Origin of the sequence: Plantactinospora sp. ZYX-F-223 (assembly GCF_039649625.1) — a bacterium.
GTDB lineage: Bacteria > Actinomycetota > Actinomycetes > Mycobacteriales > Micromonosporaceae > Plantactinospora.
Genome location: NZ_JBDJAV010000027.1, coordinates 1 through 57,671, shown reverse-complemented (window position 1 = coordinate 57,671; position 57,671 = coordinate 1). Strand labels below are relative to the sequence as shown.

At 73.6% G+C, this 57,671-nt stretch carries 43 protein-coding genes and 2 riboswitches; of the genes, 24 read left to right on the top strand and 19 right to left on the bottom strand.

Annotation, left to right across the window (positions count from 1 at the left end):
• Positions 1–25: 25 nt before the first annotated feature.
• On the bottom strand, positions 26–1,402 hold the full coding sequence (locus tag AAH979_RS25830; RefSeq protein WP_346260715.1) for an MFS transporter: 1,377 nt from the start codon (positions 1,400–1,402) through the stop codon (positions 26–28).
• A 46-nt stretch (positions 1,403–1,448) separates the two neighbouring features.
• Positions 1,449–2,222 carry a glycerophosphodiester phosphodiesterase gene (locus AAH979_RS25825; protein WP_346260714.1) on the bottom strand — a complete coding sequence of 258 codons (774 nt, stop codon included), beginning with the start codon at positions 2,220–2,222 and terminating at the stop codon, positions 1,449–1,451.
• Between the two features lie 187 nt (positions 2,223–2,409).
• Between AAH979_RS25825 and AAH979_RS25820 the strand changes: the two genes are divergently transcribed.
• Positions 2,410–3,813: an Hsp70 family protein gene (locus tag AAH979_RS25820; protein ID WP_346260713.1), complete on the top strand. Its 1,404-nt coding sequence runs from the start codon at positions 2,410–2,412 to the stop codon at positions 3,811–3,813.
• Positions 3,814–3,923: 110 nt separating this feature from the next.
• Here AAH979_RS25820 and gndA read toward each other — a convergent pair whose 3' ends face one another.
• The 4 genes from gndA to AAH979_RS25800 form a co-directional block, all read right to left on the bottom strand.
• Positions 3,924–5,390: an NADP-dependent phosphogluconate dehydrogenase gene (gene gndA, locus AAH979_RS25815; protein ID WP_346260712.1), complete on the bottom strand. Its 1,467-nt coding sequence runs from the start codon at positions 5,388–5,390 to the stop codon at positions 3,924–3,926.
• Positions 5,391–5,501: 111 nt separating this feature from the next.
• Positions 5,502–6,149 carry a hypothetical protein gene (locus AAH979_RS25810; protein WP_346260711.1) on the bottom strand — a complete coding sequence of 216 codons (648 nt, stop codon included), beginning with the start codon at positions 6,147–6,149 and terminating at the stop codon, positions 5,502–5,504.
• Positions 6,142–8,061 (bottom strand): dynamin family protein, encoded by a 1,920-nt coding sequence (locus tag AAH979_RS25805; protein WP_346260710.1) that lies wholly within the window; start codon positions 8,059–8,061, stop codon positions 6,142–6,144. The genes AAH979_RS25810 and AAH979_RS25805 overlap by 8 nt, the downstream gene beginning before the upstream one ends.
• Positions 8,058–9,575, bottom strand: coding sequence for a dynamin family protein (locus tag AAH979_RS25800; RefSeq protein ID WP_346260709.1), 1,518 nt, complete (start codon positions 9,573–9,575; stop codon positions 8,058–8,060). Before AAH979_RS25800 ends, AAH979_RS25805 begins: the two co-directional genes overlap by 4 nt.
• Positions 9,576–9,784: 209 nt before the next feature.
• Here AAH979_RS25800 and AAH979_RS25795 point away from each other — a divergent pair, with 209 nt between their 5' ends.
• Positions 9,785–12,400: a LuxR C-terminal-related transcriptional regulator gene (locus AAH979_RS25795; protein WP_346260708.1), complete on the top strand. Its 2,616-nt coding sequence runs from the start codon at positions 9,785–9,787 to the stop codon at positions 12,398–12,400.
• Between the two features lie 19 nt (positions 12,401–12,419).
• Entirely contained in the window at positions 12,420–12,950 is a 531-nt protein-coding gene (locus AAH979_RS25790) for a LuxR family transcriptional regulator (protein WP_346260707.1), read from the top strand.
• A gap of 48 nt (positions 12,951–12,998) precedes the next feature.
• Here the strand turns inward: AAH979_RS25790 and AAH979_RS25785 are convergent, their stop codons facing one another.
• Positions 12,999–13,445, bottom strand: a complete 447-nt coding sequence (locus AAH979_RS25785; RefSeq protein WP_346260706.1) for a DUF5980 family protein — start codon at positions 13,443–13,445, stop codon at positions 12,999–13,001.
• Positions 13,446–14,191: 746 nt separating this feature from the next.
• On the opposite strand from AAH979_RS25785, the gene AAH979_RS25780 reads away from it, so the two are divergent.
• Both AAH979_RS25780 and AAH979_RS25775 read left to right on the top strand, forming a co-directional pair.
• The gene (locus AAH979_RS25780) at positions 14,192–16,003 is read left to right on the top strand and encodes an RNA ligase family protein (protein ID WP_346260705.1); all 1,812 of its coding nucleotides are present in this window, start codon (positions 14,192–14,194) and stop codon (positions 16,001–16,003) included.
• Positions 16,004–16,005: 2 nt separating this feature from the next.
• Complete coding sequence (locus AAH979_RS25775; RefSeq protein WP_346260704.1) at positions 16,006–18,453, top strand: poly(A) polymerase; 2,448 nt, start codon at positions 16,006–16,008, stop codon at positions 18,451–18,453.
• Positions 18,454–18,510: 57 nt separating this feature from the next.
• Here the strand turns inward: AAH979_RS25775 and AAH979_RS25770 are convergent, their stop codons facing one another.
• On the bottom strand, positions 18,511–19,305 hold the full coding sequence (locus AAH979_RS25770; protein ID WP_346260703.1) for a lysophospholipid acyltransferase family protein: 795 nt from the start codon (positions 19,303–19,305) through the stop codon (positions 18,511–18,513).
• 247 nt (positions 19,306–19,552) lie between these two features.
• Between AAH979_RS25770 and AAH979_RS25765 the strand changes: the two genes are divergently transcribed.
• The 3 genes from AAH979_RS25765 to AAH979_RS25755 all read left to right on the top strand — a co-directional run bounded on the left by AAH979_RS25765 (position 19,553) and on the right by AAH979_RS25755 (position 23,111).
• A complete protein-coding gene (locus AAH979_RS25765) occupies positions 19,553–21,010 on the top strand; it encodes a cytochrome ubiquinol oxidase subunit I (protein ID WP_346260702.1) in 1,458 nt (485 codons plus the stop codon).
• A 62-nt stretch (positions 21,011–21,072) separates the two neighbouring features.
• Positions 21,073–22,068 carry a cytochrome d ubiquinol oxidase subunit II gene (gene cydB / locus AAH979_RS25760; protein WP_346260701.1) on the top strand — a complete coding sequence of 332 codons (996 nt, stop codon included), beginning with the start codon at positions 21,073–21,075 and terminating at the stop codon, positions 22,066–22,068.
• Between the two features lie 164 nt (positions 22,069–22,232).
• Positions 22,233–23,111 (top strand): siderophore-interacting protein, encoded by an 879-nt coding sequence (locus AAH979_RS25755; protein WP_346260700.1) that lies wholly within the window; start codon positions 22,233–22,235, stop codon positions 23,109–23,111.
• Positions 23,112–23,161: 50 nt separating this feature from the next.
• Here AAH979_RS25755 and AAH979_RS25750 read toward each other — a convergent pair whose 3' ends face one another.
• The 4 genes from AAH979_RS25750 to AAH979_RS25735 form a co-directional block, all read right to left on the bottom strand.
• Positions 23,162–24,463 carry a hypothetical protein gene (locus AAH979_RS25750; RefSeq protein WP_346260699.1) on the bottom strand — a complete coding sequence of 434 codons (1,302 nt, stop codon included), beginning with the start codon at positions 24,461–24,463 and terminating at the stop codon, positions 23,162–23,164.
• Entirely contained in the window at positions 24,463–24,984 is a 522-nt protein-coding gene (locus AAH979_RS25745; protein ID WP_346260698.1) for a SigE family RNA polymerase sigma factor, read from the bottom strand. The genes AAH979_RS25750 and AAH979_RS25745 overlap by 1 nt, the downstream gene beginning before the upstream one ends.
• 118 nt (positions 24,985–25,102) lie before the next feature.
• Complete coding sequence (locus AAH979_RS25740) at positions 25,103–26,563, bottom strand: glycine hydroxymethyltransferase (protein WP_346260697.1); 1,461 nt, start codon at positions 26,561–26,563, stop codon at positions 25,103–25,105.
• 19 nt (positions 26,564–26,582) lie between these two features.
• Positions 26,583–26,673, bottom strand: a riboswitch (ZMP/ZTP riboswitch).
• Positions 26,674–26,790: 117 nt separating this feature from the next.
• Complete coding sequence (locus AAH979_RS25735; protein ID WP_346260696.1) at positions 26,791–27,510, bottom strand: hypothetical protein; 720 nt, start codon at positions 27,508–27,510, stop codon at positions 26,791–26,793.
• Between the two features lie 242 nt (positions 27,511–27,752).
• On the opposite strand from AAH979_RS25735, the gene AAH979_RS25730 reads away from it, so the two are divergent.
• The 5 genes from AAH979_RS25730 (at position 27,753) to AAH979_RS25710 (ending at position 33,617) form a co-directional block, all read left to right on the top strand.
• The gene (locus tag AAH979_RS25730; RefSeq protein ID WP_346260695.1) at positions 27,753–28,481 is read left to right on the top strand and encodes an SDR family oxidoreductase; all 729 of its coding nucleotides are present in this window, start codon (positions 27,753–27,755) and stop codon (positions 28,479–28,481) included.
• A 110-nt stretch (positions 28,482–28,591) separates the two neighbouring features.
• Positions 28,592–29,041 carry a helix-turn-helix transcriptional regulator gene (locus AAH979_RS25725; protein ID WP_346260694.1) on the top strand — a complete coding sequence of 150 codons (450 nt, stop codon included), beginning with the start codon at positions 28,592–28,594 and terminating at the stop codon, positions 29,039–29,041.
• A 5-nt stretch (positions 29,042–29,046) separates the two neighbouring features.
• The gene (locus tag AAH979_RS25720) at positions 29,047–29,457 is read left to right on the top strand and encodes a VOC family protein (RefSeq protein ID WP_346260693.1); all 411 of its coding nucleotides are present in this window, start codon (positions 29,047–29,049) and stop codon (positions 29,455–29,457) included.
• 180 nt (positions 29,458–29,637) lie between these two features.
• The gene (locus AAH979_RS25715; RefSeq protein WP_346260692.1) at positions 29,638–32,013 is read left to right on the top strand and encodes an excinuclease ABC subunit UvrA; all 2,376 of its coding nucleotides are present in this window, start codon (positions 29,638–29,640) and stop codon (positions 32,011–32,013) included.
• Positions 32,014–32,600: 587 nt separating this feature from the next.
• Complete coding sequence (locus tag AAH979_RS25710) at positions 32,601–33,617, top strand: tyrosine-type recombinase/integrase (RefSeq protein WP_346260691.1); 1,017 nt, start codon at positions 32,601–32,603, stop codon at positions 33,615–33,617.
• Here the strand turns inward: AAH979_RS25710 and AAH979_RS25705 are convergent.
• Positions 33,614–36,286 (bottom strand): Hsp70 family protein, encoded by a 2,673-nt coding sequence (locus AAH979_RS25705; RefSeq protein ID WP_346260690.1) that lies wholly within the window; start codon positions 36,284–36,286, stop codon positions 33,614–33,616. The two genes, AAH979_RS25710 and AAH979_RS25705, sit on opposite strands and share 4 nt — an antisense overlap.
• 252 nt (positions 36,287–36,538) lie before the next feature.
• Between AAH979_RS25705 and AAH979_RS25700 the strand changes: the two genes are divergently transcribed.
• Together AAH979_RS25700 and AAH979_RS25695 are read left to right on the top strand one after the other, a co-directional pair.
• A complete protein-coding gene (locus AAH979_RS25700) occupies positions 36,539–37,705 on the top strand; it encodes a sensor histidine kinase (RefSeq protein WP_346260689.1) in 1,167 nt (388 codons plus the stop codon).
• The gene (locus tag AAH979_RS25695; protein ID WP_346260688.1) at positions 37,702–38,364 is read left to right on the top strand and encodes a response regulator transcription factor; all 663 of its coding nucleotides are present in this window, start codon (positions 37,702–37,704) and stop codon (positions 38,362–38,364) included. Before AAH979_RS25700 ends, AAH979_RS25695 begins: the two co-directional genes overlap by 4 nt.
• Before the next feature lie 108 nt (positions 38,365–38,472).
• Here AAH979_RS25695 and AAH979_RS25690 read toward each other — a convergent pair whose 3' ends face one another.
• The 3 genes from AAH979_RS25690 to def all read right to left on the bottom strand — a co-directional run bounded on the left by AAH979_RS25690 (position 38,473) and on the right by def (position 40,513).
• Positions 38,473–38,889: a DUF6223 family protein gene (locus tag AAH979_RS25690; protein WP_346260687.1), complete on the bottom strand. Its 417-nt coding sequence runs from the start codon at positions 38,887–38,889 to the stop codon at positions 38,473–38,475.
• 210 nt (positions 38,890–39,099) lie between these two features.
• A complete protein-coding gene (locus AAH979_RS25685; protein WP_346260686.1) occupies positions 39,100–39,879 on the bottom strand; it encodes an endonuclease/exonuclease/phosphatase family protein in 780 nt (259 codons plus the stop codon).
• A gap of 130 nt (positions 39,880–40,009) precedes the next feature.
• Complete coding sequence (gene def, locus AAH979_RS25680; RefSeq protein WP_346260685.1) at positions 40,010–40,513, bottom strand: peptide deformylase; 504 nt, start codon at positions 40,511–40,513, stop codon at positions 40,010–40,012.
• 209 nt (positions 40,514–40,722) lie between these two features.
• On the opposite strand from def, the gene AAH979_RS25675 reads away from it, so the two are divergent.
• Together AAH979_RS25675 and AAH979_RS25670 are read left to right on the top strand one after the other, a co-directional pair.
• Positions 40,723–43,623, top strand: coding sequence for a DEAD/DEAH box helicase (locus AAH979_RS25675; protein WP_346260684.1), 2,901 nt, complete (start codon positions 40,723–40,725; stop codon positions 43,621–43,623).
• Between the two features lie 61 nt (positions 43,624–43,684).
• On the top strand, positions 43,685–44,920 hold the full coding sequence (locus AAH979_RS25670; RefSeq protein ID WP_346260683.1) for an SWIM zinc finger family protein: 1,236 nt from the start codon (positions 43,685–43,687) through the stop codon (positions 44,918–44,920).
• A gap of 149 nt (positions 44,921–45,069) precedes the next feature.
• Here AAH979_RS25670 and AAH979_RS25665 read toward each other — a convergent pair whose 3' ends face one another.
• A complete protein-coding gene (locus tag AAH979_RS25665) occupies positions 45,070–46,284 on the bottom strand; it encodes a chorismate-binding protein (RefSeq protein WP_346260682.1) in 1,215 nt (404 codons plus the stop codon).
• 123 nt (positions 46,285–46,407) lie between these two features.
• Here AAH979_RS25665 and AAH979_RS25660 point away from each other — a divergent pair, with 123 nt between their 5' ends.
• The gene (locus AAH979_RS25660) at positions 46,408–46,608 is read left to right on the top strand and encodes a DUF5999 family protein (RefSeq protein ID WP_346260681.1); all 201 of its coding nucleotides are present in this window, start codon (positions 46,408–46,410) and stop codon (positions 46,606–46,608) included.
• A 51-nt stretch (positions 46,609–46,659) separates the two neighbouring features.
• Here AAH979_RS25660 and gcvP read toward each other — a convergent pair whose 3' ends face one another.
• Positions 46,660–49,527 (bottom strand): aminomethyl-transferring glycine dehydrogenase, encoded by a 2,868-nt coding sequence (gene gcvP, locus AAH979_RS25655; RefSeq protein WP_346260680.1) that lies wholly within the window; start codon positions 49,525–49,527, stop codon positions 46,660–46,662.
• 80 nt (positions 49,528–49,607) lie between these two features.
• A riboswitch (glycine riboswitch) is annotated at positions 49,608–49,704 on the bottom strand.
• A 326-nt stretch (positions 49,705–50,030) separates the two neighbouring features.
• Between gcvP and AAH979_RS25650 the strand changes: the two genes are divergently transcribed.
• Genes AAH979_RS25650 through AAH979_RS25630 form a run of 5 tightly spaced genes read left to right on the top strand, consistent with a single transcriptional unit; the run spans position 50,031 to position 55,834 of the window.
• Positions 50,031–51,704, top strand: coding sequence for an ABC transporter substrate-binding protein (locus AAH979_RS25650; protein ID WP_346260679.1), 1,674 nt, complete (start codon positions 50,031–50,033; stop codon positions 51,702–51,704).
• Positions 51,705–51,712: 8 nt separating this feature from the next.
• Entirely contained in the window at positions 51,713–52,696 is a 984-nt protein-coding gene (locus AAH979_RS25645; protein WP_346260678.1) for an ABC transporter permease, read from the top strand.
• Positions 52,696–53,619: an ABC transporter permease gene (locus AAH979_RS25640; protein ID WP_346260677.1), complete on the top strand. Its 924-nt coding sequence runs from the start codon at positions 52,696–52,698 to the stop codon at positions 53,617–53,619. Before AAH979_RS25645 ends, AAH979_RS25640 begins: the two co-directional genes overlap by 1 nt.
• Entirely contained in the window at positions 53,616–54,863 is a 1,248-nt protein-coding gene (locus tag AAH979_RS25635) for an oligopeptide/dipeptide ABC transporter ATP-binding protein (RefSeq protein ID WP_346260676.1), read from the top strand. Before AAH979_RS25640 ends, AAH979_RS25635 begins: the two co-directional genes overlap by 4 nt.
• A complete protein-coding gene (locus AAH979_RS25630) occupies positions 54,860–55,834 on the top strand; it encodes an ABC transporter ATP-binding protein (protein WP_346260675.1) in 975 nt (324 codons plus the stop codon). Before AAH979_RS25635 ends, AAH979_RS25630 begins: the two co-directional genes overlap by 4 nt.
• A gap of 13 nt (positions 55,835–55,847) precedes the next feature.
• On the opposite strand, the gene AAH979_RS25625 is transcribed toward AAH979_RS25630, so the two are convergent.
• A complete protein-coding gene (locus AAH979_RS25625) occupies positions 55,848–56,483 on the bottom strand; it encodes a carbonic anhydrase (RefSeq protein ID WP_346260674.1) in 636 nt (211 codons plus the stop codon).
• 323 nt (positions 56,484–56,806) lie between these two features.
• Between AAH979_RS25625 and AAH979_RS25620 the strand changes: the two genes are divergently transcribed.
• Positions 56,807–57,671: aldo/keto reductase (locus AAH979_RS25620; protein ID WP_346260673.1), on the top strand; the 865-nt coding region annotated here is incomplete at its 3' end.

Here is a 57,671-nt window from a genome sequence, read left to right as displayed (position 1 = left end):
GGCGGGCTGCGGCGGTACCGGCCGGTCAGAGCCGTTCCGGCGGGGTGTTGCCGGCGGCGACGATCGCCCTCCGGATCGGCACGGCGGCCAGCAGCACGAACCCGATCACGAAGAACGCCAGCAGCGAGATGATCGCCACCCGGTAGCTCTCGGTCATCCCGTACGCCAGCCCGAACAGCAGCGGCCCGAGCCAGCTCGTGCCCTTGTCGGAGATCTCGTACAGCCCGAAGTACTCGGCCTCCTTGCCCTTCGGGATCAACTGGCTGAACAGCGACCGGCTCAGCGCCTGGCTGCCGCCGAGCACGATGCCGATCCCACCGCCGAGCAGCACGAACGGCAGCGCCTGGTTGGCCGGCAGCCGGAACGCGACCGCCAGCACGACGGTCCAGAGCACCAAGCTGATCAGGATGGTCTTCCAGGCACCGATCCGCTTCGCCAGCGCGCCCATGCCGAGCGCGCCGAAGAAGGCGAGGAACTGCACCATCAGGATGGTCGGCACCAGGACGTCGTCGGAGAGCTTCAGCTCCTCGGTGCCGTACACCGCGGACAGCGAGATCACCGTCTGGATGCCGTCGTTGTAGACCAGGTAGGCGACCAGGAAGAACAACGTCAGAGGGTACGCCCTGAGGCTGCGCAGGGTATGCCAGAGCTGGCGGAACCCGTCGAGCAGTACCGGTCCCTGTGCCGGGCCGGCGACCGGCGGACGGTTGCGCAGCCGGATCAGCGGAATGGTGGTGAACGCCGCCCACCAGATGCCCGCCGACACCATGCTGTACCGGGCGACCTCGCCGGTGTCCAACCCGAGCGAGTCCTTGAACAGCACCGCCGCGACGTTGATCGCCAGCAGCAGCCCGCCACCGATGTAGCCGATCGCCCAGCCGATGCTGGAGACGCTGTCACGTTCCTCCGGCCCGGCTATCTGCGGCAGGAACGAGTAGTAGACGACGATGCTCGCCCCGTAGGAGATGTTGGCGACCAGGAACAGCCCGGCGCCGAGCAGATAGCGGTCGCCGGTCAGGAACAGCAGCCCGACGGTGGCCGCCGAGCCGATGTAGGCGAAGAGCGCCAGCATCTCCTTCTTGCGCGGCGACCGGTCGGCGACCGCACCGACCAGCGGCAGCACGAAGACGGTCAGGAACACCGACAGCGACACCATGTACGGGAAGAGCGAACCGGGCGCGATGTCGATGCCGAGCAGGCTGATCCGCCCGCCCCGGCACGGGTCGTCCGAGGCGCAGCCGGCGGCCGCCTTCGCGATCGAGGTCAGGTACGGGCCCAGGAAGACGGTGATCACCGTCGTGTTGAACGCCGAGTTCGCCCAGTCGTAGAAGTACCAGCCGACCCGCTCGTGCCGGGTGCTGGGTGGCGCGTCCGGCGCCGTCGCGGGGATGGTCTCGGCCATGTCGGTCCTTCGGTATCGGGGGTCGGGCGGGCCTGGTCCGGCCGACCTACCGATCGGACGGCCAGTGACCGCGGCTCTGGTACGCCTCGCGCAGCACGTCGACGTGATCGGTCATGATGCCATCCACACCGAGGTCGAGTAACTCGTTCATCTCGGTGATGTCGTCGATGGTCCAGACGTGCACCTGGAGACCGAGCCGGTGCACGTAGTCGACGAACCGCCGATCGACCACCTTGACCCCGCGGTAGCGGACCGGCACCTGGGCGGCGACCACCGTCGGCGGCAGCATCAGCCGCCGGTTGGCCAGCGAGGCGAGCCGTACCCGGGCCACCCCGCGCAGCCCGAGCGAGGTGGCGATCTTCGGCCCGGCCAGGATCCGCAGCCGGGCCAGCCGGGCGTCGCTGAACGAGGCGAGCAGCACCCGGTCGCCGGCCCCGGCCCGGTCGACGGTACGCACGGTGGGCGCGACCGCGCCGTCGGCCTTGACGTCGACGTTGAACCGGATCTGCGGCCAGGCGCCGAGCACGTCGTCGAGCCGGGGTACCGCCGCCGCCCCGCCGACCCGGATCGTCTTCAGGTCCGTCCAGCGCAGTCCGGCGATCCGGCCGTGCTCGCCGGTCATCCGGTGCAGGGTCGCGTCGTGGAAGACCACCGGCACCTCGTCGGCGGTGGCGTGCACGTCGGTCTCGACGTACCGGTAGCCGAGCCGGACCGCCCGGGCGAACGCCTCGGTGGTGTTCTCGTCGCCGCGTGCGGCGCCGCCCCGGTGCGCGAACGCCAGCGGTGTCGGCGCGTCGAGGTAGGCGAAGTCCCGGATCACGGTGCGAGTATGCCCGGCCCGGTTGGCCGTCCGGTGACCGGAGGGCGGCGCTTTCCCCCGACCGACGGGAACTCTTCCGGGCGGTGAACGGCACCTGGACAGCGCGGCGCCCGCGCCCCGACGTCCGGCCATCCGGGCATGACGGACCGCGACGGGAGGTCGGCGAGGGTTCAGTATGGTGCTCGCCATGCGGCTGCTCGCCATCGACTTCGGCACCTCCAACACCGTCGCCGCGGTGCGGGGCGCCGACGGCCGGGCCCGGCCACTGCTCTTCGACGGCAGCCCGCTGCTGCCCTCGGCGGTCTGCCTCGACCCGGGCGGCACGCCGCTGACCGGCCGGGACGCCTCCCGGGCGGCCCGGCTCGACCCGGCCCGGTTCGAGCCGGCGCCGAAACGGCGGATCGACGACGGGGCGGTGCTGCTCGGCGACCGGGAGGTACCGGTCACCGAGCTGGTCGGCGCGGTGCTGCGGCGGGTCTCGGCCGAGGCGTACCGGCAGCTCGGCGGGGTCGACGAGGTCCGGCTCACCCATCCGGCCCGGTGGGGGGAGCGCCGTCGCACCGTGCTGGTCGCCGCCGCCCGCGCCGCCGGGCTGCCGCCGCCCCGGCTGGTCGCCGAGCCGGTCGCGGCGGCGGCCTACTATCCGGCGGTACTCGGCACGGTGCTGCCGCCCGGCCGATCGCTGGCCGTCTACGACCTGGGCGGGGGCACCTTCGACGCCGCCGTGGTCCGGCGCACCGCCGACGGCTTCGACGTGCTGGCCGAGTCCGGCCTGACCGACCTGGGCGGGCTGGACTTCGACCAGGCCCTCGTCGAGCACCTCGGCCGGGGCTACGCCGGCGGCCGGACCGAGCTGTGGCACGGCCTGCTGAGCCCGGCCGACGCGGGGCAGCGCCGGGCGCGGGAACTGCTCTACGACGACGTCCGGGCGGCCAAGGAGCTGCTGTCCCGGGCCGCCAGTGCCGAGCTGCACCTGCCGGCGCTGGACCTGCGGGCGCATCTGACCCGGGACGAGTTGGAGTCGCTGATCCGCCGGCAGCTCCAGCAGACGGTGAACTGCCTGGCCCGGACGATCGCCGCTGCCCGGCTGGACCCGGCCGACCTGGTCGGGATCTTCCTGGTCGGCGGCTCCAGCCGGATTCCGCTGGCCGCCCGGCTGATCCACGCCGAGTTGGGCGTCGCCCCGACCACCCTGGAGCAGCCGGAGACGGTGGTCGCCGAGGGAGCCCTCCGGCTCGACGACCCGCCGGCCCGGCCCGCACCGGTGCCGTCGCCCGGACCGGCCCGGGCCGGATCGGCTCGTGATGGATCGGCTCCGGCCCGGGCCGGATCGGCTCGTGATGGATCGGCTCCGGCCCGGGCCGGATCGGCTCGTGATGGATCGGCTCCGGCCCGGGCCGTGGCGCCGCTCCGGCCGGCGCCCGCCCAGCCCGAGTGGCCGGCTCCGGCCCGGCCCGGTCAGCCCGGGGCGCAGCCGGCCGGCCGGTTCTGGACCGGGACGGCCGGGCTGGTCTGGACCGGGACGCTGGCCCTGCTGGTGGTCGCCGCGCTCGTCGTGCTGGTCGCGGTCCTCGCTGCCGGGCCCGGCTGACTGCGGGGGCAGGCCGGGACGCGACCGGGCCGGCGATCCGCCCCCGTGCCGGAGGACGGACCGCCGACCCGTCGGGTTGGCGCGGTCAGTCGCGTTGTCGCGACTCGCGGTCAGGCCGGAGACTCGGTGCGGGCGCCGGCCCACTGGGTGTGGAAGCTGCCCTCGGTGTCGACCCGCTGGTAGGTGTGGGCACCGAAGTTGTCCCGCAGGCCCTGGATCAGCGCGGCCGGCAGCCGGTCCCGCCGCAGCCCGTCGTAGTAGGAGAGCGAGGAGCCGAAGGCGGGGGCGGGCACCCCGGCCTGGGCGGCGTAGCTGACCACCCGCCGCCAGCTGGCGACGCTCTCCGCGACCCCCTGCACGAAGTACGGCGCCACCAGCAGCGTCGGCAACTGCGGGTCGGCGTCGTACGCCTCCCGGATGCGGTTGAGGAACCGGGCCCGGATGATGCAGCCGCCCCGCCAGATGGTGGCCAGCGCCGCCGGGTCGATGTCCCAGCCGTACTCCTGGCTGCCGGCCCGGATCTGGTCGAAGCCCTGCGCGTAGGCGACGATCTTCGAGGCGTACAGCGCCTTGCGGACGTCCTCCACGAACGCGTCCCGGTCCACCTCACCGGTCGGCGCCTCGCCCCCCGCGTCGGCGTACGCCCGGGCCGCGGCGGCCCGCTGGTCGGCGTGCCCGGACAGCGAGCGGGCGAACGTCGCCTCGGCGATCCCGGTGATCGGCACGCCCAGGTCGAGCGCGCTCTGCACCGTCCACCGGCCGGTGCCCTTCTGCTCGGCCTGGTCGAGGACGATGTCGACGAACGCCTTGCCGGTGCCGGCGTCCACGTGCCCGAGCACGTCGGCGGTGATCTCGATCAGGAACGACTCCAGGTCGCCCTCGTTCCAGCCGGCGAAGATCTTGCCGATCTCGGCCGGTGTCGCGCCCAGCCGCTCCCGGAGCAGGTCGTACGCCTCGGCGATGAGCTGCATGTCGGCGTACTCGATGCCGTTGTGCACCATCTTCACGAAGTGCCCGGCGCCGTCCGGGCCGATGTGTGCGCAGCACGCCACCCCGTCGACCTGGGCGGCGATCGACTCGAAGATCGGCCCGAGCTTGCGGTACGCCTCGACCGAACCGCCCGGCATGATGCTCGGGCCGAGCAGCGCACCCTCCTCGCCGCCGGAGACACCGGTGCCGACGAAGTGCAGCCCGTGCTCGCGCAGCGTCTCCTCCCGCCGCCGGGTGTCGGCGAAGTGGGCGTTGCCGCAGTCGATGACGATGTCGTCGGGTTCGAGCAGCGGGATCAGCTCGTCGATGACGGCGTCGGTGGGGCGGCCCGCCTTCACCATCACGATGACGGCGCGGGGCCGCTCCAGCGAGGCGACGAAGTCGGCCAGCGACTCGCTCGGCACGAACGTCCCCTCGTCCCCGTGTTCGGCGACCAGGCTCCGGGTCCGCTCCGGCGACCGGTTGTGCACCGCCACCCGGTGACCGTGCCGGGCCAGGTTCCGGGCCAGGTTGCGGCCCATCACCGCCAGCCCGGTCACCCCGATCTGGGCCGTGGCGCCGGTGCCGCCGCTCGTCGTCTCCGCCATCTTGCCGCTCGCTTCCGTCTGGGCCTGAATGTTCGGCCGGTTGCCAGTTCCTGTGCCGGCGTCGGAGGAGCGCGCGGAATCCCGCAGCAGGGCGGAAGGCCCGGTGTCCCGTCAGCGCTCGTCCGGCAACCAGAACCGGGCAAGCGTACTCGTCGCCGGGTCGTCGGAGGCGGTCAGCGCCGACCACGGGTCGCCGTCGGCCGGCAATTCCTCGCCGGCGTACCCGGCCAACTCGTCCGGGGCGACCGTCCCGGCGACCGGCTCGGGCAGCGGCGGCGGCACCGCGTCGACCGGCTGGCCGAGCAGGGCGGGATCGGTCCACGGGAAGCCGTCGACCGGCTCCGGCGGTGCGCCGAGATCCGGCAACTCGGTCGGCTCCCACCAGGCCGGTCCGGTGTCGGCGTACGGGTCGAGGTCCGGGTCGGCGCCGACCGGCGGGTCCGCCGCGCCGAAGCCGACCTCGGCGGGCACCTCGGAATAGCCGTCCGGCCCGAACCCCGACTCCTCGGCCGGGTACGGGTCCGCCTCGGCGTACGGGTCGGTGTGCGGCCCGGTCGGCAGGTCGTCGTAGCCGAGCGGCAGCGGCGGGTCGGCGGGCGCCCCGGACAGGTCGCCGGGATCCGGGTCGGCGGCACCGAACCCCTCGACCGGGAAGCCGCCGTCGTCGGGCTGGTCCGGGGTCAGGTCACCGAAGTCCTCACCTTCCGGGCCGCCGAACTCCGGCTGGTCGGCGGACCAGCCGCCCCAGTAGTCAGTCATGTTCCCGCCCTCGGTCCTCGGTGGCCGGAGCCGGGGCCAGCGCCCGGGCCCGGACCAGCACCTCGTCGACCTGCTTGACCCGGGCCCGGACCGTCTCCCGCTCCGCCTGCGTCGCGGCCCGGCGCCGGGCCCGTACGGCGGTGTCCTCGGCCGCCGCCGCGTCGATCTCCGCGATCCGCTCGTCGAGCTGCCGCAGCCGGCGCTCGATCGCGTCATCCAGGGCGAGGGTCAGCGCGTACTGCAGGTCGGTGAACCGGTTGGTGATCTCGTCCGACAGCGCGGCCCGGGCGTCGGCGACCACCTCCCGCAGCCACATCCGGGCCTGCTGCCGGTCGGTGTGCACCCGGCGCCGGTACAGGATGAAGCCGCCGGCGGCGAGCCCCAGGCCGAGCCCGGCGAACGGGATCAGCAGGCTGCCACCGACCAGCGCGCCCGCGCCGAGCGCCGAGGCGCCGGCCATCGCGCCCCGGCCGGCCAGGAACGCCATCGACCCGGCCGACATCGCGATCATCATGTTGTCCGGGCCGCCGCCCTCCCGGCGCGGCTTGCTGGCCAGCGCGTGCCGCAGGGTCGCGTTGAGCCGCCCCAGCACGAACCGCAGTTCCTCCGGCTGGAACACCTCGGCGAGCACCCGCTCGCCAACCTGCCGGAACCGCACCTCCAGATCGTCGGAGAGCCGCACCGACAGCGCGTGCAACCCCTCGTCGACCTGCTGCGGCAGCCCCTTGAGCTCCTCGCCCCGGGCCTTGTCGATCCGGTTCAGGAACTCCTCCTGGAGGGTGCCGACGTAACCCCGGAGCAGCCCGGTCGCCTCCACCCGGGCCCGCTGCGTCTCGGTGCTCAACGCCAGCGACCACTGCCGCGACTCGGTGCGCTTCCGCGCCGCCAGCGCCGCCCGGTCCTGCTTGATCCGGGCCAGGTCCGCCGGATCGGGGTCGGCGGCCCGCAGCCGGTCACCGAGTTCCAGGTCGTACCGGATCAGTTCGCTGCGGACCGTACGCAGCAGGTTCGCCTGCCGCAGCAGGTGCCCCCGGCCGGCCACCCCGATCAGGGCGTGCTGCAACTCGGCGATCCGGGACTCCCGGATCAGCTCACCGGCCGCCTCCGCCGGCATCGTCCGGGCCAGCTCGGCCAGCCGGGCCGAGACCGGAAACCACGACGCGCCGCCGAACCGGGGTGCGTGGGCCTGCAACTGCGCCCGGTTGTCGGCCAGGATCGTCCGCCAGCCCGGGTACGCGTCGGTCTTGGTCAGCGCGAAGACCACCAGGTTGACCCGCTTGCTCGCCTCGATCAGGAAGTCGAGTTCCGGCTGGGCGAACGGGGCGGCGGCGTCGACCACGAAGAGCAGGGCGGTGGCCCGGGCCGCCGCGTCCAGCGCGATCTGGGCGTGCGCCGGATCCAGCCCGCCGGTGCCCGGGGTGTCGACCAGGCTGAGATATTGCAACAGCGGCGCCGGATGGGTCACCTCGATGTGCCGGGGCGGGCGCTGGTCGTCCGGCAGCCGGCCCAGCGGGGTGGCCCAGTCCCGCAGGTCGGACAGGCGCAGCGGCAGCGGGTCGCCCCGACCCGGCAGGAAGGCCCGGGCGCCGGCCTCCGGCCCGGGCACGAACTCCAGATAGCAGCAGGTGGCGACCGCGACGTCGACCGGTGACAGCCCGGGCACCCCGACCAGCGCGTTGACCAGGGAACTCTTGCCGCGCTTCGTCTCACCGACCACCACGATCGACGGGCGGGTCACCACCTGGCGGCGCAGCATGTCGACGTCGGCGGCGGCATCCGGGGCGACCTTGCGCAGGAACGCCAGCCCGCCGTCGACCGCTCCGCCCAGCGCCGCGCCGAGCGCCGCCTCCGGGTCCGCTCCACCGCGCTGCGCCGGCGCACCGGCCCCGGTGGCGGTACGGCCGGCGGTCACCGCGGGCTCCCCTCGGCGCGTACCCGCTGGGAGAGCAGGAAGAAGCCGCGGTGCGCCACCTGGGCCACCCGGGACTGCGCCGGGCTCGCCCCGGCGACCGCGTACACCCGCCACCGGGTGGCGGCCTCCAGCGCGGCCCGGGCCAACTGCTCCGGTGCGGCGGCCGGCAGGCTCAGGATCCATCGGGGGTCGGTGGAGAGCGCCAGCCGGGTCAGCTCCTGCTCCATCGGCTCCGGCAGCTCCACCGAGCCGGAGCTGACCAGCTGGGCCACCTCCAGCAGCCGCAGCCGGTGGTACTCCGGCTGTTGCAGCACCTGCTCGATCGCGTCCCGCAGCAGTTCCCGGTCCTCGGGCCGGGGAGCGTGGCTGGCCAGCTTCTCCAGGGTCGACAGCCCCCAGCCGGCCTTGATCGCGTCGGTACGCCACCGGAACGCCTGGTCGAGCGTGTTGCGCAGCCGGGGGAACCCGGACGCCTGGAACAGCAGCCGCACCAGGTCGCCGCTGGCCAGCTGCGGCTGGGCGGCGAACTGGGCGATGGCGAAGCCGATGCCGTACAGGTCGAGCAGCCGCAGCAACCGCTCCCGCTGCTCCCGGGGGACCGGGCAGTCCCGGGAGGTGAACAGGTCGACCGAGGCGAGCAGCACCGCCCGCTCGCCGGCCGGCAGCCGGGCCATCGTCCGCAGCGCCTCGCAGTCGGCGGCGGTCAGCCGGCCGGCCTCGGTCGTCTCGGCCAGCAGCCCGACGATCGGCACCACCTCGGAGACCACCCGGCGCAGCACACCGGTCTGGTCGGTGGCCAGCGGACCGGCCACCGGCCACGGGTCGGCCGCCCCGCCAACCAGCTTGTCCACCTTGTTGAACAGGCCGAGCGAGTTGATCGGGTTGCTGGCCAGCCGGGCCGAGACCGACCGGAACGCCTCCAGCGCCGCCACGTCGTCGTCCCGGACCGACTGGGTGAAGACGTAGACGATCGCCTCGGCACCGGCGATCGCGCCGGCCGAGTCGTCGTCGATGTTGTCGTCGAACGGGGCGGTCGCGGCCTCGAACAGGAACCGGCGGGCGCCCGCGCTGACCGAGGTGTTCGTCGAGGCGAGTCCCGGGGTGTCCAGCACCGTCAGGTCGCGCAGGTGGTCGCTGGTCAGCGTGACGTCGACGTAGGAGATCTGGGCGCGTGGCACGCCGAGCCGCTGCGGGATCATGCCGGCGTCGTCCAGCGGCAGGCTGAGCCGGCTGCCGTCCCGGCGTACCACGTCGACCCGGTCGGCGGTGCCGTAGCGGAACTGGGTGACGATCCGGGTGCACTCGCCCACCTCGGTCGGTGCCACCCGCCGGCCGATCAGCGCGTTGACCAGCGTCGACTTGCCGGCCTTGAGCCGGCCGGCGATCGCCACCCGCAGCGGCTCGTCGAGCCGGCGGCGTACCCCCGACACCTGGGTTCCGGTAGCGGCGCCGAGTCGGGGACCGACCTCGTCACAGAGGCCGGCGACCCGGGCGCTGAGCGGACCTGCTCCCATCGCTCGTCAGCCGGCGGTGCGGTCGGCGACAATGGCAGGAACCCGGTGGTGGAGCACGTTCATCTCGTCTGCTGTCCTTCCGACACGACGGCGGGGGCGGGCTGCCCCTGCCGGACATCACACTACGAATATCCTGCCGGCGCAGGATCCCATGTTCGTGCCACCGTCTTCCACGGTGGTCAGGCGTCGACCCGGGCGGGGGAGGGACAGTGCGGCACGCGTCGGTCGGTGATCTGCCCGACCAGTTCCGACCGGCCGACCTGCCGGACGGCGGGCCGGTCGGCGATCAGGCCCCGGACGTCGTCGCGGCCGGCTCCGGCCTGCTCACCACCCCCGGCCTGGTGGTGCTGCACAGTGGACCCGGTGGCGGGCGCAGCACCGCGCTGCACCGGCTCGGCGCCGCCTTCCGGGGGCCGGTCTTCGCCGGTGGCGGCCTGGCCAGCCTGCCCGGCGAACCGGCGTTCGCGCTGGCCCGTGCGGTCCGGGTCCGGCTACCCGGGCACGATCCGGCACTGCTCGCCGAGGCGGTCCGGTCCCGGGTACGCGGCGGCCTGCTGCTGCTGGACGACCTCCAGTGGGTCGATCCGGCCACCCTCGCCGCCCTGGTGCCGCTGGCCACGCACTGCCGGATCGCGGTCGCGCTGCGTACCCCGCACCGGCTGCCGACGGCGGCGGTGACGGCGCTGCGGGCCGTCGCGGCGGGCTGGCTCGCGGTGCCGCCGCTGACCGTGGAGTCGGCGACCGCCCTGGCCGGGCGGATAGCCCCCGGGCTGGGCCCGTCGACGGTCGCCGACGTGGTCCGGCGGGCCGGTGGGGTGCCGCTGGCGGTGGTGACCCTGGCCCACCAGGCGGCCGCGCAGCGGGCGGCCGGGGTGCCCCGACCCGGCGGCACCGGCGAGCGGCGTCCGGAGCCGGTGCCGGCGGACCGCGACGCCGACCAGGTCGGCTACGCGGTGGCGGCGGCGCTGGCCGACCTGACCCGGCCGGCGCGTACCACGATGGCCGCACTCGGGCTGCTCGGCCGGCCGGCACCGGCGGGCGTGCTCGGTGCCGGGGTCGACGAACTGCACGCCGCCGGCCTGGTCACCGTCGAGCAGGGCGGCGCCGCGCTGGTCGCCCCGGTGTCGCCGTACGTCGCCGAGGTGGCCGCCGGGCTGCTCGACGAGACCGGCCGGCAGGCGCTGCACCGGCGCCTCGCCGAGCTGGTACCGCCGGCCGAGGCGGCCCGGCACCTGGCGGCGGCCGGTGACGGCGCGGCGGCGTACCGGCGGGCGCTGGACGTGGCAGCCGACGCCGACACCGCCGGTCTGCGCGCCGAACTGCTGCTGCTCGCCTGCGCGCTGCCCGGCGTCGAGCCGGAACCGGCGGTCCGGGTCGACGCCGCCCGGGCCGCGCTGGCCTGCGGCCGGCCCCGGGCCGCTGCCCGGGTGTTGAACACCGGCACACCGCTCGGCGTCGACCCGGACCTGCTGCGGGCGGAGGCGCTGGTCCAGCTCGGCGACCTGGCCGGCGCCCGGTCGGCGGTGGCCCGGGTACCGGACTCGGCCACCCCGGAGCAGCTCGCCGCCCGGGACCGGATCGTGCTCCTCGCCCAGCTCGACGCCGACCCGGCCGAGGCGACCCGGGCGGCGGCCCGGATCACCGCCCGGCACGGCCCGGAACCGGCGCACCCGGGACTGCGGGCCGCGCTGGCGGCGGTACGCGCCGCGAACCGCGCCCCGGGCTGGGAGTCGACGCTGGCCTCGGCCGCCGCCGCGGCGGGTACGGCCGGTGATCCGCTCTCCGCCCGGTGGAGTGCCTGGCTACTGGTCGAGACGCTGCTCGCCGACGGCCGGCTCGGCGAGGCCGGACAGGCCGCCGAGGCGGCCGAACACGCCTGCGCGGCCGACCTCGCCTACAGCTGGCAGACCCGGTTCCTGGCCGCCCGGCTGTGGTGTGCGGCGCTGCGCGGCGGGCTGCCCGCACTCGACTCCGGCACGGTACTCGACCCCGACGAGGCGCTGCGCCGGGCGGCCGACCTGACCGACCGGACCCTGCCCCGGCTGGCCCGGGGCTACGCCGTGGCCGCCGCCAGCCTGGTCGAGGCGGACGGCGGCCTGCTCGGCCCGGCCCGGTCCCGGCTGGCGGCCACCACCGGCGGCTCCACCGGCGCCGACGCGCTGCTCGACTGGGTGAGTCGGGAGGCGGCCTGGCTGGACGGCCAGCCGGACCGGGCCGGCGGAGCATCCTCCGGCGGCCCGCCGCTGATCGACGGGCTGCGCCGGATCACCGCCCGCTGGGCGGCGTACGACGGCGCGGATGCCGGCCCCGGTCCGGGGCTGCCCGACGGTGCGGTGACCGGAGTTCCGCCGGAGCCGGCGCCGGTGTGGCAGACCCTCGCCGCCTGGGACACCCCGGGCGGCGACCCGGCCGGCTTCACCCGGGCCGCCGACGGCTGGCGGGACCTGGCGGTCCGCGAGGAGGTGCGCTGCCTGCTCGCCGCCGGCCTGCACGAACCGGACCCGGCCCGCAGCGTCCCGGTACTGCTGACCGCCGAGGAACGCGCCGAACGCGCCGGGCTGGTCGTACTGCTCGGCCGGATCCGCCGGGCGCTGCGCCGGCACGCGGTACGCCGCGACGTCCGGGGTGCCCGCGCCGACGGCGACCTCACCGACCGGGAACGTGAGGTGCTCCGGCTGGTCGCGGCCGGCGAACCGACCCGACGCATCGCCGGTCAACTGGGTATATCCGCGGAGACGGTGGAGACCCACGTCCGGTCCGGGATGCGCAAGCTGGGCGCCCGCACCCGTACCGAGGCCGCGGCCCTCGCCCTGGAGGCGCTGTGACTGGTGCTGGAGGTGCAGCGTGACCGACCCGCCGCGCTACGTCGTACCGTCGGCGACCGACGCGACCACGGTGCTGCGCCGACTGGCCCGGGACGGGTGGTCGACCCGGGAGGGGTTCGCCGTCGCCGAGCCCGGCTGGGACCTGGCCGCCGCCCGACTGGTGCTGTTCGGCCGGGTACCGGACGCCGACACGGTCCGGCTGGCGGTGCTGGCCGCGGCCCGCGGCGCCGGGGTGGTGGCCATCGTGGACCCGGCCGGCGAGGTTGGCCGGGCACTCGTCGATGACCTGAGCCGGCTCGGGCCGGTACACCGGGATCCGGACGAGGTGCCGGAGTCCGAGACCGAGTCGGTGGTGAGCCGGCTGATCCCCGAGCAGCGGGCGCTGCTGGAGCGGCTCGCCGACGGCGAGACCATCGCCGCCGCCGCGGCGGCGGAGTTCCTGTCGCTGCGCACCGCGAACCGGCGGATCGCGCAGGCCCGCGAGGCGCTCGGGGTGCGGACCACCCGGGAGGCCGTCCTCGCCTACCTGCGGCAGCGCCGCTCCGGCTGACGGGCGCCGGGTTCGGATTTCGGGTCCCGGGTGGCGGGCCGCTGAAACTCAGGCGCAGCCCCAGCTCTCCTGGACCTGGATCGTGACCGGGACGCTCTGCGTCTGCAGCCCGTCCGACGCCGTCAGCACCGGCCGGTACACCCCGAACGGTAGCGGCGGCAGGGTCATCGCGATCAGATTGAGCGCGGTGTGACCGTCGCTCGATCCGGGCGGGATCGGCGAATGCGGCAGGCTCGTGGTCGTGCCGGCAGGCAGGTTGCGGGCTCCGACCTCGATGGGGGTCGACCACTCTCCGTCGATGGTGATCCAGAAGTACGTCCACCAGGACTCGCCGGCCGGGATGCAGATGCGCTGGCCGATGTTCGTCAGCTGCCAGCCGCCCGCCGAGGTGGTGGTACCCGCCGCGGCGGCCGGCTGGCCGGCGATCAGCGCCAGGGTCAGTGCGGTGACCAGCCCGAGCGCCATCCGAGCGGCGCCGAAGGTCGATCGCAACATCGAAGCCTCCCCAAGCTCGTTCGACGGGCGGCTCACACCCACAGCATTGTCGTCACTCGAATCGCCGCCCTGAACCCGGCAGCCTACGGCTGTCGTCTCAGAGAGATATCAGAAGCAGTCGAAGCCGCCGAGAAGTCGCCTGTTGATAACTTTCGCGGCATGACACAGGGACTCGGATTTTTGCTCAAGAAAGCGGTCTTCGCGCTGGCCTTGGCCGTTGCGTTTGCTGCCGCAGGGGCGGTGAACGCGGGCCCGGCGCTGGCCGGGCCGGCTCCGGTACCGGCGGAGCAGGCTCGGGCTACCGTGGCAGAGCCGCTCGTAACCGGATGCAACGGAAATCTACCGAGCGGATGGCAGTACAGGTCGTCGTTCCGGTACTGCGCGGAGTGCAGGTTCGCCGGCGAAGCATGGGAATACACCGGAAACTACCTGGCCCACTGCCAGACGTACGGGGATGGTTATCGGCTGTGGACATTCTGTACCGCGTGCCGGAACGACGATTCGACACCGGATGGGCGGCCGGTTTCCCTCGGCACCGTACGAGCACCGGTCCCACCGCACCGGACACCCTCAGCAACGGTGAGCGACACGGGCCGCTGAGAGCCGGGTTGACCTGTCCCGGCCCCACGTGACCGGCGCGGGGTTCGCTGTCCGCTCGCCGATGCCTAAATGGCTGGCCGGGCATCGCCGCGCTGCGTACCGTTTTCGATCACCAGGTTGCTTGTGGTCGGGGGTGGATCATGCGGGTGCCATACCCTCGCACCCCGCACCTGCCCTGGTCGCCCGGGGTGGCCGCCGACGACCTGCGGGTCGGGGACCTGTCCGGCCTGCGCGGCCGGGAGGTGGTGGTGACCGAGAAACTCGACGGCGAGAACACCACCCTCTACCGGGACGGCCTGCACGCCCGCTCGCTGGACTCGGCGCACCATCCGTCCCGGGCCTGGTTGAAGGCGCTGCACGGCCGGATCGCCGCCGGGTTGCCGGCCGGGTGGCGGATCTGTGGGGAGAACCTCTACGCCCGGCACTCGATCGGCTACCAGGATCTGGCGAGCTGGTTCTACGCCTTCTCGGTCTGGGCCGGTGACCACTGCCTGGACTGGGACCGGACGGTTCGGGTCACCCGGCGACTCGGCCTGCCGCTCCCGCCGGTGCTGTGGCGGGGCACCTTCGACGAGCGGGCGCTGCGTACGCTGCGGCTCGACCCGGCCCGGCAGGAGGGTTACGTGGTCCGGACCGTCGACGGCTTTGCCCGCGCCGAGTTCGCCGCCCGGGTCGCGAAGTGGGTACGCCGGGACCACGTACGCACCGACGCGCACTGGATGCTGGCTCCGGTGGTGCCCAACGGCCTCGGCCCGCACGCCGCACTCTGGCAGATGCGGTCGGGCGGCCCGGCGGACGTACCCGCGCTGTTCGCCGCCACCCTCGGCGGCGCCGACACCGGAGACGACGGCACCACCGGTGCCGGCGGGACGGTCGAGCGGGCCGAGGAGGTCGTCGCCGACGTCCTGGCCCGACTCGACCTGCTGGGCCGCTGCGGTGACCCGCGCCTGGCCGGGGTGCTGGCCGCCCTCTTCGCCCAGACCCGCCGGCCGGGGCTGGCGGCCCGCCTGGTCGCCCCGCTCGGCATGCCGCTGGCGCGCCGGGTCGCCGACCTGGTGGAACTGCACACCGGCCCGCACCGGCCGTTTCCCGACGAGGCGCGCCGGGCCGGCCTGATCCGGCTCGCCGACGCGGCCGACGTCGGCGTCCTGCACGCCGTCGCCGCCGCGGTGCTGACCGGCCGCGAGGACGCCGCCAGCGCCGAGGCGCGGGAGCAGGTCGCCTGGTCGGAACTGCACGCCGACGAGGCCGGCCTGCTCGCCGAGGCGCCGCTGCGACCGCTGCGGGCCGAGCTGCGTACGGCGCTGCGCGGGTGCGACCCGGAGGCGGCGGACCGGTGCTGGGCCGAGGCCCGCCAGGCGTACGCGGACGGCCGGATCGGCACGCCGGAGCAGGCGCCGGCGGCGACCTGGCGGTGGCGGTCGGGGCGCTTTCCCCGGCTCGTGCTGACGGTCGGGCCGGCCGGCAGCGGCAAGAGCGGCTTCGCGCGGCGCCTGCCGGGGGTGGCCGGGATCGTCTCCCTCGACGAGCTGCGCCAGGCCCGGGGGTCCCGCGCCGACCAGCGGGCGAACGCCGAGGTGCTGCGAGCCGGCCTGGACCGGCTCGACGCCCTGCTGGCCGCCGGCGGGACGGTGGTCTGGGACGCGACCGCGCTGAACCGGCAGCAGCGGTCCCTGGTGCACGCCGTGGCCCGCCGCCGCGACGCGCTGACCACGCACGCGGTGCTGCTGGTCCCGGACGACGTGCTGGCCCGACGCAACGCCGACCGGGCGGATCGGGTGCCGCCGGAGGTGCTCGCCGGCCAGCTCCGCCGGTTCCGCCCGCCGCTGCCGGGGGAGGCGCACCGCACCTGGTACGTCGGGCCGGACGGCACGGTCGGCGACGTCGCCGGCAGCCTCGCCGACGAGGAGCCGGAGAACCCGGCCGGCGGTGCGCCGGTGTTCGGCGAGGTGGGTTGAGCATGCGGACCAGCGAGGAGATCTACCACCGGATCCGCTGGGATCCGCGGTTCGACCCGGCCCGGTTCGTGCTCGGGGTCAACGTCCGGGGCACCGACCCGAAACGGATTCCGCTGCCCGCGTTCACCCCCGGCGGCGACATCCCGTGGCACCGGGTGCTGTTCATCGAGGCGGACGGCGAGGTGGTCTGGGACCGGGCCACCGGCCTGGACCGGATCGACTCGACACCGGCGGGCCGCAGCCGGCGGCCCCGGCTGCTCCGGGCACCGTCCTTCACCGCCGGCACGCCGTTCCGGTGGTCGGCCGGACCGGATGGCCGTTCCGGGATGCCGGCCGCCGGCTGGCGTGCCGCACCCGCGCCGGCCGGCGGCGTACCGCTGCCCGGCCCGGCCCGGCTGCGGGTGCTGACCTGGAACACCCTCTGGGACCGGTACGACAGCGACCGGATCGACACCGCCCGGCGCCGGCCGCTGCTGCTGGCCGCGCTCGAACACGCCGACGCGGACGTGATCGCCCTCCAGGAGGTCGAAGCCGAACTGCTGCACCTGCTGCTGAACGCCCCATGGGTCCGCGCCGGCTACACCCTGGACACCGACCCGACCGGTCGGGACGTCGACGACACCGGGCTGCTGCTGCTCAGCCGCCTGCCGGTCCGGGAGGCCGGCCGGCACCCGCTCGGCCCGCACAAGGCGGTCGCGGCGATCACCGTGGAGTCCGCCGCCGGGCCGCTGGTGGTGGCCGGTACCCACCTGACCAGCGACCACGCCGACGGCGGGGCGGCCCGACGGCAGGTCGAACTGGCCCGGCTCGCCGAGGCGCTGGCCGGGATCGACGGCCCGGTGGTGCTGGTCGGCGACTTCAACGACGACGGATGTGGCCCCGGCGTCCTACCCGAGGTACGGGACGCCTGGTCCGAGCTGCACGGGCCCGCCGACCGGACACCGACCTTCGACCCGCTGGTCAACCCGTTGGCGGCCGTCTCGTCGCTGTCCGGCCGGGCGGGCCGGCTCGACCGGGTACTGCTGCGCGGCACCGGACTGCGCGCCGGGGCCGCCGCCCTGCTCGGCACCGCCCCGGCCTCCGTCGACGGCCTGTTCGTCTCGGACCACTACGGCGTCACCGTGGACGTCGTCGTCCACGGCTCGACCGACCTGGCCGGCGTACCCGGCGATCCGGCCGCACCCGTCGGGATCGAGCCGGAGCCGGAGAGCGTGCACCCGCCGCCGGTGCCGGGGCACCGCGGCGCCGCACCGGCCAGCCCCGGCGTACCGGCGCAGTCGGCTGCGGACCCGCTGACCCGGCGGGTGGTGTCGGCGCTGCGGGACGTCCTGCCGGAGGCGGTGCCGCACGTCGTCGGATCGCGGCGGCTCGGCTGCGCCCTGCCCGGCGCCGATCTGGACCTGGTGCTGGCGCTGCCGGGCGCGGTCGAGCTGTCGGCGGTCGAGGCCCGGGTGCGGGCCGCGCTGCCGGCCGCGACCGGGCTGCGCCAGGTGCGCGGCGCCCGGGTGCCGGGCCTGCGGCTGCGCGTCGACGACCGGGACGTCGACCTGGTGGTGGTCGCCACCGGGGACGTGCCGGCGACGGCGGCGGTGCCCCGCCGGGCCGCGCTGGACACGGCGGCGGCGGTCGCGCTGAGTGCGGTCAGCGACGCCGAGGAACTGCTCGCGGCGGTACGCGGGCACCGGTCGGCGTTCGTCGGGCTGGCCCGGCAGGTGAAGGCGTGGGCGCGGGTACGTGGACTCGACTCGGCGCCGTTCGGCGGGCTGCCCGGGCTGGCCTGGACGGTCCTGGCGGCCCGCACGGTACGCCAGGCCGACGATCTTTCCCCGGTCCCGCTGTTGCGGCGGTTCTTCGCCGACTGGGCGGCCTGGGACTGGCGCGAGCCGGTCGCCCTGCACCCGTCGCCGGCCGGCCCCGCCGGACCGGACGGCTGGCCGGCCCCCGTCGACTCCGGCGCCGACGAGCCACCGGTGCGGATCCTGACGCCCAGTGCACCGGTCCGGTCCTGCTCGGGGCAGGTGTCCGCCGCCGGTCGGGACCTGCTGACCCGGGAGCTCTACGCCGGGTGGGAACTCCTCGACGCGGCGGGAGCCGCCCCGGAGCCGCCTCCCGAGTTGTCGTCGCCGCCACCGCTGCACCGCCGGCACGCCGCCTGGGCGGTGCTGACCGTACGGGCGGTACGGGGCGAGGCGTTCAGCGTGACGCTCGGCCGGGTCCGGGGCCGGGTCCGGGCCCTGCTCGCCGCCGTGGAGCGGGCCGGGGCAGCGGAGCCGCACGCCTGGCCGCGCCCGTTCGAGCGGACCCCGGAGCGGATCCGGTACGCGATCGGCCTCGGTCCGACGCCGCCGGCTCCGGTCCGGCTCGCCGAGGAGGTCGCGCCCTGGACGGCGGGACTGCCCGGTGCCACCGTGGACTGGCTGCCCGGCGGCGACGTGCCGACCCTGCGGTGAGCCGCGCGCACCGAACCCGGGCACGCTGCTCCCGCCGCCGGGAACACCGTGCCCGGCTCAGCCGCCGGCCGCGTCGTCGAGGCGGGGACGGCGGTGCTGGCGCCGGGTTTCGGTGGGCCGGGTCGGGTCGACGTACCGGGGCCGATCGGGTTCGTCGTGACGCAGCGGCGCCAGGGCGACGGTGAGCGCCTCGATGATCGCGTCGGTGGCCCGGGCGGCGGCGCCGGGGCTGATCGGGTCGATCCCGGTCAGGTCGACGGGCCGACCGAAGTGCACCCGGATCACCGGCCGGCGAAGCATCGCCCGGCCAACCGCCCGGAGCATGCCGGCCGGTGCGGCGTACGGCAGCACCTCGTGCGCGCCCCACTGGGCGACCGGCACCACCGTGGCGCCACTGGCGAAGGCGAGCCGGGCGGTGCCGGTCTTGCCCCGCTCGGGCCACATGCCGGGGTCGAGCCCCATCCGCCCCTCCGGATAGACCAGCACCACCGAGCCCTGGGCGACGGCCGCCGCCGCGTGCTCCAGGGCGAGTCCGACGGTCGGGGTACGCCGGTCGACCCGGATGTGTCCGCTGGCCCGCATCGCGGAGCCGACGATCGGGGCCCGGAAGACCCCGCCGGTGGCCATGATCCGGGGCGCGATCCGGCGTACCCGGCAGGCGGCGGTCAGCACCACCGGGTCGAACGGGTTGAGGTGGTTGGCGGCCAGGATCAGCGGGCCGTGCCGCAGCTCGTCGGGCACGTCGCCGGTGACCCGCAGCCGGGCGAGCAGCCCGACCACGCCCCGGGCGAGGACCTGGAGGAAGAGCCAGAAGCGGGGGGCGCGCCAGGGCGCGGCGGTGGTGGTCTCCATCAGGCGGTCGATCGTCGCACGCGCCGGCCGTCCGGGAGGCCCGGGGCAGGGGGTGTCGCGCCGGCCGGGACGCGGTGCACCGCCGCCGGCTGCCCCGGGCCCGGTGCCCCGGCGTGGCGTCGGAAGCGCCGGGCAGCCGAGCAGGACCGCGACGGTGACCGGCAGACGTGATCGACCTCCCAGCGGCACCGTCTACGACGACAGGTAGTATTTACTACGTCCGGTAGTACATACCTGGGGGTTTGCCGTGGACGCGCTCGACGTCGCCCGGTGGCAGTTCGGTGTCACCACCGTCTACCACTTCCTCTTCGTACCGCTGACCATCGGGCTGTCGGTGCTCGTGGCGATCCTGCAGACCCGCTGGCACCGCACCGGGGAGCTGCGCTACCTGCGGTTGACCAAGTTCTACGGCAAGCTCTTCCTGATCAACTTTGCCATGGGTGTGGTCACCGGCATCGTGCAGGAGTTCCAGTTCGGGATGAACTGGAGCGACTACTCCCGCTTCGTCGGCGACGTCTTCGGTGCCCCGCTGGCGATCGAGGCGCTGCTCGCGTTCTTCCTCGAATCCACCTTCCTCGGCCTGTGGATCTTCGGCTGGGACCGGCTGCCCCGCCGGATCCACCTGGCCACCATCTGGGCCGCCGCGCTCGGCTCGACGCTGAGCGCGTACTTCATCCTGGCCGCGAACTCCTGGATGCAGAACCCGGTCGGCTACCGGATCAACCCCGACACCGGCCGGGCCGAACTCACCGACATCGTCGCCGTACTCACCAACAAGGTCACCCTGGTCACCTTCCCGCACACCCTCGCCGGCTGCTTCCTGGTCGCCGGAGCACTGATGGTCTCGATCGCCCTCTGGCACCTGCGCCGCCCGACCGGCAAGGCCGGCAAGCAGGCCGCCGAGCGGCAGAGCCCGGCGGCGGGGGAGGACCGGGCAGCGTTCCGGTTCGCCGCCCGGTTCGGCGCCTGGGTCACCCTCGCCGCCGCGGTCGCCGTCGTGATCACCGGCGACCTGCAAGGCAAGATCATGACGCAGGTGCAGCCGATGAAGATGGCCGCCGCCGAGGCGCTCTACACCACCGAGCAGCCCGCCTCGTTCTCCGTACTCACCGTCGGCAGCCTGGACGGCAGCCGGGAACTCTTCGCCATCAAGATCCCGTACCTGCTCTCCGTGCTCGGCACCGGCGACCCGAACGGGCAGGTCCGGGGAATCAACGACCTCCAGGCCCAGTACGTCGCCCAGTACGGCCCCGGCAGCTACACCCCGGTCATCCCGGTCACCTACTGGAGCTTCCGATTCATGATCGGCTTCGGGTTGGCCGCCGCCGCGATCGCCGCGTGGGTGCTCTGGGCGCAGCGCCGCGGCCGTACCCCGAACTCCCGCTGGCTGGTCCGGGCCGGCCTGGTCATGCCGGTCCTGCCGCTCGCCGCGAACTGCTTCGGCTGGATCTTCACCGAGATGGGCCGGCAGCCATGGGTCGTCTTCGGCGAGATGCTCACCCGCGACGGCGTCTCCCGCAGCGTCTCGCTGGCCGAGGTCCTCACCTCGTTCACCGCCTTCACCCTGGTCTACGCCACCCTCGCCGTCGTCGAGGTCCGGCTGCTGATCCGGTACGCCCGCGCCGGCCTGCCGGACACCGCACCGCCCGCCGCGCCCGAACCCGACACCGACGACGAGAACCGCCCCCTCGCCTTCGCCTACTGACCCGGCGGCGCCACCCCGCCGCACCCGCAGCCCGCCCACGACCGACCCGACCGGAGTCCACGATGGACCTGCCCACCTTCTGGTTCCTGCTCATCGCCGTGCTCTTCACCGGCTACTTCATCCTGGAGGGCTTCGACTTCGGCGTCGGCATCCTGCTGCCCGTGCTCGGCCGCGACGACCGGGAACGCCGGGTGCTGATCAACACCATCGGGCCGGTCTGGGACGGCAACGAGGTCTGGCTGATCACCGCCGCCGGCGGCCTCTTCGCCGCCTTCCCCGGCTGGTACGCCAGCCTCTTCTCCGGCTTCTACCTGCCACTGCTGCTCGTGCTGCTCGCCCTGATCTTCCGAGGCGTCGCCTTCGAGTACCGGCACAAGCGCCCGGAGGCAGCCTGGAAGGCCCGCTGGGACCTCGCCATCTTCCTCGGCTCGCTGATCCCCGCCGCGCTGTGGGGGGTCGTCCTCGGCAACCTGCTGCGCGGCGTACCACTGGACGCGCGGCACGACTACACCGGCGGACTGCTCGACCTGCTCAACCCGTACGCGCTGCTCGGCGGGGTGACCACGACGGCGCTGTTCGTCACGCACGGCGCCGTCTTCCTCGCGCTCAAGACCACCGGTGAGATCCGGGTCCGGGCCGGCCGGCTCGCCGCCCGGGCGGCCACGGCCACCGCCCTGGTCACGGCCGCGTTCCTGGCCGTCGGCCTGACCATCCGGCAGACCCCGGCCGCCGTCGGGCTCGCCGTGGCAGCCGCGCTCGCCCTGGTCGGGGCGCTGGCCGCCACCCGGGTACGCCGGGAGGGCTGGGCCTTCGTCGGCACCGCCGCCGCGATCGGGCTGACCGTCGCCGCCCTGTTCGCCGCGCTGTTCCCGACCGTGCTGCCGTCCACCGCCGACCCGGCCGGCACCCTCACCATCGACAATGCCGCCTCCAGCGCCTACACCCTGAAGGTGATGACCTGGGTGGCCGCCTTCTTCGCCCCCGTCGTCCTCGCCTACCAGGGCTGGACCTACTGGGTGTTCCGCAAGCGGATCGGGGTCGCCAACATCCCCCGGTGACCCACCCGCCGCGACGTAACCCGCGAGTTGAGACTTTTCCGCGCCCATCACCGGCACTGCCCGCACCCGTTCACTCGAAGTCTCAATAAGGACTTCAATGAAACAATTGAAGCGAAAGGCTCAGTCACGGCACCGACTACTCGTAACCGTCGAAAGGCACCCCGATGGGACAACTCCCGATCCGGTTCATCCGGGTCGCCGACGTCGCCCGGATCACGCCGCGGATGGCCCGGATCACCTTCACCGGCGACGACCTCGCCGACCTCCACCTCGACGGACCCGACCAACAGGTGAAGCTCTACTTCCCCAGACCCGGGCAGCGCCGCCCCCGGCTGCCCGAACCCGACCCCGACCTCTGGCGCTGGTACGCCGGCTTCGCCGACATCCCCGAACCCGCCCGCCCCTGGACCCGCAGCTACACCATCCGGGCACACCACCCGCACGGCAACCTGATCGACATCGACTTCGTCCTGCACGAGCACGCCGGCCCCGCCACCCGATGGGCCGAATCCGCCACCCCCGGCGACACCCTCGGCATGTTCGGCCCGTCCGCGGTCTTCGCCCGCCCCGTCCCGATCGGTGGCACCGACTGGATACTGCTCGCCGGCGACGAGTCGGCGCTGCCGGCGATCGGCACCATCGTCGAGGCGCTCCCCGCCGGCACCCGCGCGCACGCCTTCGTCGAGATCCCCGACCCGGCCGAGGAGCAGCAGCTCGACACCCCGGCCGACCTCACCCTGCACTGGCTGCACCGCGGCGACCCGCCGGCCGCACACGGCAGCCGGCTGCTCGACGCCGTACGCGCCGCGACCTTCCCGGCCGGCTCCGTCTTCGCCTGGCTGGCCGGCGAGGCCGGCACCGTACGCGCGCTGCGCCGGCACCTCGTCGACGACCGGGGCCTGCCGAAACAGTCGATCGACTTCACCGGCTACTGGCGGCGGAACCTGACCCAGGACGACGACCCGACCGACGAGGACCTCGCCGAGGCACGTGAACGCCTCGCCTGCGCCGAAACCACCACCACCGGCACCCGGACCGGATGAACCCCGCCGGGCCGGGTGCCGGTGGGATCGGCACCCGGCCCGGCGGACCGTCAACGCAGCGGAACCGTCTGCGCCGACCCGCTCGACGGCGTCACCCGCAACTCCACCGCGGCCGCCGGCAGCAGAGCCGCGTCCCGGCCCGCATCCCGCCAGCCACCGTCGCCGTCGACCCGGTAACCGAACGCCGCCCCCTCGGCGGCCACCACCGTGCCCTGCCCGTCCGGCAACCGCAGCCGCACCGGCAACCTCGCCGACCAGTCCGCCACCGCGCTCGTCACCGGCCGCAACGGCCCAGCGACCGGCCCCAGCAGCGCGACCACCCGAGACGGATAGTCGTCGTACTGCACCGTCGTCACCATCAACAGCCGGCCGTCCGGAGTGACCCCGTACACCGTCAGCAGCGGAGAGCCGTCACTGGTGTGCATGCCCCACCGGTCGTAGTAGTCGGCGAGCGAGTCCGGCTCGTTGACGTACCGCTGCACCAACTCCGACGGCTTGCCCCACACCCTCTCCGCACCCGGCAACACGTGATCGCGCACCGGGGGAGCAGGCCGGTCCCGCCCCCCCGGGAAAAGGATCTCCGAGGCGTTGCTGAGGTACACCTGGTCCCTCAGCCCACCCAGCCGGCGGAACGCAAGAGTGATCTTCGCCCGCTGCGCCGGCACCTCCAGCACCGCCGCCCCGTCCCGGAACGGCACCGGCACGAACGTCCGCAACACCCTCCCATCGGCGGCGAACCGCAGATCCCGGGAGAACTCCACCGGCCGCCCCACATCCAGCACCACCAGCACGTCCCGGTTCTCCCCGAGCAACGCCGCCTGCGAGTTGCCGTCCATACCGTCCTCGTCGACCTGCTCCACCGTCATCACCCGCAACCGGTCCCCGACCGACTCCACAAACGCGGCCACCGCCGCCAGCCGTGCCCCACCCGGCTCCGACACCACCGGATGCTCGGCGGTGCGCTGCATCACGAACGCGGCCGGCCCCGCCGGAGTGCTACCCGCCCACACCACGTGCGGCGCACCCCGTACCCCGGTCTCGGTATCCGCCATCGCGCGCCGCCACACCGCTAGCAGCCGCCGCACGAACACCTCGTTGCCCGCCAGATCACCCCGGGACGGCCGGTCGAACAGCGGCGCCGCGACCTCGACCCGGCCACCACCGCCCCATTGGAGCACCCCGCCGGTCGACGCCGCCCCGACCACCAGCAGACCGGCCGCCAGCACCCCCCGCCTGCGCACCACCCGCCGCCGCCCACCCCGGCGCACGTCGTCGAGCAGGCCGGGCGGCTCGCTCAGGTGCGCCGTCGCCCGGTGCAGGACCCCCCGCACATCCACGTCGTCGATCGTCATCACGAACCTCCGGAACCGTTGGAAACAGACAGGACGAGACCGGTCCCGGCCAGCGCCGCCCGCAGCCGCGCCAACCCCCGCGCGGTGTGGCTCTTCACCGCACCCTCGGAACAGTCCAGCGCGGCGGCGACGTCGGCGACCGACAGATCCTCCAGAAAACGGAGCACCACCGCGGCCCGCTGCCGGTGCGGCAACGCCCGCAACGCCGCGACCACCGACTCCCGGACCAGCACATCCTCGGTACGGTCCGGCGTCGACGGGTCGAAATCACCCAGCGCCCGCTCCGGCCGCCGGGCCCGCCGCCGCCACCGGCTCGCCGCCCGGTTCACCAACGCCCGCCGCGCGTACGCCTCCGGCACCGTCCGCACCCGCCGCCAACGCAGATAGACCTGCTCCAACACCTCCTGGAGCAGGTCCTCCGCCTCATGCCGATCACCCGTCAGCAGGTAGGCGACCCGTAACAGCGCCACCGACCGCGTCCGGACGAAGTCGTCGAACTCCGCACCACGCGACTCTCGCATCCACCCTCCCGGTCTCGTCGCCTCCACAGACGCCGCGGGAAGCCGCGAGGGTTACCGCCACCACCACCGAACTCGACCCGACCCCGCCACCACCACCCTCAGCCCGGACCAACCACCATCAGCCGAGATCGACCACCGGATACAGCGGATAACCTGCCAGCAGATCCGCGGCCTGCCCCGCCACCCGCTCGGCAACCGCCCGATCCAACACGTACCGGGCCTTCGACGGCGCGCCGTCCGGCCCGACCCCCGGCCGGGTCTGCGACAGCACCGTGTGCAGCAACCCGGCGACCTCGTCCATCTCGGCCACCCCGAGCCCCCGGGTCGTCAACGCCGGCGTACCGACCCGGATCCCGGAGGTGTACCAGGCGCCGTTCGGGTCCCGGGGCACCGAGTTCCGGTTCGTCACGATGCCGGCATCCAACAGCGCCGCCTCCGCCTGCCGCCCCGTCAACCCGTACCCCGACACGTCCACCAGCAGCAGATGATTGTCCGTACCACCGGTCACCAGCTCGGCTCCCCGCCGCAACAACCCCTCCGCCAGCGCCACCGCGTTCTCCACCACCCGGCCCGCGTAGGCCGCGAACTCCGGCCGCCGCGCCTCCGCCAACGCGACCGCCTTCCCGGCCATCACATGCGGCAGCGGGCCGCCGAGCACCATCGGGCAGCCCCGGTCCACCTGGTCGGCCAGCTCCGGCCCGCACAGCACCATGCCGCCGCGCGGCCCCCGCAACGACTTGTGCGTCGTCGTGGTCACCAGATGCGCGTACGGGACCGGATCGAAGTCACCGGTGAACACCTTCCCGGCCACCAGCCCGGCGAAGTGCGCCATGTCGACCAGCAGCGTCGCACCGACCTCGTCGGCGATCTCCCGCATCAGCCGGAAGTTCACCCGCCGCGGGTACGCCGAATAGCCGGCCATCAGGATCAACGGCCGGAACTCCCGGGCGACCCGGCGCAGCTCGTCGTAGTCCAGCAGCCCGGTCTCCGGATCGGTGCCGTAACTACGCTGGTCGAACATCTTGCCGGAGATGTTCGGCCGGAAACCGTGCGTCAGATGCCCGCCCGCATCCAACGACATGCCCAACATCCGCTGGTCACCCAGCTCCCGCCGCAACACCGCCCAGTCCTGGTCGGTCAACTCGTTCACGTGCCGGACCCCGGCCCGTCGCAACGCCGGTGACTCCACCCGGTCGGCCAGCACCGCCCAGAACGCCACCAGGTTCGCGTCGATCCCCGAATGCGGCTGCACGTACGCGTGCGCCGCTCCGAACAACTCCCGGGCATGCTCCGCCGCGACCGACTCCACGGTGTCGACGTTGCGGCAGCCGGCGTAGAACCGGCGGCCGATCGTGCCCTCCGCGTACTTGTCGCTGAGCCAGTTACCCATCGCCAGCAGCACCGCCGGGGACGCGTAGTTCTCCGAGGCGATCAACTTCAACGACTCGCGCTGGTCGGCCAGCTCCGCCCCGATCGCGTCGGCGATCCGGGGCTCGACCGCACGCACCACGTCCAACGCCGCACCGAACGCGACCGACTCCGTGGACCTCGTGCCGAGTGGGGACACCTGATTGGCCATGGAAACCTCCTGGGCAGGAAAAATTGGCCCAGGCGCACGGCACACGTCACTCGACGGGACCGCTTCCCGATGGTTGACCCCATCCCAGCACGCCAGTCACGGTCCGGGCCGAGCGTACCAACCCGCCCGGCCCGCAGCGACCAACCACGCCAACCCGCCGCCCCGATCCGACCGCCAGCCCCGGCCGGCGCCGCGAGCACGGCCAGCCGAGGCTGCACGCCGACGGCTCAGCCCGCGTCGCGCAGCTCCGCCAACCGCGCCTCGATCTCCGCCAGCTCGGCCCGCAACTTCTCCGCCTGCTGCTCGGCCTCCCGCCGCTCCACCGCCATGATCTGCTCCACCGCCTCGTGCACCCCGGGGACATCGATCAGCGCCACCATCTTCAACGCCTCGGCCGGCTTGATCACGTACGGCTTCGCCAGCGACTTCGTGCCCTGCGTCGCCGCCAGCGTCCACTCGCCCTCCGCGTACGTCAGGGTGACCGTCAACCCCGCCGGCCCCTTCGGCTTCACCGCCTTCGTCGCCCGACGGGCCGGCTTCGCCTCGCCCTCGCCGTCGGACGGACGGGCCGGGGGAGTGTCCACTGCGGTCACTGCTGCCTCCTCGCGGGAAGCCGAAACCGGCTCCCTGACAATCTTGAACTCTGGTTCGGCGGCCGGCTCGGGCTCCGGCTCCGGCTTGACCGCCGCCCGCCGGGTCGCACCCTTCGGCGCGACAGCCAGATCGGTGGGGGAGAAGGGCAACTCGTCCCGGCCGAACCGGACCACCACCCACTCCTCGGACACCTCCGGATCGGTCAACTCCACCACCTGACCGAGCTGACCGGCGATCTGCCCCGCCGCCTCGGTGAACATCACCTTCGGCTTGCGGCCACCCGCCAACGCGTCCCTGATCTGCTGCAACTCCTCGGTGGACAAGCCCTGTTCGGCGGTACGCGCGGCAGCCATCGGATCCCTCTTCCGTACACCTGTTTGATTCATGACTTACTACCAGTCCGGCCCGACAACGTCGAGACGGACACACCGGTCCGAGATCAACAAAACCGCCGCCCGGTCCCGGCCACCTCCGCCGCGCCCACACCTGGCAGGATCGCCAGCTACCGGACCCGCGACAACCGCACCGCCACGCGCCGGCACACCCCGGCCCCGACCCGGCAGCCGGGGGAGGCGACAACCGAGGGGAGAGGCCCATGACGCCGCTGACGGTGGTGACCGGCGGCAGCCGAGGAATCGGCGCCGCGACCGTACGACACCTCGCCACCGCCGGACACGACGTCGTCTTCTGCTACCGCCGCGACACCGAAGCCGCCGACGCCGTACTCCGCGACATCGCCACCGCCGGACGCCAGGGCCTGGCCGTCCGCGCCGACACCACCGACCCCGACCAGGTGCTACGACTCTTCGACGAGGCCGGGAAGCTCGGCGAACCCACCGGCCTGGTCAACAACGCCGGAGTGACCAGCCCGATCGGCCCGTTCCAGGACCTGACCGTCACCGACCTGCGCCGCGTCGTCGACGTCAACCTCATCGGCTACGTCCTCTGCGCCCAGCAGGCCGCCCGCCGGTTCGGCTCCGGCGGGGCGATCGTCAACGTCTCCTCGGCGGCGGCCACCCTCGGCAGCCCCGGCGAATACGTGCACTACGCCGCCGTCAAAGCCGCCACCGACACCCTCACCGTCGGACTGGCCAAGGAACTCGCCCCCCGAGGCATCCGGGTCAACGCCGTCTCACCCGGCATCATCGACACCGAGATCCACACCATCTCCGGGGTACCCGACCGGGCCCGCCGGGCCGCCGGCCGGGTACCGCTCGGCCGCGCCGGCCGAGCCGACGAGGTCGCCGCCGCGATCGTCTGGCTGCTCGGCGACGCCGCCTCCTACACCACCGGCGCGGTACTCCGGGTCGCCGGCGGCATGTAGCCCCGTCCCGACTCCTCCAGGCGGCGCCGGAACGGCCGTATCGGCAAGACGTCCTGGTGGGACGCCAGCCGCGCTGGGCAATGTCGGCACCTTATGGCACGATTTCGCAGGTGAGCAGCACACCCGCCGAGGCACAGCACCTTCGCGACCTCGTACGGCTGCGTCGGGTCCGGGACCGGATCGACCGGGAGCACGCCCAGCCGCTGGACGTCGAGGCGCTCGCCCGCGGCGTGAACATGTCCGCCGGGCACCTCAGCCGCCAGTTCCGGCTCGCCTACGGCGAGTCGCCGTACGCCTATCTGATGACCCGGCGCATCGAGCGCGCCATGGCACTGCTGCGGCGCGGCGACCTCACCGTCACCGAAGTCTGTTTCGCGGTCGGCTGCCAGTCGCTGGGCACCTTCAGCACCCGGTTCACCGAACTGGTCGGTGTACCGCCGAGCACCTACCGGGCCCGGACGGCTCAAGCGACCGGGGAGATGCCACCGTGCATCGCGAAACAGGTGACCAGACCGATCAGGAATCGAGAAGCGCAGGTCGGGCAGCCGCATCTAGCGTGATGGCCATGGACATCAGCATTCACGCGGCCTTCCTCCCGCACACCGACCCGGACGCCGCGCTGGCCTTCTACCGCGACACCCTCGGCTTCGAGGTCCGCAACGACGTCGGATACCAGGGGATGCGCTGGATCACGGTCGGCCCCGTCAGACAGCCCGAGACGTCCATCGTCCTGCACCCGCCGGCCGCCGACCCCGGCATCACCGACGACGAGCGGCGCACCGTCCTCGAAATGATCGCCAAGGGCACCTACACCGCCATCACCCTCGCCACCGACGACCTCGACGGCGTCTTCGACCGGCTCCAGGCCAGCGGCGCCGACGTCGTCCAGGAGCCGACCGAGCAGCCGTACGGGATCCGCGACTGCGCCTTCCGCGACCCCGCCGGCAACCTGATCCGGATCAACCAACTCCGCTGACCCGGACAGCGTCGGTCGGGCCGGTACCCCGGCGATGCCACCGACCGGGGCGGACCCGCGTACCGTTGTCGCGACCACGGAGCAGAGAAACCAGACAAACGACTCCAACCGGTCGGAAAGCGTCAGGCGACGCCGCCGGAGACCGTGCGGCGGCCCGCCACGAAGGGAAGAAACGGAAGCATGGCCACCAGCACGGACACCCCACCGCCCGCGCCACACGTCGCCGACAGCCACGACCTGATCCGCGTGCACGGTGCCCGGGAGAACAACCTCAAGGACGTCAGCGTCGAGATCCCGAAGCGCCGGCTGACGGTCTTCACCGGCGTCTCCGGCTCCGGCAAGAGCTCACTGGTGTTCAGTACGATCGCCGCAGAGTCGCAGCGCATGATCAACGAGACGTACAGCGCCTTCGTGCAGGGCTTCATGCCCACACTGGCCCGGCCCGAGGTCGACGTACTCGACGGGCTGACCACCGCGATCATCGTCGACCAGGAGCGGATGGGCGGCGACCCCCGCTCCACCGTCGGCACCGCCACCGACGCCAACGCCATGCTGCGGATCCTCTTCAGCCGGCTGGGGGAGCCGCACATCGGCTCGCCCAGCGCCTTCTCCTTCAACGTCGCCTCGGTCCGCGCGAGCGGTGCGATCACGGTCGCCGGCAAGACCACGAAACAGACCTACACCCGCACCGGCGGCATGTGTCCACGCTGCGAAGGCCGGGGCAGGGTCTCCGACATCGACCTCACCCAGCTATACGACGACTCCAAGTCGATCGCCGAGGGCGCCTTCACCATCCCCGGCTGGAAGTCGGACAGCTGGTGGACCGTACGCACCTACGCCGAGTCGGGCTTCCTCGACCCGCACAAACCAATCCGCGAGTTCACCAAGCGGGAAATGCAGGACTTCCTCTACCGGGAGCCGACCAAGGTGAAGGTCGAAGGCGCCAACCTCACCTACGAGGGTCTGATCCCCAAAATCCAGAAGTCGTTCCTCTCCAAGGACCGGGAGGGGATGCAGCCGCACATCCGCGCGTTCGTGGACCGCGCCGTCACCTTCACCATCTGCCCCGAGTGCAGCGGCACCCGGCTCAGCGAGGCCGCCCGGTCGTCACGGATCAAGGGGGTCAACATCGCCGAGGCGTGCGCGATGCAGATCAGCGACCTGGCCCAATGGGTCCGCGACCTCGACGAACCGTCGGTGGCGCCGCTGCTCGCCTCGCTACGGCAGACCCTCGACTCGTTCGTGGAGATCGGGCTCGGCTACCTCTCGCTCGACCGCCCGTCCGGCACCCTGTCCGGCGGCGAGGCGCAGCGCACCAAGATGATCCGCCACCTCGGCTCCTCGCTCACCGACGTCACCTACGTCTTCGACGAGCCCACCATCGGCCTGCACCCGCACGACATCCAGCGGATGAACAACCTGCTGCTACGGCTCCGCGACAAGGGCAACACCGTACTCGTGGTGGAACACAAGCCGGAGACCATCGCCATCGCCGACCACGTCGTCGATCTCGGCCCCGGCGCCGGTACGGCGGGCGGCACCGTCTGCTTCGAGGGCACGGTCGAGGGGCTACGGGCCAGCGGCACCATCACCGGCCGCCATCTCGACGACCGCGCCGCCCTCAAGGAGACGGTGCGCAAGCCCACCGGCCGGCTTCCGATCCGCGGCGCCACCGCCAACAACCTGCGCGACATCGACGTCGACATCCCGCTCGGAGTGCTGGTCGTCGTCACCGGCGTCGCCGGCTCCGGCAAGAGCACCCTCGTACACGGGTCGATCCCGGCCGGCGCGGGCGTGGTGTCGATCGACCAGGGCGCGATCCGCGGCTCGCGACGGAGCAACCCGGCGACGTACACCGGACTGCTCGACCCGATCCGCAAGGCGTTCGCGAAGGCCAACGGGGTGAAGCCGGCGCTGTTCAGCGCCAACTCCGAAGGCGCCTGCCCCAACTGCAACGGTGCCGGCGTCATCTACACCGACCTGGCCATGATGGCCGGCGTCGCCACCACCTGCGAGGAGTGCGAAGGAAAGCGGTTCGAGGCATCGGTACTCGAATACCACCTCGGCGGCCGCGACATCAGCGAGGTACTCGCGATGTCGGTGACCGAGGCCGAGGAGTTCTTCGGCACCGGCGAGGCACGTACCCCGGCCGCGCACGCCATCCTGCACCGGCTCGCCGACGTCGGACTCGGCTACCTCAGCCTCGGCCAGCCGCTCACCACGCTCTCCGGCGGGGAGCGGCAGCGGCTCAAGCTGGCCACCCACATGGCCGACAAGGGTGGCGTCTACGTCCTCGACGAGCCGACCGCCGGCCTCCACCTCGCCGACGTCGAGCAACTGCTCGGCCTGCTCGACCGGCTCGTCGACGCCGGCAAGTCGGTCATCGTCGTCGAGCACCACCAGGCGGTCATGGCACACGCCGACTGGATCATCGACCTCGGTCCCGGAGCCGGCCACGACGGCGGCCGGATCGTCTTCGAGGGCACACCCGCCGATCTCGTCGCCGCTCGCTCCACCCTCACCGGCCAGCACCTCGCGGACTACGTCGGCCGCTGACCGAGAGCCCTCTGCGGACACCGCGAGCGGAGCGGGGACACGCTCACGAGCGGCGCAATCTCTGGAATGGGGCCGGCGTCGACGACTACGGCGACGCCGGCCCGGAGGACTCCCGCACCGGCCGTCGACGCGTGACGCGCGATCCGCAGGGCCACTTCTCCCGGCTCGGCGCCAGGTCGATAATCTGCATTATGTCAACTAGCGATCTCCCGGACCCCTCCACGGGGGCGGCAGGGCCGGGAAATCGGTGGCACGCGAGGCCGCCCGGCGACGACTCGTCATCCCGGTACGCGACCCGATCACGAACCCGGCCAGCCGAGCTCGATCTGACCCCGAGGTTGACCGGGTTGCGGCTGGTCGGGCGCTGGCGCGAGTGCCGACGTACTCCCGTCGCCAGCGAGAGCCGCGGCCACGTCTCGGCGCCGTCTGGGCGGAGACCGCAGCAGGATCCACTGCCCCCTCGTCCCCCTCCTCTCCCAGCTCTGCGCGCCGACCAGCTCTGCGCCGAGTCGAGCGGCTCGGGAACGACGCGTCTTCCCAAGATCGCCAACTGGCCGGATTGTCGGAAATCATGCATAATATTCGTTATGCAGGACAAAGAGGACTTTCTGCTACTCCCCCTCGTCGAGCAGTTCCTGATCTCCCGCGCCACCCGCAAGCCCTCCCCGCACACGCTGGCGGCGTACCGCCGGGACCTGCTGGCAATCGCCCGGTTGGTCGCCGACGACCCCACCACTCCCCTCCCCCTGGCGGCCTTGCCGATCCGTGCCCTGACCGCGCGGTCGCTGCGAGCGGCCTTCGCCCGGTTCGCCGCTCCCCGGGCCGCCGCCTCGATCTACCGGGCCTGGTCCACCTGGAACGGCTTCTTCGACTTCCTGGTCGCCGAGCAGGTGGTGACCGGCAATCCGATGCCCGCCGTGGACAAGCCCCGAGTGCCCCCCGCCCCGCCGAAGCCGCTGCGCGGCGAGCGTACGCCGGAGCAGTTGCTGGCCGGGGTCGTCCGGCCGGACCAGCGGCAGCGTGATCCGTGGCCGGAGCGGGACCTCGCGGTGCTGGCCCTGGCGCTCTGTGCGGGGCTGCGCCTGGCCGAGTTGCTGGCGCTGCGGGCGGGTTCGCTGGTCGGCCGGGACGGCGAGCGTCGGGTCGAGGTGACCGGCAAGGGCAGCCGGTCCCGGTTGATTCCGGTGGAGCCGGAGCTCGACCGGGTGATCGTGGACTATCTGGAGAGTCGACGCCGCCGGTTCGGCTCCCGTACGGTCGGGCCGGACTCGGCGCTGCTGGTCGACCGGCAGGGCGCGCCGCTGCGCCGGGGTGGCCTGCAGTATCTGGTGGAGTCCTGTTACCGGCGGGCGGGGATCACCGACCGGGTGCCGCCGGGAGCGCGGCTGCACGCGCTGCGGCACACCTTCGCGACCCGGTTGGCCGAGGACGGGGCGAGCGCGCCGGAGATCATGCGGCTGCTGGGGCACGCGAGCCTGGCGACGAGTCAGAGTTACATCGAGGTGACCGCCGAGCAGGAGCGGGCGGCGGTGCGGGCGAACCGGACCAACCGTTCGCTGGGCACGCTGTTGTCGCAGTGGTCGGGCGTGGGCGGTTCCGGTTAGCGGGGTGCGGCGGTGGGCAGGCCGGAGACCTTGAGGACGAGGGTCCGGCGGTCGGCGGTGACGACTCCGACCAGGTGCTCGTCGATCGCCACCCGTTCGGGTCTCTTGTCGCCGACGGCGAACCGGTTGGTGCCCTGCCCGACGGTGGTGGCCTCGACCTGCAGGTGCCAGCGCGGTGGTGAGCCGCCGACGGTGCCGAGCAGCAGTCGGCCGTCGGCGGTGGCCTCGAGGCTGGCGGACTCGGGAAATTCTCGTTTCTGTGCGGCGCCGCTGGTGCCGTTGACGAGTCGGGGGTCGCTGATCGTGTCGAAGGCGTCGCGTCCAATGACCAGCATGTCGCCGTGGGCGTACCAGTTCTGGTCGGAGTGCTCGACGGTGGCGCTCCAGCGCTGTTCGCCGGCGCCGGTGTCGAGGGCGGTGACCCGGTGGTCGGTGCCATTGGTGATGGCGACGCAGACGAGCTTCGGCGCGCAGGCTTTGATCCGTTCGACGCGGTCGCCGGCGGCGAGCGGCACCTTCCATCTGAGCTTGAGATTGGGTACGGCGTAGGCGGCGAGGTCGTGGTCGTCGCCGGTGGTCTTGCCGATCACGGCGTTGTCGTGGGCGGTCCAGAGGTCGGGTTCGAGTGGTAGTTTGCCGCTTCCCCGGACTCTTCCGGTCTTGGCGTCGAGTACGTAGCCGCGGTCGTTGGCGGAGTCGAGTTCGACGATGGTGGTGCTGCCGCCGGGTGCGTCGTTGAGGATGCCGGCGACGGCGGGCAGGGCGCCGGGCGCGGGTGTGCCGGGTGTGGTCCACTGCCGTACCGGTTCGGCCCGGTGTTCGTCGGAGGTGAGCAGGTCGGGTTCGCCGGCCTTGCTCCACACCTGTCGGCCGGTGCGCAGGTTGATGCGGCTGATCGCGACGTCGTCGGAGCCGCCGAGGGTCTCGACGACGGCGTCGGTGCCGTAGTAGGCGACGTCGACGCGGTCGGGCCAGACACGTTGCCAGAGCACTTTGCCGTCCTTGCCGGAGAGTACGGCGCGGACGTTCTCGCCGCCGTTGGTGACGGAGTCCTCGCCGTCGACGATGATCAGGTCTTCGACGGCGGTGAGTCGCAGGTCGGTGGGTTCGATCGGCAGGGTCGTCGTCCACCGGGGTGGGCCGTCGGAGGCTGTCAGGGCCACGACTTCGGTGCTGCGGTTGCCGGCGACGGCGGAGATCACCTCGGTGCCGCGTACGGTGACGGCGGCGGCACCCCGGCGGGTGCCGGTGTATGCGTTGACCTGGTCGAGGGTTCCGGCGGGTGTGGAGCCGGTGCCGAGGCCGGTGATCTGGTTGGTCAGCCATTCGCCGCCGACGACGACGGTGCTGACGCAGCCGGCGACGGCGAGGAACGCGGTGGTGGTGACCAGGAGGCGGCGGATCCGTCGGCGGCGCGGGTCGGCCGGGGGTACGGGCCGGGGGGTGGCCGGTCGGGGTGGCTGTCGGAGTCGCTCCGCGGCCGGCACGGGTGGCGCCGTGGGTGGCGGTGGCGGAACGGGTCGCGGTGGGACGGCGGCGCCGGCCGGCGGGTCGCTGGTCGGGTATGCGGGCGGGGTGGCCGGCTGTCGTGGTTCGGGTCCGGTGTGGTGGACGGCCCCGTACGCGACGGGGAGTTCGGGTTGTTCGGGGACGGTGGGGGCGATGCCGAGCCGGGCGTGCAGGCGGCTGGCGACCAGGGGCAGCCGGCTGGATCCGCCGACGAGCAGCAGGCTGTTGAGGTGTCGGGCTTCGATGCCGGCCCGGTCGAGGGTGCGGCGGGTCTCGTCGACGGCGCGGGCGACGAGTGGTCCGGCGATCCGGTCGAGTTCGTCGCGGGTGAGGTGCAGCGGGTCGTCGCGGCCGGGCACCTGGACGGGGGCGCTGGCGGTGCGGGAGAGCATCTCCTTGGCGGCGCGGACCTCGGTCCAGAATGCCTGCCGGTCGCGGCGTTCGGCGGGGGTTTCGGGGTGGCGTAGGCGTCGCCACTGTTCGGGGTCGCGGAGTTCGACGAGCTGGCCGAGGTGGGCGACGAGGGCGTCGTCGATGTCGAGGCCGCCGAGGTCGTCGAGGCCGCCGGTGGCGAGGACGCGCAGGCCGGTGGGGTCGCGGCGGACGACGGCGACGTCGAGGGTGCCGCCGCCGAAGTCGAAGATGCCGATGCTGCCGCCGACGGGGATCTGCTGGTGGAGGATCTGGGCGCAGTAGGTGGCGGCGGCGACGGGTTCGTCGAGGAGTCGGACGGCGCCGAGGCCGGCGTCGGCGGCGGCGGCGCGCAGCAGGGTGCGGCGGGGTTGGCCCCAGTCGGCGGGACAGGTGAGGACGGTGGCGCCGGTGGGGTCGACTCCGGCGGTACGGGCTTCGTCGGCGACCCGGCGCAGGGTGGCGGTGAGGAGTCGTTCGACGGGTACCTCGTCGGTGCCGAGCAGCAGGGTGCCGTCGTCGATCCGGCGTTTCGGGTGTGGTTCGTAGCGTTGTGGGTCGCTGCCGCCGAGCCGGACGGCGTCGCGTCCGGTGTGCACGGTGCCGTCGGGGGTGAGGTGGCCGGCGGAGGCGAGTAGCGGGGTGCCGTCGAAGATGAGGGCCCGGGCCGGTTGGTCGTGGTCGCGGCGGACCACGGCGACGGTGTGGGTGGTGCCGAGGTCTATGGCGAGCCGGACCGGCTGGTCCACCGATGTCACCTCCGGGTGCGGCGGGCGCGGCGGGGTGGGCGCGCCGCGTGCGGATGCTACTTCCCGCCGTGCTGCTGGCGGGGCGGGGGTGTCGCCGGTCCGGGGGTGTGGGAGATCTTCGGCCGGCTCGGTATGTCCGGGTCCGACGGCGTCGGGGCGTGCGGCCGGCCCGGCGTGCGGGTGGGGGTGTCGCCGGCTGGCCGGCGGGGCGGGCCTGCTGGGGCCTGGTCGCGGGGGGTTAGGCTTCGGCGCATGCCGAGGTGGCGATGGCACGGCCGGGTGGCGGACGCGGCCCTGCTGCTGGTGGTCGCCCTGGTCGGTGTCGTCGGTCTGGTGGTGCAGTCGGCCGGCGTCGACACCGCCGTCGACTGGCTGGCGCTGCTGGCGGTGCTGGCCTCTTCCGGTGCGTTGTACGTCCGCCGCCGCTATCCGGTGCCGGTGGCCGTGGTGGCGCTGTTCGCGGTCGGTGCGTACGGGGAGTTGTTGCAGCGGCCCGGTCCGATCATGGTGGTGTTCGTCGTGGCGCTCTACACCGTCGTCGACGAGGGGCATCTGGCGGTTGCGATCGGGCTCGGTCTCGCCTCGGTGGTCGCTTTCGCCGTGGCGGACAGTTACCACCGGTCGGCCGGCGGTGGGAACGGGGCGACGCTGCTGCACGCCGGTTGGCTGGTCGCGGTCATCGTCGGGGTGACCCGTAACCGCCGGGCCTATGTGGCGGAGGCGCGGGCCCGGGTGCTCGCCGCGGAGCAGGGCAAGGAGGAGGAGGCCCGGCGTCGGGCCACCGAGGAGCGGTTGCGTATCGCCCGGGAGTTGCACGACGTGCTCGGCCACCACCTTTCGCTGATCAACGTGCAGGCAAGTGCGGCGCTGCACCGTCCGGATCCCGCCCGGTCCACCGAGGCGCTCACCGCGATCAAGCAGACGAGCAAGGAGATGCTGGGTGAGTTGCGTACGGCGCTGGGCATTCTGCGGCAGGAGGGCGGGGTGCCGTCCGTGCCCGGTCTGGACCGTCTCGGCGATCTGGTGCTGACGGCCGGGCAGTCCGGGTTGGCGGTCCGTACGGAGCTGGCCGCGGTCCGGCCGCTGCCGCCGGAGGTCGACCTGGCGGCGTACCGGATCGTGCAGGAGGCGCTCACCAACGTGACCCGGCACGCGGGCGCGACCGCCGCGGTGGTCCGGGTGCGGTCCGACCGCGACGGGGTGCTGGTGGAGGTCGAGGACGACGGCACCGGTGGGCCGGGGGTGCCCGGTAACGGGATCCTGGGCATGGGTGAGCGGGCTCGGGCGCTGGGCGGGTCGCTGACCACCGGCCCTGGGCCGGGCGGCGGCTTCCGGGTGTGCGCCCGCCTGCCGTTGCGGCCCGGTCCGGTGCCGGCGGGGCCGCCCGGGCTGGGTTCGGGTCCGGGGGCTGCGGCGTGATCCGGTTGCTGCTCGCCGACGACCAGACTCTGGTACGCGCCGGTTTCCGGTCCATCTTGGACGGCGAGGACGGTGTCGAGGTGGTCGGCGAGGCCGCCGACGGTGCCGAGGCGGTGCGGCTCGCCCGGCAGTTGCGGCCGGATGTCGCCCTGATGGATATCCGGATGCCCGGGCTGGACGGGCTGGCGGCGACTCGGGAGATCGTCGCCGGTTCCGATGTCCGGGTGATCATCCTGACCACGTTCGACCTGGACGATTACGTCTACGGCGCGTTGCGGGCCGGTGCGAGCGGTTTTCTGGTAAAGGACACCGAGCCGGCGGAGTTGATCCACGGGGTGCGGGTGGTGGCTCGGGGTGACGCGCTGATCGCGCCGTCGATCACCCGCCGGTTGATCTCCGAGTTCGCCGCCCGGGTCAGGCATCCGGATCCGGGGCCGCGGCTGCGTGCGCTGACCGAGCGGGAGCGGGAGGTGATGGTGCTGGTCGCCGCCGGCTTGTCCAATGACGAGATCGCGGCGCGGCTGGTGCTGAGCCCGGCGACCGCGAAGACGCACGTCAGTCGGATCATGACCAAGACCCAGGTCCGGGACCGGGCGCAGTTGGTGATCCTCGCGTACGAGTCCGGGCTGAGCATCCCTGGCTGGCTCGCCCGCTCCTGACCGCAGCCCCGGGGTACGCCGCCGCCTGGACCGAGCGGGCACGGGTGAATGGGGGGCCGGTGCACGGTACTGACCCGGCACGGCGGCCGGGTCAGTGGGTCTCGCAGGTCAGCCGGTGCGGCGGGAGCGGGTCAGCGCCAGCCCGCCGAGGGCGGTGCCGACCAGTCCGAGCGCCACGGCGACGATGGCCCCGCCGAGCCCGTTGCCGGTGCCGATGCTCCCGTCGGAGGTGGCCGCCACGACCCCGCCGATGGCCACGCCGACCAGTCCGAGCGCCACGGCGACGATGGCCCCGCGGCGCCCGGCGCCGGTGCGACCGGCGGCGCGGGCCCGGGCCAGCCCGCCGACGACGACGCCGGCCAGCCCCAGCAGTCCGGCCACGATGGACCCGATCCGCCCGGAACTCATGGTGTAGACGGTGGCGGCGGCGGGCTGGCCGGCGACGTGCGCGGCCGCCGGTGCGGCGAGCCAGAGCCCTCCGAGCAGGGCGGCGGTGGCGGCGGCAAGCAGGTGACGGACGGACATCGGGGATTCCTTCCCTCGCACGACGGGTACCTGCCGGCAGCGTATGTACCGGCGTGGTCACGGGTCGTCATGCCGGGGTTGCCGGTGGGCGTACCACCCGGGTCGTACGTGCTCTCGGCGTCGTGCCGCCGGGGCGGTATCCACCGGCTTCCGTGCTGGTCCGGCTCGGGTCGGGAGATGGGTCGACCGGATGGCCGGCCCGGTTGGGGGTCAGGCGAGGTCGACGACGAGCGGTCGGTGGTCGGAGATGGTGGTGATCGGGGCGTCGACGGCGGTGACCGCGGGCAGCGGGTGCCCGCCGCGCGGGTCGGCGAGGATGTGGTCGAGCTGGACCCGGGGTTGCTTGGCCGGGTAGGTGGGGCGGCGGGCCAGGGAGCGCCAGCCGGAGGCGAGGGTGGCGAGTCCGGCGGGCAGGTTGAGGTCGCCGAGCAGGATCCGGGGCGGGGGCAGGGTACGCAGGGCGCGGACGGCCTGGCGCAGTTGTCGGATGTTCCAGCCGGGTACGAAGGACAGGTGGGTGGCGCCGACGGTGATCGGCCCGTACGGGGTGTCGAGGATGGCGGTGAGGACGACTCGGGGTTCGTCGCGGAGCAGGATGACGCGGCCGCGTGGGCCGGGGTCGATCACCGGGGAGCGTACGGGTATCGGGGCGAGGCGGGTGACCTGCCAGGAGCGGACCGGGTAGCGGCTGATCAGCCCGATGCCGTAGAGGGGTTCGCCGTGGCCGTCGTCGTCGTGGGTCAGTGGCCGGAGCCGTTCGCCGGGGGTGCCGACGATGGCGGCGGCGAACCGGTGTTCGGGGGCGTTCATCGCGCTCGCGGCGATGGCGGTGAGGTCGAGGTGGTTGCTGCGGGACTGGTCGCGGTCGACCTCTTGCAGGGCCAGGACGTCGGCGTCGAGGGTGGCGACCGCGGCGGCGAGCCGGGTCTCGTCGACGAGGCCGTCGTGTGGGGATCGGCCATGCAGCACGTTGAAGGTTGCCAGGCGCACCTGCACACCTTACGGCGGGATGTGCGACAGTTTCGGCGTGATCTTCAAAGCGCTGTGTTGTTCCGCGCTGGTGTTCGTGGGGCTGGGCGCGGCCGGTATCTGGTTGCGGCGGCGGCGGGGCCGCTGACGGTCACCGGTCGGGGGTGGCGAACCGTCCGGCGCGGATTTCCCGGAGGGCGCGGCGTCGGGTGTCGCCGCGCAGGGTGTCGACGTAGAGGCGGCCGGCGAGGTGGTCGGTCTCGTGCTGGAGGGCGCGGGCGAGGAAGCCGCTGCCGGTGATGGTGACGGGTTCGCCGTACTGGTCGAAGCCGTGTGCGGTGGCGTGCATGGCGCGCGGGGTCGGGAAGTAGAGGCCGGGGACGGAGAGGCAGCCCTCGTCGTCGTCCTGCGCTTCGGTGGAGAGTTCGAGGGTGGGGTTGACCAGGTGGCCGCGGTGCCCGTCGGCGTCGTAGACGAAGACCTGGGCGCTGATCCCGATCTGCGGTGCGGCGACTCCGGCTCGGCCGGGTGCGCCGAGGAGGGTGTCCATCAGGTCGGTGACCAGGTCGCGTAGTTCGGCGTCGAAGCTGGTGACCGGTTCGGACGGGGTGCGGAGCACGGGGTCCCCGATGATCCGGATGGGCCGCATCGTCATGACCGGAACCTTATCGGTTCGTTACCCGCCCGGGCGCCCCGGCACGCTCGGCGGCGGCGTGGCCGGCTGGTCCGGGTTGCGGGCGGACGCGGTCCGACGGGTTTCCCGTACGTCATACGGTATAATGGCCGGGCCGGTGAGCGGGAGGCGCCCCGCCGGGCGGGAATTCCGGGTCGGGGCGGCTGGCGGACAAGGGGGCAGGACCGGAGATGCGGCCGAACGCGACGTCGGAAGCCGGGAGCGCGTCCGGCACCCAGCGGTCCCGGGACGAGCGTCTCGCCGGCCCGGACGACCGGTGGCCGGCGGGCTGTGCGGTGGTGTTCGAGCCGGCCGATCCGCCCCGCGCCGGTGTACTGGCGTTCTGGCGGCCGGACGGCGGTCCGCTGCCGGACGACGGCCCGGGCCGGGGCGGTGAGCTGACGGTCGCCGTGCCGGACGGGGCCGGAGTGCGGGCCCGGATGGTGCCGGCGCGCCGGCTGCCGGTCGGCGACGCGCTGCCGCTGCTGCTGGCCGACCCGGCGCCGGCCGATCCGGCGCTGGCGTACTGGGCGGCGGCGACAGTGCTGGCCCTGCACCTGGTGGCCCGGCGCCGGATTCTGCCGACGGTGTCACCGGCCGGTTTCGACGCCTGGACGGTCGCGGCGCTGGACGCGGCCGACGCGGGCCGGATCCGGGAACTCGCGGCGGCGATGCCGGCCCGGGCCCGGGCGAATCCGGCCCCGGCTGGCGAGGCGACACCGGACGAGACGACACCGGACGGTCCGGTCCTGCCGGACGCGGCCGGCCTGCTACGCGGGTTCCTCGACGCGGTCGCCGACACCCTGCCCCGGTCCCCCGCCGCCCGGCACGCCGCCGGCACCGACGCGTTCGCCGCGACGGCGCCGCAGCCGGTACCCCAGCTGCGCGGCTGGGCGGAGGAGGTCCGCGCCGGTCTCGACTCCGGAGTACGCGTCTCGGTGCGGCTGGAGCCGGTCGGCGGCGACTTCACCCGGCCCGGGCTACGGGCGGTGGTGCAGGTGCACAGCCTCGTCGACCCGGCGCTGGTGGTCGACGCCGCCGCGCTGTGGCAGGGCGAGGTCGCCGGGTTCGGGCCCCGGGCCCGGCTCGACACCACGCTGGCGATCCGCCGCGCCGCCGGAGTCTGGCCACCGCTGCGGCACCTGCTCGACACCGCCGTCCCGGACGAGCTCCTGCTCACCGACGAGGAGGTCACCGAACTGGTCGCCGACGCCGCCGGCCGGCTCGGCGCGGTCGGGGTGGCGGTGCACTGGCCCCGGGAACTGGCCGCCGGGCTGACCTCCCGGGCGGTGCTCGGCGCCGCCGACGAGCCGCCGTCGGACCTGGCCGCCTTCTTCGGCGGCGACGGGCTGCTGCACGTCGACTGGCAACTCGCCCTCGGCGGGCGGCCGCTGACCGCCGACGAGCTGGACCTGCTCGCCGAAGCGCACCGGCCGGTGGTCCGGCTGCGCGACCAGTGGGTACTCGTCGACCCGGAGCTGGCCGCCCGGGCCCGCAAGCCGGCGCTGCCGCCGGTCGGCGCGATCGAGGCGCTCGGTGCCGCGCTGACCGGGACGGTCGAGGTCGACGGGCGGCCGGTGGAGGTCGACGCCACCGGCTGGCTGGCCGGGCTGCGGCGCCGGATCGCCGACCCGGAGCCGGCCGCCGGGGCCGCCCCGGAGCGGGTCGGGGTGCCGGCCGGGCTGACCGCCACGCTCCGGGACTACCAGTTACGCGGGCTGCGCTGGCTGGCCCGGATGACGGAGCTGGGGCTGGGCGGCTGCCTCGCCGACGACATGGGGCTCGGCAAGACCGTCACGCTGATCGCGCTGCACCTGCACCGGCAGGCGGACCCGGCGGCCGCCGGCCCGACCCTGGTGGTCTGCCCCGCCTCGCTGCTGGGCAACTGGGAACGCGAGATCGCCCGGTTCGCCCCCGGCACCCCGGTACGCCGTTTCCACGGCGGCCGACGCAGCCTGGACGCGCTGACCGGCGGGTTCCTGCTCACCACGTACGGGACGATGCGGTCCGACGTCGACCGGCTCGCCGCCGTGCGGTGGGGCCTGGTCGTCGCCGACGAGGCGCAGCACGTGAAGAACCGCGCCTCGGGTACCGCCCGGGCGCTGCGCCGGATCCCGGCCGCCGCCCGGGTCGCCCTCACCGGTACCCCGGTGGAGAACAACCTGACCGAGCTGTGGGCGATCCTGGACTGGACCACCCCCGGGCTGCTCGGCCCGCTGCCCCGGTTCCGGGCCAGGTGGGCGGCGCCGATCGAGTCCGGTCGGGATCCGGCGGCGGCGGGACGGCTGGCCCGGCTGATCGCGCCGTTCCTGCTGCGGCGCCGCAAGTCGGATCCGGGAATCGCGCCGGAGCTGCCGCCGAAGACCGAGACCGACCATCCGGTGGGGCTGACCGGCGAGCAGGCCGGCCTCTACGAGGCGGTGGTCCGTGAGACGTTGGCGCGGATCCGGGACAGCACCGGGATGGCGCGCCGGGGCCTGGTGCTGGAGCTGCTGACCTCGTTGAAGCAGATCTGCAACCATCCGGCGCACTACCTGCGGGAGGGGCGGCCCCGGCTGGCCGGCCGCTCCGGCAAGCTGGAACTGCTCGACGAGCTGGTCGACACGATCCTCGCCGAACACGGCGCGGTGCTGGTCTTCACGCAGTACGTCGCGATGGCCCGGCTGATCGAGCGGCACCTCGCCGACCGGGGCGTACCGGCCCAACTGCTGCACGGCGGCACCCCGGTGGCCCGCCGCGACGAGCAGGTACGCCGGTTCCAGGCCGGTGAGGTGCCGGTCTTCCTGCTGTCGCTGCGGGCGGCCGGGACGGGGCTGAACCTGACCCGGGCCGACCACGTGGTGCACTACGACCGGTGGTGGAACCCGGCCGTCGAGGAGCAGGCCACCGACCGGGCGTACCGGATCGGGCAGACCCGGCCGGTGCAGGTGCACCGGCTGGTCACCGAGGGAACGGTCGAGGACCGGATCGCCGCCCTGCTCGCCGTCAAACGGGACCTCGCCGACGCGGTGCTCGCCGGTGGCGAGGCGGCGTTGACCGAACTGTCCGACGCCGACCTGGCGTCCCTGGTCGAACTGCGCGGGCCGGCATGAACGGGATCGTCGACCGGGCGCGGTGCGCCGGCTCCGAGCCGGCTGGGGAAGGTGGGGGCCGATGAGTGGCGACGACCGGGTCCGGGGCTTTCCGGCGTTCCCGCCGGGGCGGCGTGCCCGGAGCAGCCGCTCCTGGTGGGGGGACGCCTGGGTCCGCGCCCTGGAGGAGACCTCGCTGGACCAGACCCTGCTGCGCCGGGGGCGGCGCGCGGCGTCGGCCGGGCAGGTCGGCTCGATCACCGTCAGCCCGGGCCGGATCGCGGCCGAGGTGCACGACGGGGTGCGGGACCTGCCGTACCGGACCCGGGTCTTCGTGGAGCCGCTGACCGACGCGCAATGGTCCCGGCTCCTGGACCAGGTGGCGGCGAAGGCCGGGCACATCGCCGCGCTGCTGGACGGGGAGATGCCGCGCGACCTGGCATCGGCGGCCGACGACGCCGGGATCGCCCTGCTGCCCGGGCTCGGCGACCTGCAGCCGGAGTGCGACTGCCCGGAGTGGGCCGCGGCGGCGTGCCGGCACGCCGCCGCGCTCTGCTACCAGGTGGCCTGGCTGCTCGACGCCGACCCGTTGCTGCTGCTGCTGATCCGGGGCCGGGGCACCCGGGAGGTTCTCGCCGAGCTGCGCCGCCGGGCCCACCGGCCGGCGGCGGCCGCGCCGTCGGCCGCGCCGGCCGGCGCCGGGGTGCCGGCCGCGCGGGCGTACGCCCGGCCGGATCCGCCGCTGCCCGCCCCGCCGCCACCGCCGGAGCCCGGGGTGTCCGGGCCGGCGCTGCCGGACGCGCCGGGGATCGCGGCGGAGGTGCTGCGCGGGCTGGCCGACAACGCCGCCGTCCAGGCCGCTGCGCTGCTGCGCGCCGCCCCGGACGGCGACGGCCCGCCGCCGGCGCTGCCGGAACGGGTGGACGCGGTCCGGCTCGCCGTCGGGGCCGGTGGTCCGGTGCTGGCCCGGTTACGGCAGGCCGGCGGCCGTACCGCCCGGGAGTTCAGCCGGGCGGTACGGGCCTGGGAGTACGGCGGCCACACCGGCCTGTCGGTGCTGGACGAGCCGTGGACCCCGCCGCCGGTACGGCTGGCCCGGGCCCGGACCGAGCTGACCGCCGGCTGGGCCGGTGACGACCCGCCGGAGCCGCAGGTGTGGCGCAACCGGTGGACGTTTCCCCGGCACCGGGCCCAGTTGCGGTACGGCCGCGACGACCGCTGGTACCCGTACCGGGAGCGGGCCGACGGCGACTGGTGGCCGGCCGGCGTACCCCGCGACGACCCGGCCGACGCGCTGGCCGACCTGCTCGGCGACTGACCGAGCCACCGGTCGCCCGGAATCGGGCCGGCGACGCCGCCGGACGGGGACGCCACCGGAGCCGACGACCTCGGACGGCGGCGGTCGGCGGAGCCGACTCGGGACGGGGACCTCTCCGGCTCCGTCGTGGGCGGCCGTGCCGGGGGTGGTCAGCGGGGCCGGTGCGGGCCGGCCAGGATGGCCCGGACCGGGCCGGACTTCGCGGCCGCCTCGGCAACCTCGGCCGCCGGATCGCTGCCCCAGGTGATGCCGCCGCCCGCCCAGACGTGCACCCGGTCGGCGTCGACCGCGACGGTCCGGATGGTCAGCCCCAGGTCGATCCGGTCCGGGCCGATCCAGCCCAGCCCGCCCATGCTGGCACCCCGGCCGACCGGTTCGAGGGCGGCGATCTGGGCCAGCGCGGCGAGCTTGGGGGCGCCGGTGACCGACCCGCCGGGGCAGACCGCCCGGAGCAGGTCGGCCAGGCCCCGCCCGTCGGCCAGGGTGGCCGAGACGGTCGACTCGGCCTGCCACAGGTCGGACCAGCGGCGGATGGCGTAGAGCTGGTCGACCCGGACGGTGCCGGTGCGGGCGATCCGGGCCAGGTCGTTGCGCTCCAGGTCGACGATCATCACATGCTCGGCGCGTTCCTTGGCGGATTCCAGCAGCTCCCGCCGGCCGGCGCCGGTCGCCGGCCGGGTGCCCTTGATCGGCCGGGTGTAGACCGTGCCGTCGGTCACCTCGACCAGGGTTTCCGGGGAGGCGCAGCCGATCGCCCAGCCGGCGCCGGTGAGCACGCCCCCGTACCGGGCGCCGGGTAGCCGGGCCAGCCGGTGCAGCGCCGGCAGCGGGTCTCCGGTGTACCGGGCGCAGCCGTGTCCGACGACGTTGACCTGGTAGATGTCGCCGGCCGCGATGGCCTCCCGGGCCTGCCGTACCGCGTCGGCGTGCCGCTGCGGCGTCCAGCTCTCGGCCCACGGGCCGAGCTGCCAGTCGTCGGGCCGATGCCGCCGGGGCGGACCGGCGGCCGGGGCGGCGCCGTGCCGGTAGACCACCGCGACCAGGTCGGGGACGGCGGGTGCCGGGCTGGCCGGGCCGGTCGCCGCGCCGACCATCCGGGCTCCGGCGGCGGCGGAGACGAAGACGGCGGCGCCGCAGACCGTGCCGGCCGGGCCGTCCGGCGGGTGGACGCCGGGGCGGGTCAGGTCGCGGACCGGGAGGCCGTGTCCGGCGAGGAACTCCTCCAGCAGCGTGGCGGGGTCGTCCGGGCCGTCGGCCCGGCATTGAAGCCGGTCGTGCTCGACGAGCCGGGGTACGCAGCCCGCCGGCGCTCCCGGCGGTGCGAATGGGAGCGCTTCCACGACGTACGGGTGGATCTGCCTCATCCGAAAAGTGGATTTCCTCGGTCAGAGACGGATACCCGCTCGTCATCACTCGGTGTGAGGGGGTACCGTCCGTCACTGGTCATGTGAACCATGCCACAGCGCCCCCATAGTCCGGAGAACCCGATGTGCCAGCACCAACCGACCTGCCCCTCCGCTGAAGCAACCGACCGGGAAGCGGCCCGCGTCCTCGCCTGCTTCCGTGAGCAGGGGTGGAGCCTGCTCTGCAATGGCGTCATCCTCTTCGAGGACACCGGCGAGCTGCTGCCCGACGGCAGCACCATAGCGCCGCACCGCGGTCCGGCCCGGCACGCCCTGGTCGGCTGATTCATCACTTACAGTGATCGGCCGGCGCCGGTGCCGGCCGATCATCCGTTGTCAGTTCTCGAACGCCTCGGGCGGCGGGCAGGCGCAGACCAGGTTGCGGTCTCCGTAGGCGCCGTCGATCCGGCGTACCGGCGGCCAGTACTTCGCCCGCCGGTCGATCCCGCCCGGATAGCCGGCCACCGACCGCGGGTACGGGTGCGGCCACTCGTCGCCGGTCACCATCGCCGCGGTGTGCGGCGCGTTGGCCAGCGGGTTGTCCCCCTTCGGCCAGTCCCCCGCCCCGACCTTGTCGATCTCCGCCCGGATCGCGATCATCGCGTCGCAGAACCGGTCGAGTTCGGCGAGGTCCTCGCTCTCGGTCGGCTCCACCATCAGGGTGCCGGCGACCGGGAACGACATCGTCGGGGCGTGGAAGCCGTAGTCGATCAGCCGCTTCGCCACGTCGTCCACGCTGACCCCGGTCGCCTTGGTCAGCGGCCGCAGGTCGAGGATGCACTCGTGCGCGACCAGGCCCTTGTTGCCGGCGTAGAGCACCGGGTAGTGGCCGCGCAGCCGGGCCGCGACGTAGTTGGCGGCCAGTACCGCCACCCCGGTCGCCCGGCGCAGCCCGTCCGGCCCCATCAGCCGCAGGTACGCCCACGGGATCGGCAGGATCCCGGCCGAGCCGTACCGGGCCGCCGAGACCGCCGGCCGGGCCGCCCCGGCGGAGCCGAGCGGGTCGCCGGGCAGGTACCCCGCCAGGTGTGCCCGGACCGCCACCGGGCCGACCCCGGGGCCGCCGCCACCGTGCGGGATGCAGAACGTCTTGTGCAGGTTCAGGTGTGACACGTCGGCGCCGAACCGGCCCGGCTTGGCGTACCCGAGCAGCGCGTTGAGGTTGGCGCCGTCGACGTACACCTGGCCGCCGGCGTCGTGCACCTTGGCGCAGAGCGCGGCGATGCCGCCCTCGTACACCCCGTGGGTGGACGGGTAGGTGACCATGATCGCGGCGAGGGTGTCCCGGTGCGCCTCGATCTTGCGGTCCAGGTCGGCCAGGTCGACGTCGCCGTCGGGGTCGCAGCCGACCACCACCACCCGCATCCCGGCCATCACCGCGCTGGCCGCGTTGGTGCCGTGCGCCGAGGACGGGATCAGGCAGACGTCCCGGTGCCCCTCGCCCCGGTCGCGGTGGTAGGCGCGGATCGCCAGCAGGCCGGCGAGTTCGCCCTGCGAGCCGGCGTTCGGCTGCACGCTGACCGCGTCGTAGCCGGTCACCTCGGCGAGCCAGCCCTCCAGGGCGGCGACCAGGTCGCGGTAGCCGGCGGTCTGGTCGTCCGGGGCGAACGGGTGCACGTCGGCGAACTCCGGCCAGCTCACCGGCTCCATCTCGGTGGTGGCGTTCAGCTTCATGGTGCAGGAGCCGAGCGGGATCATGCCCCGGTCGAGCGCGTAGTCGAGGTCGGCGAGCCGGCGCAGGTAGCGCAGCATCGCCGTCTCGGAGTGGTGCGACCGGAAGACGGGGTGGGTCAGGTAGTCGCTGGTCCGGTCGAGGCCGGCCGGCACCGCGGGCCACGGTTGCCCGGCGGGCGGGGCCACGCGCTGCCCGGCGACGGCACCGAAGGTGTCCCACACGGTCGCCAGGTGCGCCTCGGTGGTGGTCTCGTCGCAGGCGATCCCGACCCGGTCGGCGTCGACCAGCCGCAGGTTGACCCCGCGCCGCGCGGCCTCGGCGACCACCTCGGCGGCCCGGCCCGGGAACCGGGCCAGCACGGTGTCGAAGAACGCCTCGTGCACCACCTCGACGGCGTCGAGGGTGCGCAGCCCGGCGGCCAGGGTGGCGGCCCGCCGGTGGGTCCGTTCGGCGATCGCCCGCAGCCCGGCCGGGCCGTGGTAGACGGCGTACATGCTGGCCATCACGGCGAGCAGCACCTGGGCGGTGCAGATGTTGCTGGTCGCCTTCTCCCGGCGGATGTGCTGTTCCCGGGTCTGCAGCGCCAGCCGGTAGGCGGGGTCGCCGGCCGCGTCCCGGGAGACCCCGACCAGCCGGCCGGGCAGCATCCGCTCCAGGCCGGTGCGGACCGCCAGGTAGCCGGCGTGCGGGCCGCCGAAGCCCATCGGTACGCCGAACCGCTGGGTGGTGCCGGCGGCGATGTCGGCGCCGATCTCGCCGGGTGGGCGGAGCAGGGTCAGCGCGAGCAGGTCGGCGGCGACCGTCACCAGTGCCCCGGCGGCGTGCGCGGCCTCGACCAGCCCGGTGTGGTCGCGGACCGCGCCGGAGGCGCCCGGGTACTGCAGGTGCAGGCCGAAGAACTCCGCCGGAAGCGGCTCGGCGCAAAGGTCGAGCACGCGTACCTCGATGCCGAGCGGCTCGGCCCGGGTGGCCAGTACGGCGAGGGTCTGCGGCAGGGTGTCGGCGTCGACGACGTACACGTTGCTGGAGTTCTTGCCGGCGCGGCGGGCCAGGGTCATCGCCTCGGCCGCGGCGGTGCCCTCGTCGAGCATGGAGGCGTTCGCGGTGGCCAGCCCGGTCAGGTCGGTGACCATGGTCTGGAAGTTCAGCAGCGCCTCCAGCCGGCCCTGGCTGATCTCCGGCTGGTACGGCGTGTAGGCGGTGTACCAGGCCGGGTTCTCCAGCACGTTGCGGCGGATCACCGCCGGGGTGTGGGTGCCGGAGTAGCCGAGGCCGATCATGGAGACGGCGACGGTGTTCCGGGCGGCCAGCGCGCGCAGTTCGGCGGCCACCTCCTCCTCGGTGGCGGCCGGCGGCAGGTCGAGGTTGCCGGTCCAGCGGATCACCTCGGGGACCGCGGCGTCCATCAGGTCGTCGATCGAGTGGTAGCCGACGGTCTCCAGCATCCGGCGTTCGGCGTCGGCGTCGGGGCCGATGTGCCGGTCGGCGAACTGCCCGCCGTCGCGGGTGGGGTATTGCGCTGTGGTCATGGGGGACACTCCCGGGCGAGGTCGACGCTGCAACCTCCCCCTCTGTCACGCTCCGCGACGTCGCGGGCGCTCCACAGTCGCCTGCCCGCGGGCTCCTTTTGCCTGAGAGGTTCCGGGGAGGATTTGCCCCTTCGGCGCCGCCCCACGCTGCCGGGCGGTCTCTCGCTCGCGAGTGTTGTCGGCGTTGGCAACGGTACCAGTGACCGGATTTCCTCCGGGTTTCGGCCGTTCCCCGTTGATCACCGTCAACGCCGGCTGACCGGGCGGAGCGGTCGTCACCTGCCCCGTTCCGGCGCCCCTGACAGAACCGGTTAAGCGGCGCCGAACCGGGACCGTTCCCGCCCGCCTTCAGGTCTCGCCGTACGTGCTGGGCCCGGCGCTCCGGTACCGGCTGCAATCGCTTTCCATCTATTGACTCTGAACCGGTTCGGTGTTGTCATCGATCTCACCTGCCCGGACAGCAGGTGGCAACCCGTCCGAAATCCCTCGACCCGGGAGGCACGATGCGCCCCACCCTCGCCCGCCGGCTGCTCGCCACGCTGGCCACGGCGGCGCTTGCCGCCGGTGCGACCGCCGGCTGCGGTGACGGCGGCGACTCGCCGACCGGCGCCGAGGGCAAGATCATCAATGTCTTCTCGGGGGCGAACGCCGGGTTCGTGCCCAACTTCAACCCGTTCTCCCAGAACAGCGTCGCCGGCACGATGAGCGTGCTCTACGAGGCGCTGCTCTACTTCAACGGCGCCCGGGCCGACGACGTGCAGCCGCAGCTCGCCACCGGCTACGAGTTCGCCGACGACGGCCGGCGGCTGAACCTCACCATCCGGGAGGGGGTGAGGTGGAGCGACGGGAAGCCGTTCTCGGCCGAGGACGTGGCCTTCACCTTCAACCTGCTCCGGGACAACCCGAAGATCAACTATAACGGCCTGCCGATCGTCGAGGCGGTCGCCGCCGACCCGACCCACGTCTCGATCATCTTCAGTCAGGGCGTCTACACCCGGCTCAACCTGATCGCCGGGCGGATCTGGATCGTGCCGAAGCACATCTGGTCGACCGTCGCCGACCCGTCCGCGTTCACCAACGAGAAGCCGGTCGGCACCGGGGCGTTCACGCTGGCCTCGTTCAGCCAGCAGAACTACGTCTTCGAACGCAACCCCAACTACTGGGAGACCGGCAAGCCGAAGATCAAGGGGATGCGGTTCCACCAGTTCGCCAGCGCGGACAGCGCGATCGCGGCGCTCGCCGCCGGCCAGCTCGACTGGGCCGGTTCGTTCATCGCCGACATCGACAAGCAGTACGTGAGCAAGGACCCGGAGCACAACAAGTACCTCAACGAGTCGCAGCTCTACCTGACCAACCTGATCCCGAACCTGGACCGGGCGCCGTTCGACAGCGCCGCGGTACGCAAGGCGATCAGCCTCGCCCTGGACCGCGACCAGCTCATCCGGCTGGCCTTCTCCGGGTACGGCAAGGAGGCCAGCCCGGCCCAGTTGCCCCGGCCGCTCTGGGACGACTACATCAAGCCGGAATACAAGGACCGCAAGCTGGAGTTCGACCCGGCCCGGGCCGAGCAGACCCTCCAGGCCGACGGCTGGGCCAAGGGCGCCGACGGGATCTACGCCAAGGCCGGCCGACGGCTCTCCTTCACCGTCAAGGTGGTGCAGGGCTACAACGACTACATCTCCGCACTCCAGATCATGACCCAGTCGCTGAAGTCGGTCGGGATCGAGATGAAGACCCAGGAGGTGTCGTTCACCGCCTTCTCCACCGACCAGCAGACCGGCGACTTCGAGATGATCATCACCAACCTCTACAGCGAGGGCACCGCGTACTCCTGGTACAGCCGGGCGTTCGCCAGCAAGACCACCGCCCCGCTGGGCCAGCAGGCCGGCTCCAACTACGGCCGCTACCGCAACGCCGCCGTCGACGCCGCCCTGCTGGCGATGGAGAACACCCCGCCGGAGGCGAAGGACGCGATCAGGGAACAACTGTTCAAGATCCAGGATGTGATCGTCGAGGAGCTGCCGTACATCCCGATCCAGCAGTCCGCCTCGCTGATCGAGTACCGCACCGAGAACCTCGGCAACTTCCCCACCGAGCAGAACCACTACGCGCTGACCACCCCGTACAACGGGCCGGACATGGGGATCGTGGCCAAGAACCTCACCCCGGCCGGCTGAGCCGCCCGATGCGGTACCTGCGGCGCAAGGCGCTGTTCTACCTGGTCGCGGTCTGGGCGGCGGTCACCCTCAACTTCCTCATCCCCCGGCTGATCAAGGGCAACCCGGTCGACGCCGTACTGGCCAAGACCCAGAACATGACCCCGATGTCGCCGGAGGCCCGCCGCGCCCTCGAACTGCAGTTCGGGGTCTCCGACGACCCGCTGTGGCAGCAGTACCTCGGCTATCTCGGCAACCTGCTGCGCGGCGAGTTCGGCCTCTCCGTCGCCTACTACCCGACCCCGGTGTCGCAGGTGCTCAGCCAGAGCCTGCCCTGGACGGTGGTGATGGTCGGCATCGCCACCGTGCTCAGCGTGCTGCTCGGGATCACCCTCGGCACCCTCGCCGGCTGGCGCCGCGGCACCTGGCTGGACGCGCTGGTGCCGACCACCACCTTCCTGGCCGCCATCCCGTACTTCTGGCTCGCCCTGGTGCTGCTCTACCTGCTCGGCGGGGTGCTCGGCTGGTTTCCGCTGAACAGCGGCTACAGCTACGAGACCACCATCGGGTTCAACTGGCCGTTCCTGCGCAGCGCGACCTACCACGGCATCCTGCCGGCGGCCTCGATCGTGCTCGCCTCGGTCGCCGGCTGGCTGCTCGGGATGCGCAACATGATGGTCTCCACGATGGCCGAGGACTACGTGCTGACCGCCGAGGCGAAGGGGCTGCGCCCGCGCCGCATCATGATCCAGTACGCGGCCCGCAACGCCGTACTGCCCAGCGTCGCCGGGTTCGCCATCACCCTCGGCTTCGTGGTCAGCGGTTCCATCGCCACCGAGATCGTCTTCTCCTATCCCGGGGTCGGGATGAGCCTGGTCGCCGCGGTCGCCAACGCCGACTATCCACTGCTGCAGGGCATCTTCCTGGTCATCTCGCTGGCCGTGCTCGGCGCCAACTTCGTCGTCGACCTGCTCTACGCGGTGATCGACCCCCGTACCCGGCAGGCCGGCTGATGGCGACCATCGAGACCCAGCGCGACGTGACCGGCGAGGTCGTCCCCGGAGTGGTGGTGCCGACCCGGCGGCCCCGCTGGCGCGGCCTGCTGCGCTCCCGCAAACTCGCCGCCGGGCTGGCGATCGTCGGCTTCTTCGCCCTGGTCGCCGTGCTCGGCCCGCTGCTGGTCGACGACCCGAACCTGGTCAGCGACGACCGGCTGCTCGCCCCCTCCGCCGAACACCTGCTCGGCACCACCACCACCGGCCAGGACGTGTTCCGGCAACTCGTCGTCGCCACCCGCGGCTCGATGCTGGTCGGCCTGGTCGTCGGGCTGCTCGCCACCGTCGTCTCGGTGCTGGTCGGCGTCCTCGGCGGCTACGCGGGCGGGCACGCCGACGAGAGCCTCTCGCTGGTCAGCAACGTCTTCCTGGTACTGCCCGGCCTGCCGCTGGTGGTCCTGATCACCGACTACGTGCAGACCCGCGGAGCCCTCGCGATCGCCCTGATCGTCTCGATCACCGCGTGGGCCGGCTCCGCCCGGGTGTTGCGGGCCCAGACCCTGTCACTGCGCTCCCGCGACTACGTCGACGCCGCCCGGGTCAGCGGCGAACCCGGCTGGCGGATCGTCACCTTCGAGATCCTGCCCAACCTGCTGCCGCTGATTGCCGCCCAGTTCGTCTTTGCGGTCATCGGTGGCATCCTCACCGAGGCCGCGCTGGCCTTCCTCGGCCTCGGCGGCGCCGGCTCGTGGGGCACGATGCTCTACTTCGCGCAGAACTCGCAGGCGCTGTCCCAGGGTGCCTGGTGGTGGTTCGTGCCGCCCGGGCTCTGCATCGCGCTGGTCGGCGCCGGACTCGCACTGATCAACTTCAGTCTCGACGAACTGATCAACCCGAGGCTGCGGGTCACCCGCCGCCCCCGACGGACCGGACCGGCATGACCCTCGACACCACCCACCCACCGGCGGTCACCGGCACCGATGTGGTGCTCTCGGTCCGCGACCTGAGCGTCGTCTACGACGGCACCGACCCGGTCCGGGCGGTCCGCGGCGTCAGCTTCGACCTGGCCCGCGGCGAGGTGCTCGGCATCGCCGGCGAGAGCGGCTGCGGCAAGTCCACCCTCGCGTACGCGATCACCCGGCTGCTCAAGCCACCCGGCCGGCTCGCCGCAGGCAGGGTCGTCTTCCACCCCGCCGACGGCCCGCCGGTCGACCTGTCGACGCTGCACGGCGAAGCGCTGCGCCGGTTCCGCTGGAACCGGGTCTCGATGGTGTTCCAGGGGGCGATGAACGCCCTCAACCCGGTGCTGTCGGTACGCCGGCAACTCGCCGACGTCTTCACCGCGCACCGCCCCGAACTGCGCCGCGCCGACCGGGAAGAGCGCTGCCGGGAACTGCTCGACCTGGTCGGGATCGGCCCGGAACGGCTCTCGGCGTATCCGCACGAACTCTCCGGCGGGATGCGCCAGCGGGTGCTGATCGCGATGGCGATGGCGCTGCGCCCGGACGTGGTGGTGATGGACGAGCCGACCACCGCGCTGGACGTGGTGGTGCAGCGCGACATCCTGGAGGAGATCGACCGGCTACGGGCCCGGTTCGGCTTCGCGGTCGTCTTCATCACCCACGATCTCTCCCTGCTGCTGGAGATCAGCGATCGGCTCGCCGTCATGTACGGCGGCCGGATCGTCGAGTACGGCCCCGCCGCAGACCTGGCCGCCGCGCCGGCCCACCCGTACACGGTCGGGCTGCTGCGCTCCTTCCCGAGCCTGCGGGGCGAGCGGACGGTGCTGCACGGCATCCCCGGAAGCCCACCGGACCTGTCCCGGCCCCCCGCCGGCTGCGCGTTCACCGCCCGCTGCCCGTACGTCTTCGACGCCTGCCACCGCACCGACCCACCGCTGCGGGTCGCCGGCACCACCCGGGTCGCCTGCCTGCACTACGACCCGGTACTGCGCCCGGACGGCCCACCGGCCGCGCTCCGGGCCGGCCGGTTCGACCCCACCGACCCGGCGCTGGAGCCCGGGCCGCCGCCCCACCCCGACGTACGCCCCGCCGCGCCGGCACCGCCGGCCGAGCCGGGCGATGTGCCCCCGCCGGTCGAGAAGGGCGGGACTCCGCCGCCGGTCGAGAAGGGCGGGACGCCGGAGACCGGACCGGAGCCGTCGGCCGGAGGTGGCGGCCGGTGACCACGCTGACGGTCAGCCACCTGAGCAAGCACTTCCCGCTGCGGGACGGGCGGCACCGCCACACCCTGCGGGCGGTCGACGACGTCTCCTTCGAACTGCACTCCGGCCAGACGGTGGCGCTGGTCGGCGAGAGCGGCAGCGGCAAGTCGACGATCGCCCGGATGCTGGTCCGGCTGACCCGGCCGACCGCCGGGGAGATCCGCCTCGACGGCACCCCGCTGGCCGCCGACCGCCGGGCGGTCCGCCGCTACCGCCGCGACGTGCAGATGGTGTTCCAGGACCCGTTCGGGTCGCTGAACCCGGCACACACCGTCGGATACCACCTGGGCCGGCCGCTGCGGCTGCACGGGGTCGCCCGGTCCGGCGGCGACGTCCGGGCGGCCGTGCGCGACCTGCTCACCCGGGTCAACCTCACCCCGGCCGACCAGGTCGCCCGCCGGCTGCCGCACGAACTGTCCGGCGGGCAGCGGCAGCGGGTCGCGATCGCCCGCGCCCTGGCGCCCCGGCCCCGGATCCTGCTCGCCGACGAGCCGGTGTCGATGCTCGACGTGTCGATCCGGCTGGAGATCCTCAACCTGATCGACCGGCTCAAGCGGGAGGAGGAACTGGCCGTCCTGTACGTCACCCACGACCTCGCCACCGCCCGCTACTTCGCCTCGTCGATCATGGTGTTGTACCGGGGGCAGGTGGTCGAGTCCGGCCCCAGCGACGAGGTGATCCTGCGCCCCGCGCACCCGTACACCCAGCTCCTGGCGTCGGCCGCGCCGGACCCGGGCCGCCCGCGTACCGCCGCACCGGGCGGGATGCGGGCGCTGCGCGGCGGGCAGCAGACGGTTACCGACCGCGGCGGCTGCCTGTTCCGGGACCGCTGCCCGGCCGCGATGGAGGTCTGCCACACCGAGGTGCCGGAGTTCCCGGTCGCCGCCGGGCACATGGCCCGGTGCTGGCTGCGCCGCCCCGACGCGGGTTAGGGCCGGACGGTCCCTAACCGCCGGTCGGGGCGGCGCTGGGCGCCGTCACCGACACCCGGCCGTCGGCCAGCTGGTAGAACATGCCGACCACGTCGCACCGGCCGGCGGCGACCGCGTCGGCGAGTTCGGTGCCCGACCGGGTGATCATCTCGACGGTGTGCCGGGTGTGCAACGCGGCGATACCGGCGTCGTCGGTGATCTGCCGCGCCTGGGCGGCCTCGATGCTCGGGGTGACCCGTTCGACGATGGCGCCCAGCTCCCGGCCCGGTAGCCGGGCACCGTCCCGGGCCGCCCGGGTGGCCTGGATCGCCCCGCACGAGTCGTGGCCGAGGACGACGACCAGCGGCGCCCCGAGCACCACCACCCCGTACTCGATACTGGCGGTCACCTCCGGGCCGACGATGTGCCCGGCGGTGCGGACCACGAACAGGTCGCCGAGCCCCCGATCGAAGATGATCTCGGCGGCGAGGCGGGAGTCGGAACACCCGAACACCACCGCGAACGGCCGCTGCGCCGCGGCGACCACCGCCCGGTGCTCGGCGTCCTGGTGCGGATGGATCCGGGTACCGGCCACGAACCGCTCGTTACCGGCGAGCAGCTCGTCGAGCGCCTCGGCGGGAGTGGCCGGCCGGTGGTCCAGGTATGCCATGACGTCCCCTTTCGACGGCACCACCGCAGGTGGTGAAGCGAGGTCGGCGCCTTCGGCGACCTGATGCGTACCGATCAGATATCACGGACCACCCCGCCGGCCCACCCGAACCTGGCCAAACGGTGAGCTACGGAACACCCGCCGGCGCACCCGGACCGGGCAAGCCCGTGTACGAACAGGCTACGGCCCCTCCCCCGCCCCGACCGGCCGCCACGCGGCGCGGCCCTCCCGCCGGCCTGGGCGGTCCGCCTCGGCCCCGGCTGAGGCGCCGGGCGTGACCTCCGCGCGGTCCGGCGGGACGGAGGTTCAATAGGGTGGCAAGCGTGACCTACCTTGCCGCGGACGACCGCTACGACTCGATGACCTACCGCCGGGCCGGCCGCAGCGGCCTGCGACTGCCCGCCATCTCGCTCGGCCTCTGGCACAACTTCGGTGCCGAACGGCCGTGGCAGCAGCAGCGGGACATCTGCCGCCGGGCGTTCGACCTCGGGGTGACCCACTTCGACCTGGCCAACAACTACGGCCCGCCGCCCGGCTCCGCCGAGGAGAACTTCGGCCGGACCCTCGCCGCCGACCTCGCCCCCTACCGCGACGAGCTGGTCATCTCCACCAAGGCCGGGTACCACATGTGGCCCGGCCCGTACGGCGAATGGGGCTCCCGCAAGTATCTGGTCTCGTCACTGGACCAGTCGCTGCGCCGGACGGGCCTCGACTACGTCGACATCTTCTACCACCACCGGCCCGACCCGGATACCCCTCTCGAAGAGACGATGACGGCGCTGGACGCCGTCGTCCGGGCCGGCAAGGCCCTCTACGTCGGGCTGTCGAACTACACCTCGGAGCAGACCCGACAGGCCGCCGCGATCCTGGAACGGCTCGGTACGCCACTGCTGATCTCCCAGCCGTCGTACTCGATGATCAACCGGTGGATCGAGGCGGACCGGCTGCTCGACACCCTGGAAGAGGTCGGGGCCGGCTGCATCGCCTACAGCCCGCTCGCCCAGGGCGTGCTCACCGACCGCTACCTGGACGGCATCCCGGCCGACTCACGGATCCGCACCAGCGTCTTCCTCAACGAGAGCGACCTCGACGACACCACGATGAGCACCGTACGGGCGCTGCACGCCATCGCCGAGCGGCGCGGCCAGTCCCTGGCGCAGCTCGCGCTCGCCTGGGCGCTGCGGGACC

Bases quoted from the DNA above. Each gene is read 5' to 3' on its own strand.
- AAH979_RS25830 (WP_346260715.1), bottom strand. From the start codon at position 1,402: ATGGCCGAGACCATCCCCGCGACGGCGCCGGACGCGCCACCCAGCACC.
- AAH979_RS25820 (WP_346260713.1), top strand. From the start codon at position 2,410: ATGCGGCTGCTCGCCATCGACTTCGGCACCTCCAACACCGTCGCCGCG.
- gndA (WP_346260712.1), bottom strand. From the start codon at position 5,390: ATGGCGGAGACGACGAGCGGCGGCACCGGCGCCACGGCCCAGATCGGG.
- AAH979_RS25810 (WP_346260711.1), bottom strand. From the start codon at position 6,149: ATGACTGACTACTGGGGCGGCTGGTCCGCCGACCAGCCGGAGTTCGGC.
- AAH979_RS25800 (WP_346260709.1), bottom strand. From the start codon at position 9,575: ATGGGAGCAGGTCCGCTCAGCGCCCGGGTCGCCGGCCTCTGTGACGAG.
- AAH979_RS25785 (WP_346260706.1), bottom strand. From the start codon at position 13,445: ATGTTGCGATCGACCTTCGGCGCCGCTCGGATGGCGCTCGGGCTGGTC.
- AAH979_RS25775 (WP_346260704.1), top strand. From the start codon at position 16,006: ATGCGGACCAGCGAGGAGATCTACCACCGGATCCGCTGGGATCCGCGG.
- AAH979_RS25770 (WP_346260703.1), bottom strand. From the start codon at position 19,305: ATGGAGACCACCACCGCCGCGCCCTGGCGCGCCCCCCGCTTCTGGCTC.
- cydB (WP_346260701.1), top strand. From the start codon at position 21,073: ATGGACCTGCCCACCTTCTGGTTCCTGCTCATCGCCGTGCTCTTCACC.
- AAH979_RS25755 (WP_346260700.1), top strand. From the start codon at position 22,233: ATGGGACAACTCCCGATCCGGTTCATCCGGGTCGCCGACGTCGCCCGG.
- AAH979_RS25750 (WP_346260699.1), bottom strand. From the start codon at position 24,463: ATGACGATCGACGACGTGGATGTGCGGGGGGTCCTGCACCGGGCGACG.
- AAH979_RS25745 (WP_346260698.1), bottom strand. From the start codon at position 24,984: ATGCGAGAGTCGCGTGGTGCGGAGTTCGACGACTTCGTCCGGACGCGG.
- AAH979_RS25740 (WP_346260697.1), bottom strand. From the start codon at position 26,563: ATGGCCAATCAGGTGTCCCCACTCGGCACGAGGTCCACGGAGTCGGTC.
- AAH979_RS25735 (WP_346260696.1), bottom strand. From the start codon at position 27,510: ATGGCTGCCGCGCGTACCGCCGAACAGGGCTTGTCCACCGAGGAGTTG.
- AAH979_RS25730 (WP_346260695.1), top strand. From the start codon at position 27,753: ATGACGCCGCTGACGGTGGTGACCGGCGGCAGCCGAGGAATCGGCGCC.
- AAH979_RS25720 (WP_346260693.1), top strand. From the start codon at position 29,047: ATGGACATCAGCATTCACGCGGCCTTCCTCCCGCACACCGACCCGGAC.
- AAH979_RS25715 (WP_346260692.1), top strand. From the start codon at position 29,638: ATGGCCACCAGCACGGACACCCCACCGCCCGCGCCACACGTCGCCGAC.
- AAH979_RS25710 (WP_346260691.1), top strand. From the start codon at position 32,601: ATGCAGGACAAAGAGGACTTTCTGCTACTCCCCCTCGTCGAGCAGTTC.
- AAH979_RS25700 (WP_346260689.1), top strand. From the start codon at position 36,539: ATGCCGAGGTGGCGATGGCACGGCCGGGTGGCGGACGCGGCCCTGCTG.
- AAH979_RS25690 (WP_346260687.1), bottom strand. From the start codon at position 38,889: ATGTCCGTCCGTCACCTGCTTGCCGCCGCCACCGCCGCCCTGCTCGGA.
- def (WP_346260685.1), bottom strand. From the start codon at position 40,513: ATGACGATGCGGCCCATCCGGATCATCGGGGACCCCGTGCTCCGCACC.
- AAH979_RS25675 (WP_346260684.1), top strand. From the start codon at position 40,723: ATGCGGCCGAACGCGACGTCGGAAGCCGGGAGCGCGTCCGGCACCCAG.
- AAH979_RS25670 (WP_346260683.1), top strand. From the start codon at position 43,685: ATGAGTGGCGACGACCGGGTCCGGGGCTTTCCGGCGTTCCCGCCGGGG.
- AAH979_RS25665 (WP_346260682.1), bottom strand. From the start codon at position 46,284: ATGAGGCAGATCCACCCGTACGTCGTGGAAGCGCTCCCATTCGCACCG.
- AAH979_RS25660 (WP_346260681.1), top strand. From the start codon at position 46,408: ATGTGCCAGCACCAACCGACCTGCCCCTCCGCTGAAGCAACCGACCGG.
- gcvP (WP_346260680.1), bottom strand. From the start codon at position 49,527: ATGACCACAGCGCAATACCCCACCCGCGACGGCGGGCAGTTCGCCGAC.
- AAH979_RS25650 (WP_346260679.1), top strand. From the start codon at position 50,031: ATGCGCCCCACCCTCGCCCGCCGGCTGCTCGCCACGCTGGCCACGGCG.
- AAH979_RS25645 (WP_346260678.1), top strand. From the start codon at position 51,713: ATGCGGTACCTGCGGCGCAAGGCGCTGTTCTACCTGGTCGCGGTCTGG.
- AAH979_RS25640 (WP_346260677.1), top strand. From the start codon at position 52,696: ATGGCGACCATCGAGACCCAGCGCGACGTGACCGGCGAGGTCGTCCCC.
- AAH979_RS25635 (WP_346260676.1), top strand. From the start codon at position 53,616: ATGACCCTCGACACCACCCACCCACCGGCGGTCACCGGCACCGATGTG.
- AAH979_RS25625 (WP_346260674.1), bottom strand. From the start codon at position 56,483: ATGGCATACCTGGACCACCGGCCGGCCACTCCCGCCGAGGCGCTCGAC.